The organism is Algorimicrobium algoritergicola, assembly GCF_008086165.1.
GTDB lineage: Bacteria > Bacteroidota > Bacteroidia > Flavobacteriales > Flavobacteriaceae > Algorimicrobium > Algorimicrobium algoritergicola.
Genome location: NZ_VSKL01000002.1, coordinates 576,716 through 634,386, shown reverse-complemented (window position 1 = coordinate 634,386; position 57,671 = coordinate 576,716). Strand labels below are relative to the sequence as shown.

Genomic DNA, 57,671 nt, shown 5'->3' with positions numbered 1-57,671 from the left:
CGAACACCTGAACAACCTAATGGATGTCCTAAAGAAACAGCACCACCATTCACGTTTACATTGGAATCGTTTAAACCTAATAATTTCATATTGGCTAAACCAACAATGGCGAATGCTTCGTTAAACTCGAAGAAATCAACATCTTTAATATCAATTCCAGCTTTATCTAACGCTTTTGGTAAGGCTTTAGCTGGAGCTGTTGTAAACCATTCTGGCTCATGAGCAGCATCGGCAAAACCTTTTATAGTTGCAAGAACTTTTAGTCCTAATTCGTCAGCTTTCTCGCGACTCATTAAAACCATAGCACCTGCACCATCATTTATAGTTGAGGCATTGGCAGCTGTAACGGTTCCGTCTTTGGTAAAGGCAGGACGTAAAGCTGGTATTTTATCTAATTTAACGTTGGTAAATTCTTCATCTGTATCTACAACTAATGCATCACCACGTCTCTGTGGAACTTCAACAGGAACCACTTCATTATCAAATTTCCCTGCTTCCCAAGCTGCAGCTGATCGTTTGTACGATTGAATAGCATACGCATCCTGATCTTCACGAGAAAATTTATATTCTGTAGCACAGGCATCGGCACAAACACCCATAGCATTTTGGTCGTAAGCATCCACTAATCCATCACGTTGCATCCCGTCTTCCATTTTAGCAGGACCAAATTTAGTACCTGTTCTAGCATGTAGATAATGCGGAATTAAACTCATGTTTTCCATTCCACCTGCAACTACAACATCGGCATCGCCTAAAGCAATAGCTTGTGCTGCTTGCATAACAGCTTTCATTCCAGATGCACACACTTTATTTACTGTAGTACATGGAACCGTGTTTGGAATTCCTGCGTAAATTGCCGCTTGTCTTGCAGGAGCTTGTCCAGCGCCAGCTTGAACAACATGCCCCATAATAACCTCTTGAACTAATTCTGGCTTTAAATTTATTTTATCTAAAGCACCTTTAATAGCTACAGCACCTAAACGTGGTGCAGGAACAGTTGAAAGGGATCCTAAAAAACTACCAATTGGTGTTCTGGCTGCTGATACAATGACGACTTCTTTACTCATGTTTTTTTAGTTTAATTTTTTAATCCCACAAAATTAATCATTTTTTAATAGAATGTAGAATGATTAGCATTTTATACAACCATAATTTTCGACTATATTTTACTACATTTGAAAATATTTCACCAATCTATGAAAGACTTTATAAATACACTATATAGAAATCATTCGCTAGGCTATAAGCTTTTGCTTTTTATATCGACTACATTTTTAATTGTGTATTTATTTCCTAAAAGTGGTAAATTTAAATACAATTTTGAAAAAGGAAAGCCTTGGCAATCAGAAAACTTATATGCACCTTTTAATTTCGCTATTAAGAAAACAGATGCCGAAATTACCACTGAAAAACAAGAGATTAAAGATGCTTCACCACTATACTTTAATTTAGACGCATCGGTTCCAAACACGATAACCAATAATTTTCAACGTGAGTTTAAATCGGTTTTTTCAGATTCGATTCCAATCTATAAAAGAAACGCTTTAAAGGATGCTGGAATTAATATTATTAATAAACTCTACCATTTTGGTGTTTTAAACGAAGAGCATAATTATTCCGACACCAAGAAAGTCATCATTTTAGAAGGTCGCGTAGAAAAGGAGCAAACCCAATTTGTTAATCTTGTTAAAGAAAATCAATTAACGGCAATTATTGTCAAGGTTTTAGAAAGTAAGGATTTGTTGTCTTATAAGAATGAATTCACATCGTTGTTTTTCGATTTAGTAGAACCAAATTTAGAATATAACAAAGAGTTTTCATCCCGCGTACTTCAAGAAGAGCTTGATAAAGTATCCTATATTCGTGGTAGTGTAGAACGGGAAACGCTGATTATCTCGAAAGGTGAAGTCGTAGAAGGTGTTAAATTTCAAATATTAAAATCATTAGAATCCGAGTATGAATCGCAGGTTTGGAACAAATCTAATTATTTATGGATTGTTTTTGCCTACACACTTTTAGTTGCATTAGCCTTACTCATGCTATTGCTATTTTTAAGAAAATACCGCATGTCTGTTTTTGAAAATAATGTAAAAGTTACCTTCATTTTCTTTAACGTAGCCTTCATGGTTTTAATCACAACCTTGGTGGTTAACTACAATTCGCAATACATTTATGTCGTACCTATCTGTATTTTGCCTTTGGTGCTAAAAGCCTTTTTTGATGCGCGTTTAGGACTGTTTACACACGTTTTAACGGTTTTATTATTAGGACTGGTAGTGCCAAATAGTTACGAATATATGTTCCTACAAATTATTGCAGGAATCGTTACTATTTTAACCGTTTCGGAATTATACAAACGCGCGAATTTATTTATTTCCGTCGGACAAATCACCTTAATATATATTGTAGCTTACTTTGCATTCTTCGTTATTCATGAAGGAAGTGTTGAAACGATGCAGTGGGAAACATTTGGTTTATTTGTGCTTTGTGGGTTGGCAACCTTATTTGTACAACCGCTAATTTATGCCTACGAAAAACTCTTCGGGTTAGTTTCTGATGTTTCCTTATTAGAATTATCAGATACCAATACCAAATTATTGAAGGAATTATCAAACAAAGCACCAGGAACATTTCACCATTCTTTAAATGTGGCCAATTTAGCTGAAGCTGCTGCCAACGAAATTGGAGCCAATGCCATGTTGGTTCGTGTTGGCGCTTTGTATCACGATATTGGGAAAATGAAAAACCCAACGTATTTCACAGAAAATCAATCTACAGGAATTAATCCGCATGATGAATTATCACCAACTGAAAGTGCTCAAATTATTATCAATCATGTTATTGATGGAATTGAAATAGCCCGGAAAAATAATCTTCCAGATCGTGTTATCGATTTTATTAGAACCCATCATGGAACCAGTTTGGTGTATTATTTTTATATGAAAGAAAAGGAAGTAAATGAGCTGATAGAAATAGAAGACTTTATGTATCCTGGCCCAAAACCTTTTAGTAAAGAAACCGCTATTTTAATGATGTGTGATAGTGTAGAAGCGGCTTCCAAGAGTTTAAAAGAACCAACATCGACAAAAATTGACGATTTTGTAGAAAGCATTTTAAACAAACAAATGAATGATGATCAGTTTTTAAATGCCAATATTACCTTTAAAGAAATTCAATCCATTAAAAAGATATTGAAGCAGAAACTGACCAATATTTATCACCTTCGTATTGAATATCCTGAATAGTTGATTAATTTTTCACCTTGTATTTTCTTTAACATTACTTAACAAGTATTTCCTTATTTTTGTTCATTACACTAAAACCAATTATAATATGAGGAAATCACTAGTATGCGTTTTGGCACTTTCAACTATTGTTGCTTGTAAAGACGACCAAAACAAAACTGAAAAAGAAGATATGTCTATGCGTATTACATACCCAGAAACTAAAAAAGTTGACACGGTTGACACGTATTTTGAAACTCAAGTTCAAGATCCATACCGTTGGTTAGAAGATGATTATGCCGAAGATACCAAAGCATGGGTTAAAGCTCAAAATGAGGTAACGTTTAATTATTTAGATCAAATTCCGTTTCGAAGCAAGTTGAAAAAACGCATGGAAACCCTTTGGAACTACGAGAAAATTTCAGCACCTTTTATCGAAGGGGATTATACCTATTTCTATAAAAATGATGGACTTCAAAACCAATCCGTTTTATATAGAAACGATAAAGATGGAAACCAGGAGGTGTTTTTAGATCCGAATGCATTTTCTAAAGATGGTACGACGTCATTAGGTGGTTTAAGTTTTACGGAAGATGGTTCTATGGCTGCCTATGCTATTTCTGAAGGTGGAAGTGACTGGCGAAAAATTATCGTTTTAAAAACAGAAAACAAAGAAATTATTGGCGATACCATTATGGATGTTAAATTCAGTGGTATGTCTTGGTACAAAAATGAGGGGTTTTATTATTCCAGCTATGAGAAACCAAAAGGCAGTGAGTTATCGGCTAAAACTGATCAACACCGTTTATTTTATCACAAATTAGGAACACCACAAAGTGAAGACAAAATTGTTTTTGGCGATACTGAAAAGCGTCGTTATGTAGGAGGTTCTGTAACGCAGGATGAAAACTATTTGGTGATTACCGCAGCAAATTCTACGTATGGAAATGAGCTATATATTAAAGACCTACGCAAAAATGGACCGATTGTAAAAGTGGTTGATAATTTTGAAAGTAGTAGTAATGTCATTAATAACGAAGGTCAAACATTTTTTGTGGTAACTGATTTTGAAGCACCCAATAAACGCATTGTAAAATTCAATTTAAATAAATTTGAACAAGCTGGTTGGGAAGATGTGATTCCTGAAACTGAAAATGTACTATCTGCATCTAAAGGTGCTAATTATATTTTTGCGGAATACATGAAAGATGCCGTATCTGTTGTAAAACAATACAAATTTGATGGCACTTTGGTACGTGATGTTACGTTACCAGGAATTGGTTCTGTTGGTGGTTTCGGTGGTAAAAAAGAAGCGACTACCTTATACTACTCATTTACAAATTATACGGCGCCAGGAACTATTTATGCTTATAATCCTGAATCTGGCGAATCAACGGTTTACCAAAAGCCAAATATCGATTTCAAATCGGAAGACTTTGAGTCGAAGCAAGTATTTTATACATCTAAAGATGGTACCAAAGTACCGATGATTATCACCTATAAAAAAGGCACAGAATTAAACGGCAAGAATCCAACTATGCTATATGCTTACGGTGGTTTTAATATTAGTTTAACGCCGTCGTTTAGTATTGCCAATGCTGTGTGGTTAGAAAATGGTGGTGTGTATGCTGTTGCTAATTTACGTGGTGGTGGTGAATACGGTAAAAAATGGCATAATGCAGGAACACAAATGCAGAAGCAAAATGTGTTTGACGATTTTATTGCAGCAGCCGAATACCTAATCAATGAAAAGTATACATCATCTGATTATTTAGCTATTAAAGGCGGAAGTAACGGTGGGTTATTAGTTGGTGCAACTATGACACAACGACCAGATTTAATGAAAGTGGCTATTCCACAAGTAGGTGTTTTAGATATGCTGCGTTACCATACGTTTACAGCAGGAGCGGGTTGGTCCTTTGATTATGGAACATCAGAACAAAGTAAAGAGATGTTTGACTATATTAAAGGGTATTCGCCAGTGCATAATGTAAAAGCAGGTGTTGAATATCCAGCAACGTTAGTAACAACAGGAGATCATGACGATCGTGTAGTGCCAGCGCATAGTTTTAAATTTGCTGCTGAATTGCAAGACAAGCAAACAGGTACGAATCCGACCTTAATTAGAATTGAGGTGAATGCCGGACATGGTGCCGGAAAATCTACTGAAGCCACGATTAAGGAGCAAGTAGATATTCAAGCGTTTGCTTTGTATAATATGGGGATTAAAAGTTTAAATTAATTTTAGGTCATACCCGAAGGAAACCCGAAGGAAACCCGAATGAAACCCGAAGGAAACCCGAAGGAAACCCGAATGAACCCTAAAATAGTGGTTCATGATATGTAATTGAGAAGCCCAAACGGTATGTTTGGGCTTTTTGTTTTTGGTATTCAGAACGTAGCTTGCGAGGTAAAAAACTTTGGTTAACGAGAGATTCCTCCTTCGTGGAAATGACAGCACTCAACGAGAGGAACCAGCAATTAACGGAATGACAATGCTCAACGTAATGCCATTTTGCTAAAGAATGCCAAAGCCTGATGTTTTACATATTCTTAACAAACTCTAAAAACACCTCTTTATGACGGGCCAAATCCATGTTTCCAGATAAGGAGGCGCGTACAATATAATCTTTGTCGCCTTCCTTGGTGGTGCCCTGGGTGGATGTTGCTGGAATAGTCCAGTAGCAACCCTTTAACTGACCATAACTCACACAAAACTTGCTTTCTTCAGGGATTTCAGTAATCATCAAGTTGATTAACTTCAAGTTTAAAGCGCGTTTATGGGCTTCTTTTTCTTCAGCTGTATTTCCTTTTGTTGGCAGATCTAATGAAAATACGGATGGTGTAAAGCCTTGCTCTGCCAAGTCATCAGACACAAAATTAATTTTCGATTCTGGTAAAACCTCGTGGATAAAGTTTACAAAGTCGCGTGTGTATACATAGGCATCTGCAATACGCTGATTCATAGATGGTAATTGTTGGGCTAGCAACTTATATTGCAATGCGGTTGCTTCATTGTCACAAAGCATCAAATGCTTCGCTACCTTATCCATTAAGGCGTCTGTTTTGGTGTTTCCTACAGCATATCCAGCAGTACATTTTCCGCCACTAGGAAATTTGGAGCCACTGGCATAAGAAATGGTTCTCACCGTAGATAGAATTTCCCCGTCACCTAAAAAGTGCACATTCGGGCAAAAGGTTTGATCTAAAATAAAAACAGGATCGATTGCTGTTTCACCCGTTGTTGTTTTTCGCACTTTACTTAAAGCAGCCTTTAAATCTTGAAGATTTGGAACTTCCACTCGTGGGTTTGTTGGAATTTCTGCAATAATGTATGGAACCGCATCTTGTTTGGCAATGCGCTCCAAAACGGTATTAATACTTTGTACCATATCATTATCTCCATCCACAAGTAAATCTACAACTTCAACTTGATCTAAGCAATCTGCCACACGTCTGGCTTGGTCATTGGTTCCACCATAACAATTTGGCGGAACAATAAATTTGATGGCCTTTCCTTTATGATTTTCTTGGGCATCGTGAATGAGACCCATCATAATAGCGTATTGCATAGATAAACCACTAGAAGCCACCAAAGGTTTGGACGTGGTACCTGTAATGTCTTTGATGTTATTTAAAACCTGTTTTTTATGGGTTTCAGTTTCATTGGAATGCCCCTGGAAAACCGTTTTATTGACTAGCGCTTTTAAAGCCATAAGCGAATTTTCAGGTGTCATGGCAATGGTTTCACGACGGCGTACATGTTGAATATCCGAAATATATGATGCGTTTTGTGCGCCATTTACGAGTAATATACTGCCCAAATGGTCGTGGAGATTCACGTAAAAATCAATATTCGCATTTAAATCTGTTTGCTCAATGGTGTCTTGATGTGCTATGAAAATGGTACTTCCCTTAAAATCGAGAATCGCCTTTGAATTATCAACATGGATTAATTCGAAATTATAACCATACACCTCTTTAATGGTTTCCGCATCAAAACAGTCTGGTAAGTCTCCCGTATAAAGGATTTGTGTTTTTTTATTTTCCAACAAATTGGTTCTTAAAATGGCTAAAACCGGAATTGTCAGAGACGAAAAACTGATGACATGTTTAGCATCAAGCTGGTTTACGTTTGCAATTCCCCATTCTAACACGCAGGATAGGGGATGACCCAAGCGGATATAATCATAAGCCGTTGGTAATTTACTTAATGCTGATGTCGTAGCATTATTGGCTTTAAATAAGTGTTCAAACGCGTTTAGAAATTCCGTTTTTGCTAACGACTCATCATAAATATCTAGTCGATGGGTTGTTAGATTCAGCCAATCTGTTGGCATATTTTCAATAACAGCTTTAATATAATTTAGCATTTTTGGATCTTGCATATTTTTACTTTTAAATAGAACTGCAAGGTACGGAAAATAGCTTTTTTTAATAAGTAGTTAGGGGACTAATTTGGACGCATTCCACTTTTATTTATGATTGGGTTGCATGAAATGAAAAGGGTGTATTAGAATTTTAAAAACCCAAATTAGTAGCCCCTACACTAGTGATTTATGGTGTGCATGTTTCTAAATAGCTTCAGTAGGTTATGTTTGGTAACATACCAGACACCGTATTTTTTAATTTAAGCGTGTTTATTAGTCTATAAACACCACTTCACCCGTTGTCATATTGTACATGGCACCTAGAATATCAATCTCACCATTATCTTCCATAGCTTTTAAGATGGGACTTGAGGTTCTAATTTCATTCATATTATTTATTACATTACTTGTGCTAACCAATTCAACATATTCTTGGTTAGATGCTGTTTTTTCACCTTCATATTCAGCGGCCATATCTATTGCCGGTTTAATTTTAGAAAGTAGTGCTGTAATATTCCCTAACTCAACGCCATCTATTGCTGATTTTATAGCACCACAATGTTCATGACCTAAAACGAGTATTAATTTGGCTCCAGCTACTTTACAGGCATACTCCATGCTGCCAAGAATATCTTCGTTTATAATATTTCCTGCAACTCTACCAACGAAAAGATCGCCAATTCCTCGGTCGAAAACATCCTCTACAGGCACTCTGCTATCAATACACGAGTGGATTATGGCTTTTGGATATTGGCTAAGGGTACTATTTTTAATTTGAGAAGACCGATTACGAGGCGTTAAATCATTATTTCTAAACCTTTGGTTACCATCTTTAAGGGATTGAATAATTATTTCAGGTGTTAAGGCGGCTTGATCTTCGGCCGATAAGACGGTTTCGACTAATGGTGTTTCAACCACCGTTGGCGGATTTGTTATGGCTTTGTCTTGATTTTTATCTTTACAAGAAATTACCGCTATAAAACAGGAAAGTGTAACTAAAATTTTGAAATTGGTTTTCATTGGTTAGTGTTTGATGGTTGAATTAGTTTTTATAAAAATAGCACTATTTAAAACAGGGTTTGGACGGTTTTGTCTTTTTTTTACGATTTGGGGTTGGTTTGGTGTTTGGAGGTGGAAATTTTTATCAACACTTTTAATAGGCTATTGCGTATTTAAGTGCATACGTTAGCACCTACAAACCTAATAGAAAATCAGTAAGAATTTTTGTAAGTAGTCGAGAACCAAGTAATTAATTATACACAGCTTAAGTTAGCATTGAGTGATTTTTAGATTCTAATCAAATTCTTTTTTTTGACTTTCGTAAACTTGCTCAAAATTTAAATGGAGTAATTTCCCTTTAATTAAGGGTTTGAGTGAACAGTTCCGCAATCTATAGACAAACTCAACTTAAGGAATTGAGTGCCTTCTTTTTAGTTTTCCTTTTTCTATTTGTCCTTTGTTATTCGCTTTTAAAAATTCGCCTGTTTCAACATTCAAACAAGTTAACCACATACCTCCGTGTGCAAAGGTATCAATGCAAATGGTATGTTTAAAATCAGCTATTTTTCCATTTTTCCGAGCGGTATGTCCGCAAATCACCATTTTTATTGGATCATACATTAAAGGTTCTTCAAATTTCTTAAAAAATAAATGATGTTCATCCTGTTCCTCTAAACTCTTGTTTTTTTCAAGTCCTGCATGAACGAAAATGAATTCTCCAATTTCCAAATAGGGTAAGCAAGAATCAATAAAGTTCCAATGCGTTTTATCTATCTGATTCATCCAATTTTGGTTATCACCAATTTTATAGGAGTTTAATGTTAGTGATCCTCCATAATCTTCTAGCCAATACTCAAATATTTCAGGTGAAGATTTGGCACGTGTCATCATTATCTCATGATTGCCAAGAATAAATTCAAAGTCGCATACTTTACTTTTTTCAATTAACCAATCAATAACGTCTTTACTATCAGCTCCCTTATCAACGTAATCTCCAAGAAAAACGACTTTATCATCTTCCTTTATCCAATCCTGTTGAAAAATAGTTTTTAAGGCATTTATACTACCATGTATATCTCCAATTGCGTAAATGGCCATAATTACTTTTATTTTTACACCGAATAGTACAAAGCTTATATTGAGTTAGTTTAACTGTTGATAAGCATTAAAATTCTAGTAATCTACCTTTGACTTATTCTTTAATTTATTTTCTATGATTGGATATAGGTTGTAAGTTGGATAAATTTCTGTTGTAAAAGCTTTCCATGCAGTTCTCTCAATCGCTAAATTTACAGCTGCTAATTTTGAAGCAGGGAGTTCTAACACAACCACTTGACCAAGTCCCATAACTACAAACCAATTAACTACAGAAGTACCTTCTGGAGGGAGATTTTCATAAAACCCTTGATTGGTTCTTATTTTTTCAATCTCGTTTAAATTCATACTTTGATCATGTTTAAGAAAGACGGTTAATAATAATTTGTCATCATCTTTTTCTTTTTCAGAAATGAGTTTTGAATCAAGCGCTATTTTTGACTTATTTTTCAACTTATGTTCTATGATAGGATACAAATTGTACGTTGGATAAATTTCTGTTGTAAAAGCCTTCCATGCAGTTCTCTCAATTGCTAAATTTACAGCTGCTAATTTTGAGGCAGGAAGTTCTAATACAACCACTTGGCCGAGTCCCATAACCACAAACCAATTAACTACAGAAACACCTTCTGGAGGGAGATTTTCATAAAAGCCTTGATCCGTTCTTATCTTTTCAATCTCATTCAAAGTCATACTTTGATCATGTTTCAGAAAGATGGTTAATAACAACTTGTCATTCGCTTTTTCAACATTGGGTTTTGAATCAAGCGATTGTGAAAAACCAGTAAATTGTAATACCAATAGTCCCAGTAATAATACGTATTTCATATTTTATAACTTTTAGATGTTTTGTGTTTTGTATTTTGTATTTTATTGTCAGATTTTAGATTTGATTCTACTTAAAGTTTCATGAGATATATTGATATAAGAAGCTACAATCTTGTTTGGTAAGCGCTTGACAATGTTTGGGTTTATTTTAAATAATTGTTTATAGCGTTCTGAAGCATCTAGTGTGGTAAAAGAAATTAATCTTTTAGAATTATTGACATACGCTTTTTCTAAATAGATGGTGTAAAAATCTTTCCATTTGGGAATGGTTTTCAGGAGATGTCTAAAGTCATCGTGCGTGATGTATAGAAGTTCACTATTTTCAATGACTTGAATGGTTTCTTGTGCAGGTTCATTAGATATAAAACTAACAAGTTCTGTAGCAAATTGATTTTCAAAGGCAATATAACGCGTCACATCTTTCCCTTCCTCATCCATGTAAAACAGTCTTAAACAACCTTTTTTCACGAAATAACTGACCTGACTATTTTTTCCATTTGAAAGTAAAATGTCATTTTTACTTTTTTTTATTGTTTTAAAATAAGACAAAACGATTTTTAAATCTTCATCTCCAATATTAATATTCTTTTTAATGTATTTAGTGAGTTCTATGTAGTTTGCCATTTATTTGTAGTCTCTTACAAATTTACGATAATGGATAATATCCTGTATTGATAAGACCATTAAATTATGTGTCTTTGCAAATTCTATGATGGTATCCGTTTTTGCCATTGTTCCGTCATCATTCATCAATTCACACAGTACGGCTTCTGGTTTTAAGCCTGCTAATTTCATTAAATCTACGCTACCTTCTGTATGACCTTTTCTTTCAAGAACGCCATTATTATTAGCTCTTAATGGAAAAATATGACCAGGTTTTGCTAAATCGTTGCTGTTAGCATTTTCACTGCATGCTACTTGAATGGTTTTCAATCTGTCTTTAGCAGAAACCCCTGTAGTCACGCCTTCTTTGGCTTCTATAGAAATGGTAAAAGGAGTTTGGAAGCTACTTGTATTTTCCTTTACCATATAGGGTAAATTAAGTGCATCCGCTTTTTCATTAGTCAAACAAAGACAAACAATACCACTACATTTCCTAATCATGAGTGCCATTTGGATATTCGTCATGTTGTGAGCAGAGAAAATTAAATCACCTTCATTTTCTCTGTCTTCATCATCCATTAAGATGATTCCCTTTCCATTTTGAAGATGTATTAAGGCTTTTTCTAACCTTTCTTGACTGTCGTTCCCAACCGTCTGTAATGTATTTAATTCTGCAAGTGCCATTTTAAATTTTTATTATTTCAATTGCAAAACTAATGTTGTCTTAAGTCAGATTATTTGACCTAAGTCAATAAATCAATTTTTTTAAAAAATAGAGTAAGATTTATGCTTTGGTCTAATTTGTGACTCTGGTGACTGTCAGGCTGGCTTGATAGGGTTTTACGATAAAACCCCAATAATCTTTATTTAAGCAAAAAATCACACTTGTTTTATATTGTGGTTTTTAGAGTTATTATTTTAACTTATTATAAGTTTAAAATTGAATGGAAAACCAGCTTTTTTCAATACCGAAAAATCACAATGGCATTATAGCTAACGGTTTGTGTATGATTAGTGGTGTGTTTAAGCACCTAATTTAGCAAATAAATCACAGATAGAATATTCCGCAGGAATGTTCGTAAGTAGGTGATAACCAGCCATTAATTATACATGGTGTTGGCAACTGGCTTTATTGTTTAAGTCTTTCAATTATTATTGATGAAAAAAACTTTACTCCAGTTTTTATGCAACTTTCATCAACTGTAAAATTCGGCGAATGTGGCATAGAAATAATTCCTTTTTCAAAATTAGAACCTCCCAACAAAAAATAAACACTTGGTTTTATTTGTTGAAAATAGGCAAAATCGTCACTACGTCCATCAGGAATTACACCATATAAGGAATTTACACTTTGGTTTCCATAAATATTAGAAAGACTGTTTATTGTTTTGTTTGTTAATTCCTTATTGTTAGAAATAATTGGATATTCGCTAGAATAAGCCACACTAACTAATTTTTTAGCGTATTTAGATGCCTTGATTTTTTCCTTTAATAAAGATAAAATTGAATCCATTTTATTTTCGCTACTTGAGCTTATGTAAGTGCTAATTGAGATTTGATTATCTATTTGCTCAATTTTAAATTTTTGGGCAACTGTTAGGTAATCCTTATATATGGTATTTGGATTTCCAAGACCAATATTTGGGTCTAATAAATTTCTATTATCCCAAAACTTACTGTCTGGATTCACATTTTGAAAGCTTGATATTAATTCTTTTGTATAAGCAATGATGTCCTCATTTTCACTCGAATTTTTATACGATACTTTAAGGGATTTATAACCTGCAAAAAGCCAATTAGATTTTGTGCCAATCACACCCACTGGCATTGGTGAAATATGTAATGCATAAATTTCATCAGGATTGATGATGTCAAATAATCCATCGTTTATCATTGCTTTTGCGCCTTTTAGATTTTCTTCTGAAGGCTGAAAAACAAAATATACCGTTCCTGATAATTTTTCCTTTAAGCTTGATAATACATCTGCAATTCCAAGCGCAATTGTAGCGTTTACATCGTGTCCGCAAATATGACTTACACCTTTGTTTTTTGATTGAAATGCTTCAACATCAAGAACTTTGGACTCTAATGCATCAATATCTGCTCGCCAAGCTATATGTTTTCCTTCTTTATTGGTTTTTAATATGCCAACAACACCGTAACCACCAATGTTGGTATGAACTTCAAGCCCAAGTGACGTTAAGTATTCCGCTATTTTATTGGACGTTCGTTTTTCTTGTTCCGATAATTCGGGATAGGTATGAAAATCTCTTCGGATTTTTATCAGGCTATCAAAAATATGGTCAGTGCGTTGTTGAACCATTTTATGGACGGTAGCATCTATTGTTTTGTTTTGTCCGAATATAGAGTATGGTAAGAATGCTAATTGTAACACCAATGCTATTTTAAAAAGTTTTTTATTTGAAATGATTTTTACAAAATTTTGTTTTACATGGTAAAGATGCGATACACTATTGAGCTGTATCTGACACGCCACAAAGTACTTGGTTGGTTTTTGCCTTATAATAGAAGGATAATCTGTTGTGTATTCATTTTCTTTCATAATGCCTATTGTTAGTTTGTTTTCTTTGTTACGTATTTCAATTTACATATTCTTCTATTTCTACGTTTCTATTTTTGTTGTTCGCATCCTCAATAGCTTTTAAAATAGCTGTAATTTGAGCATTATCAATTATATATTTATTAAAGAACACATGGTCTATGGACTTTGTATTTTTAATATCCTTCAAAGGATTTTTTGTTAGTAATACTAAATCTGAATTGAATCCAACTTTTATCTTTCCAGAATTGCTTTTCATCCATTCATTCGGTGCAACAGTAGCAGAATAAAGCGTTTGTTGGTTTGTCAATCCAGATTTGGACAAAGATTCTAATTCGTTATGAAGAGAAAATCCAGCTACCATTGGTGAAACATTTGTATCTGTTCCAGCCATAATCGTAACATTATTGGCTACCAATGCTTTTGTCATAATATGAATAGCACTAACATAGGTTTCCCAAAAAGTTAATGAGAGTTCTTTAGCTTCTGGGGTGTTTTTCCCATCATATTCATAACTATTTTCATTAGGAAGCCAGCCTAATTTATGAAGAGAAGTTCCTTCAATTATTTTTGGATTAGCATATTTTAATTCCACTTCTTTAAGTTTAGATTTTAATTCAAATCTTTGTTCGGGAAGGCTTTCCATTAACCAAATCGTAGACGTAACACTAATGTTGTTCTCGTTAATTTTTTTTGCAATCTGGTTAGCATTTGAGCTTAAAAATTGAAGGTATTCTTCTGGGTTTTTAGAAATGGACTTTTCAAACTTCTCCATATTTTTTTTTATTAATTCTTCTATATGCGCAACCTCAATTTGACCTGATGTGTAGAAGGTCTCTAAATCAACTTCAGGGATATGACCAAGAACAGGAATTTTATATTCTTTTGCAATATTGATAGTTGCTTTAAATATTTCTGGATTTACTTGGGTATACATTTTTATGGCGTCATAACCTTGTTCACTAATTTTACTAATTGCTTTACGTGCATCGTTTTCATTAGTATAATTTATGCTCTTTCTTGTCCATTCGTGAAAATAACCTCCAATTCCGCTTATACTAGTAATTGAAGACGATGTGACAAACATTCTAGGTCCGATTCCATTATCGTTTAAAGATTTTTTCCATTCTAAATGAATGGGTATGCCTTTCATTTCCCTGATGTACGTTACACCATTGACCAAATATAAAAGTAAATCATTTTTACTTTCTTTTAAATGTGCATGCGAATCTACCAACCCTGGAATTAAATATTTATCTGTACCGTCAATCGTTTTTTCATTGCTCTGGATACTATCTTGGTGTTGGCTTATTTTCAATATCTTTCCATCCTTAATAACAACATCTTGATTCGGAATGAATCGACTGCAATCTTCATAAAGAATATTTACATTTTTAATTTGTACCGTTCCGAGTTCTGTTACCATCGAAGTCGCATCAACAACTTCTGTTGATTTTCCCAGAACTTTTTGTAACTCGTTATCAGCCCATATGAAATAAATGATACTTCCTACAACCCATACCGTGAGGATTGTTATTATCCATTTTTTTAGTTTAGTTTTTTTCATAATTTATGTTGTAAATTTACTTATTTACAAAACTAGACCCTATAATTTTCTATTAAGCTACACTCAAGTGTAGTTTTGAAAACTTATATTTTATTAAACATTTGTTTCTGTTTCATCCAATGAAGGACACCAATTCTTTTTTCTCTCATAGAAATACTGTTAGACATTTAACAGAAACAGATATTCAACAAACCTCAAATTATATTGAAATAGTTAAAGCTTTCTCTAGAACAACAAATCAAAGCATCTATATCATCAACTATGAAAGTAAAGGTTTTGAATATGTATCTAATAATCCATTGTTTTTAAATGGACATACAGCAAGCGAGGTTTTAGAAATGGGTTATGAGTTTTATTTTAAAAATGTACCATCAGAAGATTTAGAATTACTACTAAAGATAAACACAGTCGGGTTCGATTTTTATGAAAAATTACCAGAAGAAGACAAAAAGAAATACACCATATCATACGACTTCCATTTAAAAACAAACGAAAATAAATTAATTCTAATCCATCAAAAATTGACACCAATTTTCTTGACCGAAAAAGGAAAAATATGGAAAGCAATCTGTGTTGTTTCATTGTCCTCACAACAACAATCCGGCAATTTAAGGCTTCATAAAAATGGATATAATGAAACCCATCAGTATGATTGGGTTTCTAATTGCTGGAAGACTGTAGAAATGATTGTCCTATCTGAAAGAGAAAAGGAAATATTACAGTACTCTATTAGAGCTTACTCCATCAATGAAATTGCTGAAAGACTATTTATTTCTCCAGATACAGTTAAATTTCATAGGACGAAAATATTTGAAAAATTGGATGTTGCAAACATTAGTGAAGCCATTTCATTTGCTACAAATAATAAGTTAATCTAATAGTAATAAGTTCTTTTTAGCTTGTTGCCAACAAGTGTATATAGTTAATAGCATCTATATTTCCATTATAGAAATACAAAACCTTTTACACCTGCCATTTTTTTCCAAAAGTGAAAATACCATAAATAGTTACAAGTAGTTTACGGATACCCATAAATTGTAAGTGCTTTTAGATGAATGTCTTAAAACTTTCGTTGAACCACCCGTTTTGGTTGTAAATTGGGGTTTGTAATAATTTTAAAATAATAATGGCTAGTGCCTTGTTATTGATAGCTTTCCCGTTTTTAGTGGTGTTATTATGCCATTTCCAACTATGGGTTATGGATTTTTTAATTTCCGTTGGTGTAAATATGGACGTGAAAACATAGATGTTTTCAACGTGTTGCTGCACGAATAGTTTAGAGGAAAGAGCAAAAAATTAGCATTAATTGCAGTATGTAATAAGCTGTTAAAACCGGCTTTTGCTAGTGCAAAATAAGGATTAATATATGACGATACTTATAGAAGTACTTTGGTGAAAAGTTAATGAGTTTTTACTTGTTTTTTACCACAGTACTTTGTTGTGCGTAGTTTTTATTTTATAATTAATCTTTTATTAATACTTCCTTCAATTTTCTCTATCGCTATATACGCGTTGTTTCTTAAAACAGCATTCTCGCTATCCAACAAAGGTTTTAATTTTTTTTCAGCAAATTCTTCATCTCCTATACTTCCAATTATTGTTGTAGCGAAATTATTATAATCATCTTTTTCTTTTGTCATTTTATCAAACAACCAGTTTATAGTTTGTTCTGTGAAATCTTGTTTCTTTAGCTCAAAGTGATTAATAATTGATAGTAACTGATATTTATTCGAATAATCCTTATTGTTAAGCTTATTTAGAAGTAAGGTCTTCATGTGTTTAGAACAAAGACTTAAAAATCTTGGAATTGAGTAATGCCAATAAAAAACGTCCTCCTCATTTAAATTATTTTCTTGAATTTTATTTTCCCAAGATTTAAATAAAAACAAACATGTTTCGTAGTTGATAAAATCTGAAATCTCATCAGATTCATTTGAAAAGCTTTCAATAATAAACCTATTACGTATTTGATTGGTCTTGTTTACTAAAGGAATTATTTCAATACTGTAGTCTGAAATGTTTAAAAATAGACATTGATGAAGTGCTGAGTGATACTCTTCCTTGAAATTAGTCAAATGCTCTAAAATTATTTTTATTGAAAGCTCATGGTATTTATCAATTATGATATTTGCTAAGTTAATTTTTAATAAACTATTTTGAGTAGTGCTTACTAACTGATAAGCTCGTTCGATTACAGAATCAGATTTTAAATCTTTAAGATAACTTGAGAAATAAGAACCAATATTATTATTGCCAAGATTTTTGAATGATTTATCTATTATTTCTTGTGTTGAAATTATTTCTTTTTCAATAGGCCAAAATCTTCCTTGTAAGCTATAAATAACTTCCTTTTTCACATCATCATTTGATTCGTCTAATAAATTAGAAAAAACATGAATAACTTCTGATGACCTATTTCCTTCTAATAATTTTACAGCAATTATTTTATCTTTAACTTTGTCCGATTCTAATGCTTTTAGAATTTGTGGTACATAAAGGTCAGACTCAAAATGATTTAAAATAGTTGAAATATTGTCAATTAATAACTCATTAGAGTCAATTTCATCTATTTTATTAATCGAAGTTAATAAACTATCAATAACGGAATCGTCATTGAATTCTATAATTGCTTTTGCATAACCACTTGGGAAAGAATTACCATTTTTGAATAGACATTCTATGATTTTTGGAAGACTTTCTTTATGATTTGCTTTGGCTATAAATATAGCTACTTCAGGTCCAATTACATCATCCTCTAAGAATTTAATTATACTTTTTAAATATTTCTTATCAGAAATAATATTCCTAATTAACCAACCTAATCTATACTTTTTTCTATGCGTTATTTTTGAATTATTAAGTCGCATTAATAATTGCTCAATAAGAATATGTTTAAGTGAAATGTTTTTATAAGATGCAAAATCATAAATTGAATAAGCATAAAAAATATCTTTTTCTACAATTTTTTCTATGACACCTTTGGCATTTGACTCATTTAATAGTGAAACAAATAACATTATTGTTTCATCCCATCTGGAATCAATAATTTTTTCATCTAAAACAGTTTCATCTTTTGAGTACAATTTTTTCAAATGAAATGCTGATAAGAACTCTAAAATAGTTTGATGAACAAACCCGATTTTACCTTCACCATCTGGTAATAAAAATTTCTTTGATATTAAAATATTAAATATTTCATTATTTTTAAAACCAGAAGACTCTATTTTTTTCTTTAAATGAACAGGGTCAATATTTATTTCTCCAGAATTTGTTAGTTTATAACCAATACTTGAAAATAAATCCAATACGTCTATTTTAATACCGTAATCATTCTGGATACTTTCATTTACAGATAAAAAGTATTTAGTTATTAATAGTTTTGGTGTGATTTTATTGAGGTCAATATTTGAACTGTAATCCAGAAATAGTTTGAAAAAGAAGGGACTTGATAAGTAATTTAAAAAACGATTTGAAACTGTATCTAAATTATATTGTTGTTCTTCTAGTGTTTTTTTAACAAAATCATGATTTAGTCTTTTTATTTCAAATACAGGAAAATCTAGGAATGAAACATAGTTTAGACTTCTTGTTGATACATGTAGTTTGTTTTTAGGATATTTTTCAATAAAATCTTTTAAATCTTGTTCAAAATATTTTGTTTCGTGATACTCTTTCGGAATTTCATTTACTGCATCAATTATAATTGTGTATAGACCATTTTTTAATGTAATTTCTTTATCAACAGTTATTGGTAGTGAACTACTTATTAAATCAAACAAACTACCTTTGTATTCTTTACACTGTATAAATATTGGAATAGAGTGTTCGGAAAAATCATCATCAATTACATCCTTAGATTTTAAAGCAATTTGAGAGGAAAAATATTCTAGAGAAGTAGATTTTCCAGAACCAGGTTCACCAAGAATAATTAATTTATTATAAGTATGGAACACTTGTTTTATTGATGAAATTTTTTGCCTATGTTGTTCTTTAGATTTTGTGTTTGGATTACTTATTATTCCATCTAAGTTAAACAGATTTATATTTTTTGATTGAAAACTATATAATAATGTGTCACAATATCGTAGTAAAGCTAATTTGCTGGAATTAGATAGTTTAAAATCAGTTGTTTCTTTTTTATCAATTAGTTTTTTATTTAGCTCTTCAAGTAATACGAGTAGATTACCATGTTTCTGTTCCGAGTCCTGAATTGTTGCATATGAAATTAATGAAATGCCATAATTTTTATGCCAAAACTTTTTCTCAAGATCAGTAACGTCAGGCATGATAGCAAAGTGTTGCCTATTTCCTCCCTTATATGTTTCAGCAATAAAATCTTTAATCAATATGAATGTTGGGTCTGTTAAACCAAAACCTAAATACAGAATGGGTCTTTGAATCAGTAAATGTTTTAAAGTGTCAATGGTGGACTCCATATTATATCTAACTCTTCTATAATCCTCTTGAGTTAGAATTATAGAATCAACATTATGCATATCACCATGAGGTTTAAAAATAAATTTAGATGAAGAATGTTTTTGAATTGAAGCTTGTTCTATAGGTTGGTCATTATTTACTCTTCTTAGCATTAATCCGTTACGAAATTCTTGGTATGAATTTTCAATCAATGAATCATAGTTTGTTGTGATATAACAATCAGAGCCTAATGATATTATTAATTCATGAATTTTATGAGATTTAAGATTTCTATCAAAAAACTCTTCTTTAATAAACTCAGAAAAGTCTGCATCAGTTGATAATGATTTACAATAACTAGCCGCAATTAGCAAGTCACCTTTGTTAATTACGTTTAGGATTTCGTCTTTTTCTTTATCATTACAAATTCCTTTTTGTTCGAGAAATTTGGAATAACTTAAAAGTAATTTATACCATGATGGTGCTCCAGACCAAGTTGATATTCCAGATCCAATAAAAAGTGTACATTCTTTTGATTTAATCGATTCAATTAGTGATTCAGGAAACTGGTGTGTCATATTAATATTTTAGTCTGGTCGAAGTCTGTGAGTCAAATTACGCACAACAAGTGTATATAGTTAATAGCATCTATATTTCCATTATAGAAATACAAAACCTATTACACCTGCCATGTTTTCCCAAAAGGGAAAATACCATAAATAATTAAAAATAGTTTACGGATACCCGTAAATTGTAAGTGCTTTTAGATGTATGTCTTAAAACTTTCGTTGAACCACCCGTTTCGGTCGTAAATCTGGATTTATAATTATTTCAAAATCAATAACGCCCAGTACCAGTTCTTCTTCGGTAATGACATCTACTTGCCAGGTACCTGGCTTGACATTGTTTTTAAAAGTATAACCGCGAAAGCCGGCATTTCGGCCACCTGTGATATCAAACCCAATTTTATCGGTTTCTTCCCATGCTTCAGTGGTGTTATTATACCATTTCCAGCGATGAAAGATGGCTTTTTTTATGGCAGTAGGCGCGAATATAGACGTGAAAACAAATACCTTTTCATCGGGTTGCTGAATGAACTCTAATCGGTGATCGCGCCAAAAAATATACCAGTCATCACGTTCGTAAGTAACCAGATAGTTGCCGTTTTCTTTTTGAACACTATGAGCAACAATACCTTCATCTAAAGCTAATGGTACTGGTGGAATTAAATTAAAATAATAAAATAAATTGATACTTATATATAGGGTTAAAACAAGCCCGATAACTTTGGTTATACTAATTTCAGCTTTGGTACTCGGACTTTTTACATATACCAAAATGATTAAGCCTAAAGTAATAGAGAGGCTTAATAATCCGGAAATTATAAAAATGGTTGTGCTCATTTCCTTGAATACTACAGGAATCATGAACGCAAAAAAGGTAAAGCTTATAAAAAAGTAAATTCCGAATTGTAAGTATTTATTGGAGATTCGCCGTTTTAATACTTCGTTGGCTAGGAGTAGTGAAACCAAAATAACAAAAAATGAAATGGTTTTTGACATGGACACACTTCGGGAAAAATATATGACGTACGCGCTGGAAAGGCCACCAAACGAAAATTGTACGGCTAATGGAAAATACTCTTGAAAACGTTCTAAAAAGGTGCCTATCCATTTGCCATCTTCAGCTAAATTAAACAAGTATAACACCGTAGTTAAAAATGTCATGTGTAAGGATAGGACCGTTAAATCGTACACGCGATCTATACGGCCAAGTGTTAAGGTATCGAAAATAAAACCACCAATAAAGAACAGTAACGGCGCATATTTTTCATGTCTCCGAATAAAATTTCGAAAGGCACTATTTTTAAATTTAACGTAAGTTCTTTTAAAACGCATAGCGAGAGATTGTGGGTTAAATTAAAAAACAGTTCGCACTTAACGGTAGTCAGGATGCGTTTTTTATTTGAATGGGTTAAACTTTTATACCGCAAGCTTGCCTTGATCTGAATTTATAATCCGCTTATTTTTTACGCCCTACAAAATGTTCCATGGTTTTATAAATACCCAATACATCGCCCGTAAACCAGTCGAATACATTTACAGACATAACGGCTTGACCAAACCTTGTTACTCGGTAAATGTAGCCAGGAATGGTTACCATTCTTTTATTTGTTTCTATGGCTTTGATAATGGTTAGGGATGCCGCTTCTGGTTCTAATATGGGAATTTTAGATTTCACACCGTCAAACATTCCTGTATTTATATAATAAGGCATGATGGTGGTAATGTGTATGTTTTTTTTGAGTTGTTTCATTTCCAAACGCAAACTATCAGACCAACCAATAAGGGCCCATTTGCTAGATGCGTACACAGACATTTTAGGATTGGAGATTAAACCACCAGAGGAGGCAATATTACAAATATGACCAGAATTCTGTTGAAGCATATCGTCTAGAAATATTTTAGAAATATGCATAGGCGCTAGGCTGTTAATTTTCATGGTATTTTCTATATCGGCTTCTGTATGTTCATGGAAAAACTTACCGACAATAATTCCCGCATTATTGATAAGCACATCTACGATTCCAATATCTTGCTTGACGTTTTTAGCAGTTTCTAGAACCTGTTGCATATTAGAAATATCTAATTTATAACTAAAAAGTGCCGGATTGTTTTGAAACTCGGTGGCTGTTAAATCGATATTTTCCTGACTAATGTCCCAAATAACCACACGAGCTTGGCGTTCTAACATGAGGCGTGTCATGATTTTCCCAATTCCAGATGCCCCACCAGTTATTAATACTGTTTTTCCTTTTAAATTTTTCATGTGTTTTTAAGCCTTGTTTGGTTAGTTTTTTTGATTAAGAACAACCTATTTCCAAATATAGAAAACTATTGGTTTAAAAATAGCGCGAATGGGATATTTGAAATTAAGTTTATCTGAATGATTAGATGCTGTTATTTTACATAGTTTTTAGTCCAATTGGCGCCTTCATCAAAAAGGTTATAACCATTTTCGGAATCGGAGCACAAATAGCTTCCTGTCCATTGGCCATTTAAGGTAAATAGGTTGAAATTGGATTCAGCACGCACAAAAAATCCCATCCAAGTACCATCATTGTTATAATACAAATACACATCGGCATTCGCATAAATTAGAAACCCAATAATTTCAGCCGATTGATTGAACATATAATAACCCTCCCAATTCCCGTAATTTGGATTGAGTCGGAAATTATATTTAGGATTAATTTTTGAGTTGAATGCTGGGTTTAAATCGGAATTGTATTTCGGGTTAATGCTAGACGTGTATTTGGGATTTATATTGGCTGTATATTTTGGATTGATATTGGAATTATACTTCGGGTTAATTTGTGAGGTGAATACCGGATTTATGCTTGAATTAAACTTGGGATTTAAACTGGAATTAAATTTCGGATTTTGATTGGAAGGTATAATTTGAGCAAAAAGTGGAAGTATAGCGAGGTATAAAAAGACGGTTACTAAATGCGTTTTCATGATTTGTGAGCTTAAAAGCAAATCAAAGATACTTAAATTATTACGCTTAACATTTGGCCTAAATAAGCTTAAATGGGAGGGACGCTATTGCAAATATATAGAAATGCTTAAAAACAAAAAAGCCTCACTAAAACAGTAAGTCTTTAAGTGAGCCCGACAGGATTCGAACCTGTGACCGTTCCGCTTTGCGCGGAATGCGCTATTTACAGCTATATTTTAAAATAAAAAACATCTGAAAAACAAAAAAGACCTACTGAAAACAGTAAGTCTTTAAGTGAGCCCGACAGGATTCGAACCTGTGACCGCCTCCTTAGAAGGGAGGTGCTCTATCCAGCTGAGCTACGAGCCCGTAACTCTAAAAATATTGTCGGGGTGGCAGGATTCGAACCTGCGACCTCCGCGTCCCAAACGCGGCGCGATAACCGGGCTACGCTACACCCCGATAATTTTTTTTCAAATATGCAGTTTAACTCGAAAATTTCGAGCGTCTGCACCATGAAAAAACGGTTATCTAAAATAATGCGGAGAGACAGGGACTCGAACCCTGGCGACACTTACGCGTCGACAGATTAGCAATCTGCTCCATTACCACTCTGGCACCTCTCCATTAAATATAAAAGAACGTTCTTTTAATGCGGATGCAAATGTAACCATCCATTATAAAGAACGCAACTATTTTTGAAACTTTTTATGCGAAAAAATGTAATTTTTATTTACCGGTTAAAAATTCGGCAATTAACAAGCTATTAGTGAACTGATAAGAGGTTTTTTGCATGTTGAAAGGAAATGCTTTTAAAATCGTCTATCACCAGATTTGCTGTCTCATAATTCTGGTTTTTGGAGTGTAAGCTTTTATATCCAACACAAAAAATACCTGCTGCATTAGCAGCTTTTATGCCATTTGTAGAGTCTTCAATTACTAAACACTGCTCTTTTTTAAACCCGGAGCTTTCAGCTGCTTTTAAAAAGATTTCGGGGTGAGGCTTGGACGCTTTTAAATCGGCACCACTTAATTTTGCTTTAAAGTAGGGTTCCAATTCAAATCGGTTGAATACACTTTCAATTGTTTGCATAGATGCGGATGAAGCCAGCACCAAAGTCACGTTGTTTTGATGATAATCCTGTATTAAATCGAATACACCTTCAATGAGCTGTAAACTGCTATCAGACACAAATAAATCTTTAAAAATATGGCGTTTAATTTGTACTAATTCCTCGGGTGCATTTCCTAACTCAAAATGATTACAAAGCTGTCTGCAAACATTAATGGTAGATTGCCCTGTGAATGATTGATATTGCTGCTCCGTTACGTCTAACTTCAGTGAGTTAAACATACCATAATAGGCTTTGTGGTGCAGCGGTTCAGTATCTACAATTACACCATCCATATCAAATAATACTGCTTTTAACATGTTTCTCTTATTTATGTTTAAGCGATTAAGCTTTTAAATATTCTACTTTTTTACAAATTATTCCAATACGTTCCTCTTGCATGTTTGTCGCAAAAAATAGGTAAGTATCACCACCATCGGCTATTTTTAATTTCTTTCGGATGGTTGCCACAGCATCTGGAAAATTACGTGTTGTAATATTGGCTTGTGTTATCCCTAATTTTTTAACCGCTTTTTTATTGTAAGGCACAATACCTACAATTTCAAAAGAACGTCCAGGAAAATCAACCAAATCATTACTAGTGTACAAATGGGTGTGCTGATGTAACTTATCAAGTTGTAATTGATTGGAAACACTATTAAAAGCACCCGATTTTAAAATAGCTGGATTCGGCTCATACAAATACTGTTTTGGTAAACTGTAAGTTGCCTGTGCTAATGTTTCTTGATTTAATTGAAAATTGAAGGTTTGATTCTGGTTTTTATTGAGATTGATGGTTTTAATAGCAATAGAACCTTCATAACCGTTTTCAAGAATCCAAAGTAATTCTTTAACCTCATTATTCAAGCCAACCACATGAATTTCTTTAACCGCTTTTAACTCTTGGATTCCAGATGAAATATCTAATAAAGGAGCCGTTTTAATTAATAGATTGTTGGTGTGCTTGAATAAATCATCCAAATGATCTGGAACACTGGGTAAACAATCTTTTAAGAAAAACACTTTACCCTTACTATCATGACGTCTGGAAGGATCTATATAAATCCAATCGAAACCCGTTTTTTGACTTTTTAAAAACCCAATACCATCTTCTGAAATTGTTTGAATATTGGTGACTTGTAACTGTTTAAAATTATAAGTAACGATTTCAGATAAGCTATTATTTATTTCGCAATGAATTACCCGTTGAACCGTTTTTGCGAAATAATAACAATCTACACCAAACCCACCTGTAATATCCAATAGGCTTTCTCCTGAAACTAGGGAAGCTTTGTATTGCGCCGTATCTTCTGAAGACGTTTGCTCAATATTCAGTTTGTTTGGATAATAAATTAATGGTGTTTTAAACCAGGATGGGAGTTTGGTTTTACTGCGTTTTTTGGCTTCAATTTGCGCTACTAATTCTTTAATAGAGGCTGACGTATGAGGTGCTTTTCCAAAAAGTAGTTTGGTACTATCAGACTCTAAATGGGCATCTATAAATTCCTGATTTTCGGTATTTAAAATGGCGACATTCAAAATAGCTTATAGATTCTTTGTTAAACTCTGAACAATTTTATTGTCTGCTAAAAACTCCTTTAAAATAACCTTTAAAGCTGTGTAAGCCGGAATGGCGATTATCATACCAACAATTCCAAAGAGGAGTCCAGCAATAACAATAACCAGGAATATTTCAAGTGGATGCGATTTAACACTTCTTGAGAAAATAACAGGCTGACTAATAAAATTATCAATTAATTGGCCAATGGCAATCACAATTAAAACATAGAGTGTTTCTGGTAAAATAACTTCGCTAAAACTACTTCCTAAATTACTGGTCATAGTCAGTAATATCATAATACAACCACCAATTACGGGTCCTAAATAAGGAATTAAATTAATTAGGGCACATAAGAATGCTATTACAACAGCGTTTTCAACACCAACAATTAATAAACCAATGGTGTAAATAACAAAAATGACTGAAATTTGAAATACAAGTCCAACGAAATAACGCGAGAGTAAATCTTTAATTTTTTCGATTGAATTTTTAACGCGACTTACTTTGCTATCAGGAACAAGTGTAAGTAGGCTGTTTTCAAAAAGTTTACTATCCTTTAAAAAGAAAAATGATATAAATAACACGGAGAATAATCCAATACTGAAACTCCCCAAACCACTCACAATGGAGTTTAAAAATTCGGGAATAACGCTAAAATTAAAGTTTGAAAATAATTCAGAATTTTCAAGTGAGTCTCCCGTATTTATTTTATCCAAATTAAAATGGGAAGCCGTTTCATTATATATATTATTAATATTTACCTGTAATTTTTCAATATCTAAAAGTGATAAATTATGACCTTGTTCAACAATTAAAGGAATGAAAAGACCTACTAAACCCAGTATCAATCCTAAAAGCATAATCATAGTTGTTACAACTGCTAACAGGTTATTGAATTTTAAACGACGTCTTAAAAATGCAACAATAGGTCGTCCTGTTAAGGATATAACGGCTGATATGGCAATGTAAACGATTACAGATTGTATTTTATAAAGAAAAAACAAAAGAATAGCCACGCCCAATAGATAGCCAATTGCTCTTAAAATACCGTTTGAAACTTGTTTAGAATTCATGCGTCAAATATACTGATTGAAACTGAAATGGTTACCAATTAATTTTCCTTAAGTTGTTTGGTTATTTCGTATAGGCAGATGCTTGTAGCTTGAACCACATTCATACTGCTATTTTGCCCGAACATATTTATGTGAACAACGGAATCTGCTAATGCTAAAACAACTTCTGAAACACCAAAATTTTCTGCACCAACAAGTAAAGCAATAGGTTGTTTGGGCTCAAATTTCATCTGATTAATGGCTTGGCTTTCTTCGGTGATTTCTAAAGCGATTATACGATAACCAGCTGATTTTAAACGCAAAATGGTTTCTAAAGTATCCATATTCATTTCAAACGGCACATATTTTTCTGTAGCGCGCGACGTTTTAGCTGATTTTCTTCCCAGCTCGATATCTTTTCCGCAGAAAATTAATTTTTCAACACCAAAGGCGTCGGCAGTTCTAAATAAACTTCCAATGTTTGGTGCATTGGTAATTCCATCGCAAATAACGGTAATGGGGAAGGTGTGTGGTGAAAATTTAGAGGTGTAATGTGTGAGTTGCATAATCCTATTTACTAATGCTCAAACGCATATTTAATAATATTAGCACCCATTTTTAAAGCTTTTTCTCGGACTTCTGGTGGATCATTATGAACAACTTCGTCTTCCCAGCCATTACCCAAATCGCTTTCATAGGTAAACAGAATTACCAATCGGTTTTCATGAAAAATACCAAAAGCTTGTGGTCGGTTCCCATCATGTTCATGGATTTTTGGTAAACCTTCAGGGAAACTATAAGCGTTATTAAAAATAGGGTGATTTGCTGGTATTTCTATCATTTCTGCATTGGGAAATACCGTTTTTAAAGCTTCTGTAACATAGGGTTTCATACCGTAGTTATCATCTATATGTAGAAATCCTCCCGAAAGCAGGTAGTTTCGTAAGTTTTCAGCATCTTCATCACTAAAATAAACGTTTCCATGACCCGTCATGTGGATAAAGGCATATTGAAAAATATCAATGCTTCCAGCCTCTACCGTTTCCGGTTTTTCATTGATTTTGGTGTTGATATTCGCATTACAAAACGCGATAAGATTTGGAAGTGCTGTTGGATTACTATACCAATCACCACCACCTTTGTATTTTAAAACTGCAATTTCTTGGGCAGATATACTACACGTAATAATTAATAAAAGAATCGTGATGCGTTGCTTCATAGTTACTCATTTACAAATGCCACACTGTGACATGCAACAATTGCTGCGGTTTCGGTACGTAATCTGGTTTCACCCAAAGTTACAGGAATAAACTTATTTTTAATGGCTGTTTCAATTTCTTTAACACTAAAATCGCCTTCTGGGCCAATTAAAATGGTAATTGCCATTTCGGGTTTAATTGCTTGTTTTAAAGATTTCCTATCCAGTTCCTCACAATGCGCAATAAAAGTTTGTCCTTCAAAAGATTGATTCATAAAATCTGAAAACGGAATGGCCTTATTTAAAGTCGGTAAATAGCAATTTAAGGATTGCTTCATAGCTGATTGAACTATTTTTTCAAAGCGATCTAATTTTATCACTTGACGTTCACTATGATCGCAAATAATAGGCGTAATGGTGGTAATGCCTATTTCAGTTGCTTTTTCTAAAAACCATTCATACCGATCGTTCATTTTGGTAGGAGCTACCGCTAAATGCAATTGATAATTTAAGGGTTTCTGTACTGTTTTAGCTATAATTTTGGCTTCACATTTTTTTATGGCATCCCTGGTTATTTCAGCTGAAAATAACCAACCATTGCCATTGGTAATTTGAAGGATGTCTCCCACATTTTTCCGAAGTACTTTTATAATATGACGACTTTCATCTTTGTCAAACGTAAAGTTTTCGGTAGTTTCAGAAATATGTGGATTGTAAAACAGCTGCATGATTATTTTTTTTCGACTATTTTTAGCACTTTAATTTCCTTGATTTCTTTTGGCTGGTAGGAATTTAACACCAAATAATACCAAGATTTATCTTTGAGTTCAAATGAAAACAAATCGCGTTTGCTAATAGGAACATTAATAATGACTCTTTCAAGTTCTGGATGCATTTTACCAGGAGCAAACCAGCCTGTATCACCATTTCTATTCGCATTTCTATCCATAGAATATTGTTGCGCCAATTTACTAAATGGCACACCATCTTTATATTTTTTTGAGATGGTTTTAATTAAGCTTTCCGCAGCTTCGGCATCTATTTTGTTTCCATCAATAAAAATATAATTCGCTCGATAATGTGTGGTTGTAAAACGGTCTACAACTTTATACCGGGTTCTTTCCAAATGACCATCAACAGTGGTTTGGCCAGAGCTAAATAAATTTCGTGCTAATTCGGTTTTATGGTTCTCCTCATTAAAAACAATAAAGGTATTACTTCTACTGGGGTTGGAATCTAAAAACAATTGGGCTTCGTCAGCATTGGTAATTGTTTCAAAAGTAGGTGTTACGGCTTCTTGTGCATGTAGGGTTGCGGAGAAACCAAATAAAAAAATAAGTAGTTTTTTCATAATTTGGGATTATTTAGTAAACAAAAAAACAAAAAATAAGGCTTCAATGAACGAATTGCCAAAACATTATTAACAGATGTTTTAACAAAACCAGTTTTTATGTGGTTATGGGATGCTTATTATTCAGCAAAAACCAGATCAATCTGTGGTAAAAAGTTTAATACATCAACTTCTTCATCATTAAAATTATAAAACCTAGTAGATAAAATAGTGAATCCATAATCCGTATATGGAAGGAAGTTTACAGTACCAGTATTGGTACTGCCATCAATGACGTTTCCAATAACATTATTAAGTCTTGTGCCATAATCATTCTGTATTCTAGACAGTACATAATCTGTATCTGGCTGTAAAACGACATGAGGAGTCAGACTAACATAACTCATGTTGTTTTGAGTAAATAAAAGACTTTCAGAATATATTATAGTTCCCGTGGCATCTTCTCTAATAATAATATCAAAAGGGACGCTGGCATCTTCATGAAAACTTTGATAGCCTATGCTGCATAATTGCTTTTCTGAAGAAACGCTGAAAACATAAGCATGTAATGGCGAATCCACATGATCATAACTATTTAAGTTTTCATTAATTAATATATCATTATAAATGGTAGAAAAAGTCGTGTTTGCCGTTTCACACGTTAATGGTGCAGGTTCTAATTGAGCGACATCATCTTCATCTTGACAAGAATTCAGATTAATAGCCAAGGCTAGAATGAGAAGTATGTTGATTCGTGGTTTCATAAAAGTTAATATTTTATTTATAATTATTAAATTTTCAATCTAGATGATGCTGTAATATCTTGCTCACTAAAATGGCCTTCCAAATACTTTAAATACCCAACAATAGCAATCATGGCTGCATTATCTGTGGTGTATTCAAATTTTGGCACATAGGTGGTCCATCCAAATTTTTGCTCGCCATCTTTTAATGCTTGACGAATTCCTGAATTTGCTGAAACACCGCCACCTATAGCAATATGATTAATACCTGTTTGCTTGGTGGCTAATTTAAGTTTGTCTATTAAAATACCAATAATAGTATATTGGATAGAAGCGCAAATATCATTCAGATTTTCTTCAACAAAATTGGGGTTTGCTTTGGTTTCCCGTTGGACGAAATATAGGATTCCCGTTTTTAATCCCGAGAAACTAAAGTTTAGGCCGTCCACTTTTGGTTTGGTAAATTTAAAAGCTTTCGGGTTTCCTAATTTAGCACGTTTATCAATTTCTGGACCTGCTGGATACCCAAGGCCGAGAATTTTTCCGCTCTTATCAAAGGCTTCACCAACAGCATCATCAATTGTTTCGCCTATTACTTTTAAATCAAAATAGCTGGAAACTTCAACTATTTGTGTGTGACCACCTGAAATTGTCATCGCTAAAAAAGGGAAGGGTGGCTTTGTAAAATCAGCTTCTTCAATAAAATGCGCCAAAATATGTGCTTGCATGTGGTTAACATCAATCAATGGAATATCCAAACCAAAAGCCAACGATTTGGCAAAGGAGGTGCCTACTAATAGCGATCCCATTAGTCCAGGACCTCTAGTAAATGCAACGGCTTGTAACTCATTTTTAGTAATGCCTGCTTTTTTAAGTGCTTGAGCAACAACAGGAACAATGTTTTTTTGATGCGCTCTGGAAGCCAATTCTGGAACCACACCACCATATTCTTCATGTATTTTTTGGCTTGCCACAACATTACTTAAAACACGACCGTTTAACAGTACGGAAGCCGCCGTATCATCGCAAGATGACTCAATTCCTAATATGTAAATATTTTCTGTAGTCATTTCTAATAATTGGGCATAATAATTGTTAATTTTGATGTCAAAGTTATAACTTTATAAACGTATCAAAAAATTTTTCAAAATACTCGGACGATTAGTAGCAACCATTTTGCTGCTACTTATTATTTTGATGCTACTATTGTCCATTCCGGCCGTTCAAACAGGCATTGCCAAACATGTTACGAACAGGATTAATTCAGATTTCAAAACCAATATAAATATTGAACGCATCGGTTTACAAATTACTGGTGATGTGGAACTAAAGGGCGTACTTATTCGCGATTTTAAAAAAGATACCCTAATTAGTGCCACCAATTTAAATACCTCCATTTTAAGTTTTAAAAATTTATACAATGGTAAATTGGTTTTTGGTGATATTGATTTAGAAGGTGTTATTTTTAATCTGGTGACTTATAAAGGTGAAACCGACACCAATCTAGATGTGTTTGTGGCACGTTTTGATGCGGATAACCAGGAAGTTCGTGAAAGTACATTTTTAATGTCTTCTAGTGATGTAACGATTAGAGATGGCATTTTCAGGATGACTAATGAAAATAATGAAACGCCTAAAATTCTTGAATTTACCAACGTTTTCACCAATGCGACTAATTTATTAATTAATGGTCCAAATGTTAGCATGCGAATAAATACGTTAGCATTTGATGATAGTCGTGGTCTTAAAATGAAAAATTTAGTCACCAATTTTTCATATACCAAAGAACAAATATTTTTAGATAATTTAGATATTAAAACGGAGAATTCTATTTTAAAAGGCGATGTGAAATTTACGTACAATAGAGAAGATTTACAGTTTTTTACAGATAAGGTTCAAGTCAATGCCAATTTTACAGAAGCGGATATAGCTTTAAATGAGTTGAATACTTTTTATGATGAGTTTGGTATTAACCAACATGCCACCTTTACGACAAACATTACCGGAACACTAAATGATTTACGCCTGAATAACTTAAAATTGAATACGAGTAGTAATAGTCGTGTTTACGGTGATTTGTATTTTAAGAATCTGTTTAATAAAGAAACGGATAACTTTTATATGAATGGAAAATTCACTAATCTATCATCCAATTATAAAGATTTAAAGGCGCTTTTGCCTAATGTTTTAGGGAATTCTATTCCTACAGCTTTTGATAGATTAGGCCGTTTTACCATTGTTGGGCAATCTGAAATTACCACATCTGAAATAAAGGCAAATCTGCAAATTCAAACGGATTTAGGCTTTATAGATTCTAATTTAGAAATGAAAACCTTTAATGATGTGGATAATGCGACATATAAAGGTAAAATAGTATTTAAGGATTTCGAAATTGGGGAATTCATGGAAAACCCGAATTGGGGAAAAACATCATTAAACCTAAATGTAAATGGGAAAGGTTTTACTTTAGAAGGATTAGATACCAAACTTTTGGGTGATGTGTATTCCGTTGTATATAACGGTTATGAATATAACAACTTGGAAGTATCAGGTGTTCTAGGAAATAATATTTATGATGGAAAACTCATCTCCAATGATGAAAATTTAAAACTAACATTTAATGGGTTAGCCGACTTTTCAAAGGAAATAAGTGAATTTGATTTTGAAGCAGATGTTAGCTATGCGAACCTAAAAGCCATGAATTTTGTGAAAAATGATAGCCTATCAACTTTTAAAGGTGTGGTGGTTATGAAGGCAACAGGAACATCTGTAAATAATGCCGTTGGTAACATTCAATTTAGTAATACATCGTATATCAATGAGCATGATTCATATTTCTTTGAAGATTTTGAAATAACATCAACTTTTCAAGATGAGGTACATTATATTAATGTGAATTCTCCAGATATCATTACAGGACAGTTAAGTGGTGTTTTCCTGTTTGAAGATATAGGAAAGCTTTTTGAAAATGCCGTTGGAAGTATTTATGCAAATTATAAACCGCATAAAGTAGTAGAAAATCAATACATTGATTTTAACTTTAATATCTATAATAAAATTGTTGAAGTATTTGTTCCTGATATCGAGCTAGGATCCAACACCTACATTCGTGGCCATGTGGAAAGTCAAGAAGATGAATTTAAACTAACCTTTAAATCACCTAAAATTAAGCTGTTCGATTATTTTGCAGATCAAATTTCTTTACAAGTAGATAATAAAAACCCACTTTTTAATACCTATGTAGAAGTAGATAGTATCAATACCAATTTTTATAATATTTCTAAATTCAACTTAATTAACGTAACCCTTAAGGATACGTTGTTTATTCGTTCGGAATTTAATGGCGGTAAAAACAATAACGATATCTATAATTTAAGTTTTTACCACACTATAAATAAAGAGAATAAATCGGTTGTTGGTTTTAGTAAATCAGATATCACTTTTAAAGGGAATACGTGGATATTAAATGAAAATAGAAACCGGAATAACAGGCTCGTTTTTGATAATAATTTTAAAAATGTAAAAATAGATTCATTTTTAATGAGTCACAATAGCGAGCAGATAAAGCTTTTCGGTGAATTACGGGATTCTACCTACAAGGATATCAAACTAAATTTTAAGGATGTTGATTTGGCTAAAATTACACCATCCATAGATAGTTTGGATTTACGCGGAAACGTAAACGGTAAGTTGGATGTTTTTCAGCAAAACGGACTTTACTTGCCAGATGCCAATATTACGATCGATGATTTGGAAATTAATAAGCTGGTCCTTGGTTCTTTTGATGCTCAAATACGTGGTAATGAATCGCTTACAAACTATTCGGTGTACGCCAAAATTAAAGATGATGCGAATGAATCCTTTTCCGCTATTGGTATTATTGATGTGGCATCAAATGTTTCAACTATAGACGTCGATTTAAATTTAAACAACTTTAACCTGTCACCATTAAACCCATTCTTGTCTGGTATTCTAACAAATATTAGAGGAGACGTTACTGGTGTCGCTAGACTAGAAGGAAGTTTAAAAAAGCCTCAATTAAATGGCGATTTGGTATTAAACAATTCCGGATTAACGGTTCCGTATTTAAATGTCGATTTTGAATTTGCTAATAAATCATCGGTAACGCTTGATAATCAGAGTTTTGTTTTTAATAACATCCGAATAACAGACACCAAATATAATTCCAAAGGTATTTTAGATGGCTCCATTAACCATGTTAATTTTGGCGATTGGAGTTTAGATTTAGATATTAATACACAACGATTATTGGTTTTAGATACCCAAGAAGAAACAGAAGAAGCACCCTATTACGGAACTGGATTTATTGGTGGTATTGCCAGTATAAAAGGAGCTACAAGTAATTTGGTGATAAGCGTTGTTGGTGAAACCAAGCCAGGTACAACCTTTGTTATTCCTTTAACAGATTCTGCAAGCTTTGGTGATAATTCCTTTATTCATTTTTTAACGCCCGAAGAAAAACTTGCCAAATCATTGGGTCAGGAGGTTCGTACGCAGAATATTTCGGGATTAGAATTAGATTTTGAATTAGATATTACGCAAGATGCCGAAATAGAAATTGTGATTGATAAAGTGTCTGGAAGTACCATAAAAGGAAGTGGAGTTGGTGGGTTACTAATTGATATTAATACCAATGGTAAATTTAATATTTATGGTGATTTCTCGGTATTTGATGGTGTTTATAACTTTATGTATGGTGGCATTGTTCAAAAGAAATTTATTGTAGAACCCGGTGGAACTTTGGCTTGGGAAGGCGATCCATTTTCAGCTCAAATTGAAATAAGCGCTATTTATAAAACGCAAGCAAATCCATCACCATTACTGGACAATCCTATTAATAGGAGTATTCCTGTTCACGTGTTAACCATGTTAAGTGGGCCTTTAGAAAAGCCCGATATCGAATTTGAATTCGAATTTCCAAACGTGAGTTCTACGGTGAAATCAGAATTAAATTACCGATTAGATTCCAAAGAAGACAGAGATAATCAAGCGCTATATTTATTAGCAACAGGTGCCTTCTCAAACCGATTAAATGATATAAATATAACCGGAACTATCACCGAACGTTTAAATGGTATTATTAACGGTTTCTTTTCAACCAGTGATAATAAAGTAAACATTGGTTTAAATTATGAAGCTGGCGAAAACACACCAGACTATCAAACAGATGATCGCTTAGGTGTGACGCTTCAAACCAATATTAGCGACCGCATTTTAATTAATGGTAAAGTAGGTGTGCCCGTTGGTGGTGTTAGTGAAACGGTTATTGCTGGAGATGTTCAAATAGACTTTCTATTAAATGATGAAGGTACACTGACAGCTAAAGTTTTCAATCGGGAAAATAGTATCCGAAATTTTGGTGAAGAAATTGGCTATACCCAAGGTGTTGGTATTGCATGGAATGTGGATTTTGACACGTTTAGTGAACTGATTCAAATTATTTTTAAAGGCAAACACGAATACGAAGAAGAAAAAGCCAAAGAAGCAGAGCAAGCTGAAGAAAATAATAAAAACCTACCTGGCTACATCGGCTTTAAGGATGAGGAAGAAAAGAATTAAAAACAGTGACAAATAGCATGTTATTTATAGTTTTTCTTTAGTAGATTTACATAATCAAGTGAAAAAATCATGTCAAAAAATATTAAAAGAATAGGTGTTTTAACATCTGGTGGAGATTCGCCAGGAATGAATGCCGCCATTCGTTCCGTTGTTAGAACCTGTGCATATCATGAAATAGAATGTATAGGTATTTATCGCGGTTTTGAAGGATTGATTGAAGGCGATTTCAAACCACTTTCCGCACGTAGTGTAAACCATATCATCAATAAAGGAGGCACCATGTTAAAGTCTGCTAGATCTAAAGAATTTAGAACAGATGCAGGTCAGCAAAAAGCCCATGAAAATCTTGTTAAAGCAGGTATAGAAGCCTTGGTTATTATAGGAGGTGATGGTAGTTTTACTGGTGGTTTAGTTTTTAATAAAGCCTTTGATTTTCCAATTATCGGTATTCCAGGAACTATAGATAATGATATTTTTGGCACCAACTTTACGTTGGGTTTTGATACCGCTTTAAATACGGTTGTTGAGGTGATTGATAAAATACGAGACACAGCAAGTTCACACAAACGCTTATTTTTTGTGGAAGTTATGGGGCGCGATGTTGGTCACATTGCATTAAATGCAGGTGTTGGAGCAGGAGCTGAAGAAATATTAATCCCTGAAGAAGATTTAGGGTTGGATAGACTTTTAGAATCATTGAGACGCAGTAAAAAATCTGGTAAATCATCTAGTATTGTTGTGGTAGCGGAAGGCGATAAGATTGGAAAAAATGTTTTCGAATTGAAAGATTACGTTGAAGAAAATATGGAAGAATACGAAGTACGTGTTTCGGTATTAGGACATATGCAACGTGGTGGGTCACCATCCTGTTTTGATCGTGTTTTAGCCAGTAGAATGGGCGTGAAGGCAGTGGAAACTTTATTAGAAGGGAAAACAAATTTTATGGTTGGTATTTTAGATAATAAAATGGCATTAACACCATTAGAAAAAGCCGTAAAAGGCAAAACAGAAATAAATAAAGAATTATTACGCGTGTCGGATATTATGACCACGTAACAAATAGTAATAATAAAAAATAGTAAAAATTATGGCTAAATTAAAATTAGGAATAAACGGATTTGGACGCGTTGGTCGTATTGTATTTAGAGCAACTATGGAAAGGCCAGATGTTGAGGTTGTAGCAATTAATGATTTGCTTGATGTTAACCATTTAGCCTATTTATTAAAGTATGATTCAGTTCATGGCCGTTTTAATGGAACGGTTGAGGTGGAAAATGGCCATTTAGTTGTTAATGGAAAAACCGTTCGTGTAACAGCAGAGCGTGACCCAAAAAATTTAAAATGGGATGCCGTTGAAGCAGCTGTTATTGCGGACTGTACTGGGATTTTTAAAACAATAGAATCGGCTCAAGCACATATTGATGCTGGCGCCAAGAAAGTGGTAATCTCTGCACCAAGTAAAGATGCACCTATGTTTGTAATGGGTGTTAATCATTTAGATGCTAAAGCAACGGATACCATAGTTTCAAATGCCTCTTGTACAACAAATTGTTTAGCACCAATGGCTAAAATTATGAATGATAATTTTGGTATTGAAGAAGGTTTAATGACAACGGTTCATGCTACAACATCGTCGCAACATACCGTAGATAGTCCAAGTGCCAAGAATTACCGTTTAGGGCGTTCTGCTTTAAATAATATTATTCCAACAACCACTGGAGCCGCTAAAGCCGTTGGTAAAGTCATCCCAGAATTAGAAGGGAAATTAACAGGCATGGCATTTCGTGTGCCTACAGCTAATGTGTCTGTTGTTGATTTAACAGTCAGAACCAAAAAAGAAACCTCTTTAGAAGCCATTAAAAAAGTATTTAAGGAAGCTGCAGAAGGTTCTTTAAGAGGAATTGTAGGTTATACCGAAGATGCTGTGGTTTCACAAGATTTTGTAAGTGAAGATCGCACCTGTGTTTTTGATGCCGATTCAGCTATCGAATTGAATTCTCGATTCTTCAAGTTAGTAGCTTGGTATGATAATGAGTATGCTTATTCTTGTAAATTAGTAGAATTAGCCGAGCATATTAACAGTTTATAAATATAATGCTACATTTGAATTCGCAGTTTTATAATTTTAATTGTAGACTGCGAATTTTTTATTTTTAGAAATATGATAGTAATTGTTGATAGTGGTTCTACAAAATGTGATTGGCTTACCGTTGATATAAACGGCAATCATTTGTTAGAAAAAATAAAAACAAAAGGTTTAAATCCAGCCATTTTACAAGAGGCTGAACTTTATAATATAATCAATGAGCAACCCGACTTAAATAAACATAAATTGGCTGTTACTCACGTCTATTTTTATGGAGCCGGTTGTGGAACTGAAAAGCCACGATTACTTTTAAAACAGGTTTTGGCATCTATCTTTTCAAACGCTTTAATTGAAGTGAAGGAAGATACCTATGCAGCCATTCGTGCAACCGTTAATGAACCAAATGAGGCAGCTGTGGTTTGTATTTTAGGAACAGGTTCTAATTGTAGTTATTTTGATGGCAGCCATGTGCATCAACGTGTTAACTCGTTGGGATATTCACTTATGGATGATGCGTCTGGGAATTACTATGGCAAACAGTTAATTCGGGATTATTATTTTTATCACATGCCAGAAACCCTCCGGACTGCTTTTGCCGAGACCTATAATATGGATACAGATTTTATTAAGCACAACCTATATAAACAACCCAATCCGAATGCCTATTTAGCCAGTTTTGCTGAATTTATGTTTTTGCATAAGGAAAACGTTTATATCAAAAATTTGATTAAAAAAGGTTTGCGACTTTTCTCTGAAAATATGATTCTACAGTTTAAAGAAGAAATTAAATCGGTTCCTGTTCATTTTGCAGGTTCTATCTCGTATTTTTCAAAAGATGAAATTTTAGAAGTCGCCGAAGAATATCATTATAAAGTGGGCAATATAGTAAAACGACCAATTGATGGTTTGGTTAATTATCACACCAATAAAAACGAATAATGGAAATAGCAATTATAGCACACGATGGAAAAAAGGCTGAAATGGTTCAGTTTTTAAATGAACATAAAGCGTTTTTTCATCAAGATTATATCACATTAGTATCTACAGGAACCACTGGTAATAAGGTGGAAAGTGCTGGATTTAATGTGAAAAAATTATTGTCCGGACCTTTAGGCGGTGATGCGCAAATAGCGGGTCGTGTAGCCGAAGGATTGTGCAAGATGGTGCTTTTTTTCAGAGATCCATTAGCAAAACACCCACATGAACCTGATGTTTTGATGCTGATGCGTTTGTGTGATGTGCATGATGTACCATTGGCAACCAATCCGGCAACTGCCTTGCTTTTAATTAAAGGTTTGTAAATTATTTATTTGTTAAACATAGATTATTTTTTAACAAACTATTTTGTATAAACTTGATTTTCTTGTTCAGCCACACGAATAAAGGTTGTTCGTTTGGTAAGTTCTTTTAAACGTTGTGCGCCAACATAGGTGCACGTACTTCGTAAACCGCCTAAAATATCAAACACCGTTGTTTCAACAGAACCTCTGTACGGAACTTCAACCGTTTTCCCTTCACTAGCACGATATTCAGCAACACCACCAACGTGTTTATCCATAGCGGTTTCAGAACTCATACCATAAAATTGTTTATAGTTTTCGCCATCACGTTCTATCAACTCACCACCACTTTCATCATGTCCAGCTAACATGCCTCCAAGCATTACGAAATCAGCACCAGCACCAAAGGCTTTGGCAACATCACCAGGTGTCGTACAACCACCATCACTTATTATTTGTCCCCCAAGTCCGTGGGCAGCATCCGCGCATTCTATGATAGCGGATAATTGCGGATAGCCAACGCCCGTTTTAACGCGTGTGGTACAAACAGATCCTGGACCAATTCCGACTTTAATAATATCAGCTCCAGACAATAATAATTCTTCTACCATTTCACCAGTAACCACATTTCCGGCTATAATAACTTTGTCAGGGTGCGCTTTTCGCGTTTTTCTAACAAAATTGGAAAAATGTTCAGAATAACCATTTGCAACATCAATACATATAAAATTGAGTTGCGGACACGCATTTAGAATGTCTTTTAATTTATTAGAATCTTCACTTCCCGTTCCTGTACTAACCGCAATATAATTTGCAATTTCTTTTGGAGCAGCATCTATAAAGCTTTTCCATTCTTCCACCGAATAATGTTTATGAATGGTAGTAAATAATGAATGCTTAAATAATGCTTGAGCCATTTCAAACGTGCCAACGGTGTCCATATTGGCAGCCATAATTGGAATGCCCGTCCATGTTTTCTTACTGTGTAAAAAAGTGAATTCACGTTCTAAACTCACGTCTTTTCTGCTTTTTAAGGTCGATCGTTTTGGACGAATCATGACATCTTTAAAACCTAACTTTATATCGTGTTCTATGCGCATATTATATTGTAATAAGGGTTATTCAAATATACACGTTCCAGATTAGTAAAACTTCATGCGACTTTATTTCTATTCATTATTTTAACGTATTTGATAGAATTCTAATTTAAATATTTTAATTTGTGTTGGCTTAAAACAAAGTAATACGTACAGAATGGTATTTTGATAAATCGAATAATTTTATGAATCGGAAATTTTTGAAAAATCTGGGTATTATAGTGTGCTTGTTAGCCATGAATTCTTTTGTTTTTTCGCAGGATATAGAACCACGTCGTTGGACACCTTTACCATTGGGAACGCATGTAATTGGCGCAGGTTATGCATTTTCTGAAAGTGATATTTATTTTGATCCTGTTTTGCAAACCGAGGATGTAAAGCAAAATATGGATGTTATTGCCATATCTTATGTTCAGCCTTTTAAAATTGGGGATAAATTAGCACGAGTAGATGTTACAATTCCGTATGTTTTTGGACAATGGGAAGGTAAAATTTCTGGAGAACCTAAATTGCTTAATAGACAAGGTTTTGCAGACCCTAGAGTTCGGGTTTCCTTAAATTTAATTGGTCCAAATGCCATGGGCAGGGTTGAAATGATGGAGTATATGAAAGCCAATCCTGTGAACACGATGTTAGGTGTTTCATTGGCCGTTAATTTCCCTTTAGGGCAGTATGCGGAGGATCGTTTAATTAATTTAGGAAATAATCGGTTTATTTTTAGACCGCAAATAGGAATGGTTCATAATTGGGGACAATGGTCTTACGAATTAACGACTTCCGTCTTTATTTTCACGACGAACAACCAGTTTTTTAATAATCAAGAAAAGAAACAAAATCCCCTATATGCCGTGCAATCTCATTTAATCCATCGATTTAAAAATAGGATGTGGGTTTCTGCAAGTGCTGGATTAGGAAGTGGTGGTTCCGCAACAATTGATGGTGTATCACAAAATGATGCACGTGGCGATTTTTTAGGAGCCATATCGTTTGGAGCACCGATTACAAAAACACAAGCTGTAAAGTTATCCTATTTACGCTCGGTTACTTTTCAAGATATTGGTTCGGACAGTAATACGTTGGGTTTTGGCTGGTCTATGGCCTTTTAAGATTGCTATTTGACAGCCATCATACTAATTTCCACATTTACATATTTTGGTAAATTGGCAACTTCTACGGTTTCACGGGCTGGTGCTGTATCTGAATTAAAATATGTTGCATAAACCGCATTGATTTTTGAGAAATTACCCATATCACTTATAAATATGGTTGATTTAATAACGTTTTCAAAAGTCATATCTGCAGCTTCTAAAACAGCCTTCATGTTTTGCATAACCTGTTCTGTTTCCAGTTCTATAGTATCTAAAATTAATTCGTTTGTTACAGGATTAATGGCAATTTGTCCAGAGGTATAAAGCATATTTCCTACTAAAACGGCTTGGTTATAAGGCCCAATTGGAGCAGGAGCGTGTTTCGTGTTAATTATTGTTTTCATTGAAAAAAGCTTTTTAATTAGTCGTATTAGAATAAATTATAGTCGTTGGTCAGGCTGGCGTCGTTTATCATATTTAATATCTTTCAGGATATTGGATTTTATACCAATAAAGAAATACCACGAACTTCTAGTACTAAAAGGAACCCAGCTAAAATTCATGCGCCAACTTAATAAATCACGCTCAAAACGTAATTGGGTGTATGTAAAACCATTATTTTTAAAATCATAACCCGATGAAGCTCCAAAAGTCCATTGCGGCGCAATTTCTACATCGCCAGAAAACATGAGTGAATGCGATGATATTTCATTCTCTCTTCGCGTATTCGTGTAATTTGCAGCATAAGCAAATTTAATATTCCACGGAATTTTACTCGTATATAACTTGCTAGGTTTTCGCTCCTTGTCGTCATCTTCGTTGTCGTAATAACTTTGGTCTGAAAAATCTTGGGCACGGCCAAATAAATCATCATCACGACCACCACTACGTAAATTTTCTGCTGTGCTTCGGTCGTTTTCTGTACCATCAAAATCACTGCTTGAAATGGAGTAACTCATGGTAACATTGGCACTGGTTAATCGGAACAAACTTCCACCATTATCAATATTAAACTTATCAATTTTGGCGTTATTATTATCTAAAGCATATGGGTCTAATGTAGCACCAAAGTTGATGGACATTTTATTATTTAATATCTGAGTTCCTCCAGACATTCTCAACGGACTCCAGTTTAATGAATCTCCAGCCAAATTATATGCTGTTGAAAAATTAAGATTGTCAAGTAGTTTTATTTTCTTTGCTTCTGTTGCTGTAGAATCTCTATCACGTACTTTAGCTTCTATATTGTTAGACAAACTCATACCTATAGAACTGGAGTAGCGGTTATTTGGAACGCCAAAAATACCACCTTCAAAACGGGTATATTCTTCTTCTGTAACGGTTAAACCATCTGCACTCACTACCTCATAGGTTTGGTAATAATTACTAAATGACGGGTTTATGTTATAGCTCATAGACGGTCTCATAACATGCCTGATTTGTTGAATTTTAGGATCTTTGCCTGCTTTTCTAAAATCGAACATTCCATATACGGTGGTTCCTAAACTGGTGCTAAAATTATAGGTACGGAATGCATCAAAACCTTTTTCAGTTTCTGTAACTACTTTCTTTTCATCGGGATCGTAATATTTATTAACCGTTTCAAAAACCCAAGTCTCATCATAAGAAGTACTAGCACTTAAACTTAAATATTTAAACACTTTAAAGTTTGTTGTTAATGGAATACTGTGTTGCATACCATTTTCTGCACTATCCCACATTTCTTTTTTAAAGAATAGGGAATCAGTTGTTTCTATCCTGTTCTCTGCACGGACATTGTATTGAAAATTAACATTCTGAATAATCCCTTTTTTAATGCCTTCTTTAGGCGCAAAAGGGAAAATACGGCTTACACTAGCTTGAACAGTAGGTAATGTCATATTAATAACTTCAGTATTCGTGTTTTGCGAATGGGTGGCAGTAGCACTTAAATTTACTTGTGGTTCACCTTGAAAGGTTTTTGCATAAGATACAGATGATGCCAACGTGTTATTTAAGAAACTAGGTGCATTAACTTGATTTATAGATGTCTGATAGTATTTACTACTTCCTAAATTGACAGATGCTGAAAATCGTGAATTCGGATTGGCCTTCGGATCCTGTGCATGAGACCAACGAATATTATAAATGTTAGATTTCCCGTAATCAGGGAAACCACGTTCGCTATTAATTAGGTTTTCATAGCGAAATCCAAGATTACCACGAAATTTATACTTATTAGCGTATGCACTTTCCATTCGTAAGCCATAACTACCATTGGTGTAATAGTCGCCTAACACAGCTAAATCAAAATAATCACTTAAAGCAAAATAATAACCACCATTCTGAATAAAGTATCCACGATTACTTTCTTCTCCAAAAGTTGGAATAATAACACCTGATGTTTGCTTATTTGTCAAAGGAAAAAAACCAAATGGCAAACCTAAAGGAGTGGGCACATCGGCTATAACCATGTTGGTAACACCGACTACAATTTTTTCGCCAGGCACAATTTTTATCTTACTAGCTTGAAAATAGTACTCCGGGTTTTCAATATCTTTTGCTGTTGTAAAACGCCCTTTATAGAGAAATATAACAGAGTCGTTTACCTTTTTGGTAATAGGTGCAAATATTTTAATATCGCCTTGTTGGGTATTGGAATTATAAATTAAAGCCTTTTCTGTTACCGTATTAAATTTTATAGAATCGGGTTTCACCTCATTATCGGCTTGTTTAAATATAGGTGCTTGGGTATATAGCCCTGTAGAATCTACAATACCTTTTGCAAAAACCGTGTTGGTGTTGTAATCAATAACAATAATTCCAGCCTTAAGCTCCATGTCTTCATAATACACTTCGGCTTCATTATACATATACAGTTTTTGCTCCTTATTATTAAAGGATGTATAATCTGTAGCTATGTATTTTATAGGGCCGGTAAGCATTTCTGGCTTGGGTTTTACCGTATCATTAAGTGTGGAATCTTGCCCTTTTTCAGAAGTTATTGGCTTTAAAGCATCGCCAATACTCACATTTAAGCTATCGTTATCAGTGCTTGATTCTACCTGTATTCCCGATTTTGGCAAATCTTGGGCAAAGCCAAACGTGTTGATAAACACTGTAAAACTTAAGGCAAAAAGTATGTGAAAGTTGTTTGTACGCAACGCTTTTAAATGTATTTTTGTAAAAGTATGGCTCGGTTTTTGAATTGCCAAAATTACATATATTTTTTGTGATTAAATTAATATATCCAAAAATTCCAAAATTAAAATAAACTAATAAAAAAGTTGTTATATCATTTATGAAAACGAACACCTATATAAGTTTCTTATTATTTACATTGCTTTTAACAGTTTCTTCTGTTAATTCAGTGTTTTCGCAAAGCAAGTCCGATAAATTTGTGGTTGTCTTGGATGCTGGTCATGGTGGTCATGATCCAGGTAATTTAGGAAATGGTTACAAAGAAAAAAATATTGCGCTTAATATTGTTCTGGAAGTAGGTAAGGAGTTAGAAAAAAATAAAGATATTGAAGTTATCTACACGCGAAAAACAGATGTCTTCCTGAAATTACGTGAACGTGCTGCCATAGCAAATAAAGCCGATGCCGATTTATTTGTATCTGTTCATTGCAATGCGCATTCAAAAAGTAGCGCTTATGGAACGGAAACTTTTGTACTTGGATTACATGCCAATGAACAAAACTTTAATATTGCTAAAAAAGAAAATGAAGTTATTTTCTTAGAGGACGATTATGAGAAGCATTATGAAGGTTTTGATCCTAATTCACCAGAGTCTCTTATTGGCCTAACACTTATGCAAGAGGAGTTCTTGGATCAAAGCATACAATTGGCAAGTTATATAGAAACTAATTTCACAGGAAAACTCAATCGAAAAAGTCGTGGTGTAAAACAAGCCGGATTTTGGGTATTGCACAATACTTATATGCCAAGTGTTTTAATTGAAACAGGTTTTTTAACGTATAAACCAGAAGGTGCTTATCTCAATTCAGGTAAAGGACAACATGAAATGTCCATGGCTATAAAAGAAGCTATTCTACATTATAAAAATAATTTAGATAGCAATGTTGGCGATTCTTTTCAACCTGAAAAATTGAATGAATCTATTGCTAACGCTATCAAAACAACAGAAATACCTGATATTTACGAAGGCATAACATTTAAAATTCAAATTGCTGCCAGTTCGCGTAACATTGTGACCAAACCGTATAATTTTAAAGGGTTAGACCCAATTTCAAAAACACAAATTGGTAATCTTTATAAATATTATTTTGGTAATACATCAGATTATAATATGGCCAAGCAGTATAAAGATGAAGCAGATGCCAAAGGTTACGATGGTTGTTTTATTGTTGCTTTTAAAAATGGAGAACTCATACCTTTAGCAAATGTGCTAAAAACATCTGCTAATTAAGCACATTCTTTATTAATTTATTTCTAATTTTGTTTAATAACCAAATATCATCAATTTGAAACTATCTAAAGAAGTTAAAACTGCCATATTAGTCATTTCAGGAATCGTTTTTCTTATTTTTGGAATTAACTTTCTACAAGGTAAAAACCTGTTGGATGGCGCCAATACCTATTATACAGAATTTGATTATAATGCATTAGCAACATCTTCCCCTGTTACCATAAAAGGAAATCCAATTGGTCAAATTAAAGAAATTAAATACATCCCAGAAACTGCCAAAACACGGGTTACTTTTACGGTTGATAATGATCTAGAATTTTCTAAAAATAGTAAAATTCGTTTGTATTCATCAGGTTTATTAGGTGATAATGCCATTGCAATTGTTGATCTAAATGATGGCCAAATTGCAGAAGATGGGACTATGTTCGAATCCGAAGTGGAAATGGGATTGGTGCAACAATTAACTGGTAATTTTTCAGATATTAGTACCGATTTGGGTACAACTTTGAAATCAGCAGATACCTTACTAATAGGTGTTAACGACATTTTAAGAGATGATTCAGAAAAAGGTTTAAGAAATGCCATCGCCGAATTAAATGAAACTATTAAATCATTTAACATGTTATCCAATTCCGTTACGGCATTGGTGGTTAAAAACGATGCGAATCTATCGGCAGTTATAAAAAACTTCGATTCAATAAGTGGTAATCTCGCTACGTTTACGGATGGCTTGAAAGAAGTGGACCTATCAACAACACTTGCAAATTTAGATAATACGTTATCAAATGTGAATGCACTTTTGTCTGATGTTGAAAAAGGAGAAGGAACAATGGGAAAATTACTGAAGGATGATAAACTGTATAATAATTTAGAAATTGCTTCCTTACAATTACGTGAATTGTTACAAGATGTTAAACTTAATCCAAAACGTTACATAAATGTATCTGTTTTTGGTGGAAAAAATAAAGACGATTACGAAAAACCGGAAAGTCCAAGAGAATAAACCATACCAACCATGAATTACATTCCAAACATAATTTTTGCCATTGCCTTAATTATTGGTATTGGCTATTTTGCTAATAATGTCAAAAAACTACTTCGTAACATTAAACTAGGCCAAGATGTGGACGTGAGTGATAATACATCACAACGTTGGAAAAACATGATTAATATTGCTTTAGGCCAAAGTAAAATGGTAAAACGTCCAGTTTCTGGATTTCTACACGTTATTGTTTATGTTGGTTTTATTATAATTAATATTGAAGTCCTAGAGATTATTATTGATGGACTTTTTGGTTCACACAGAATATTTTCTGAACTCTTACCAGCATCGGTTTATGGTTTCCTTATTGGTTCTTTTGAAATACTAGCAGCTTTAGTCTTTGTTTCAGTTGTTATTTTCTGGTTACGTAGAAATGTGATTAAAATACAACGTTTTTGGAAAGCGGAAATGACAGGTTGGCCAAAAAATGATGGAAATATCATTCTGTATATTGAAATGGTATTAATGGCTTTATTCCTAGTAATGAACGCAACAGATCTTAAATTCCAAAGCATGGAATCAGGGAATGTGATCAGTCAATTTATAGCGCCACTATTTTATGGCTTACCAGATGCAACGGTTCATATTATTGAACGTGCAGCTTGGTGGCTACATATTTTAGGGATTTTAGGGTTCCTTAATTATTTATATTTCTCCAAGCATTTACACATTTTATTAGCATTTCCTAACACCTATTATGGTAAGGTGAAGCCAAAAGGGCAGCTTGATAATTTAGAAGCTGTTACTAAAGAGGTTCAAATGATGATGGATCCAGATGCCGATCCGTATGCTGCACCAGCTGAAGAAGATGAAAATGACGTGCCTGCAAAATTTGGTGCTAGTGATGTGCAAGATTTAAATTGGGTACAATTATTAAACGCATATACTTGTACAGAATGTGGACGTTGTACCAGTGAATGTCCAGCAAATTTAACAGGCAAGAAACTATCGCCTCGTAAAATTATGATGGATACGCGAGATAGACTGGAAGAAGTTGGGAAAAATATAGACGCGAATAAAGGCGTTTTTCAAGATGATGGAAAACAATTATTAGACGATTATATTACGCGTGAAGAATTATGGGCTTGTACATCCTGTAATGCCTGTGTAGAAGCCTGTCCGGTAAGTATTGATCCGCTTTCTATTATTATGGATATGCGTCGTTATTTAGTGATGGAAGAAAGTGCAGCGCCAATGGAATTGAATAATATGATGACAAATATTGAAAATAACGCGGCACCTTGGCCTTATAACCAAATGGATCGCTTAAACTGGAAGAACGAATAGCGCTTCTATATAAATCTAATTATCATTAAAAATTGTCTTGTAACATATAGCCTTTTAGTTTGTGTATTTTTTTTAGGAATAAATAACATGCACGCTCAAGGCTATGCAAAGGATTCTTTACAAATTAAGGTTTATACGGAAATCACGTATCAAAACAGGGAAGCAGAGGGCATTAAATTAATAACTGTTTTTTGCGATTATTGTTCAGAAAGTCAAACAACTAAAATTGGTTATGAAGCTTTGAATCGTGCCTATGATGAACGCTACAATCCAGATAACATTTTAGAAAATGGCACCAAGAAGCTCGCCATAATTATCCGAATTTCTAAAGATGATTTTTTAGAAATGAATACGGAAACAGCAAACGATAGCCTTCAAAAAAATAGTGAATAAAGTAGGAATAGAATGAAAAGAGAAGACGCAGATAAATTATTGCATGAAAAGGTTGAAGCAGGCGAAAAAGTAAGTCCTATTTTACCAGAAGGCGTAAAAAATTATTTAATAGATATTGATGGTACCATCACAGAAGATGTGCCAAATGAAGAACCTGAGCGTATGGGAACCTGTGAGCCGTATCCAGATGCTTTAATAACCTGTAACAAATGGTATGAAGAAGGTCATTTAATTTGCTTCTTCACTTCCAGAACTGAAGATCATCGGGATGTTACGGAAAAATGGCTTAACAAACATGGATTTAAATTCCATAGTCTATTAATGGGCAAACCAAGAGGTGGAAATTACCATTGGATTGATAACCACTTGGTGAAAGCCACACAATACAGAGGGAAATTTACAGATTTAGTCGATAAAAAAGTCACCATCCAAGTTTTTGATGATGGTCAACACGAATAAGAATTTATTATGAGCGAACAACTAAAAGTGCCAACTATGGCAGAATATATGGCAGCAGGCAAACAACCAGAAGTATTATTTTGGGTTGGTTGCGCAGGAAGTTTTGATGATAGAGCCAAGAAAATAACCAAAGCTTTCGTACGGATATTAAATAAAGCAAATGTAGATTTTGCTGTTCTAGGAACCGAAGAAGGTTGTACTGGTGATCCAGCAAAGCGAAGTGGAAACGAATTTTTATTTCAAATGCAAGCCGTTACGAATATAGAAGTAATGAATGCTTACGAGATCAAGAAAATTGTAACTACCTGTCCGCATTGTTTCAATACCATGAAAAATGAGTATCCAGAACTTGGTGGTCAATATGAAGTTATGCACCACACACAATTTTTAAAATCCTTGTTGGACGATGGCCGTTTAACTATTGAAGGTGGCCAATTTAAAGGCAAACGAATCACATTTCATGACCCTTGTTATTTAGGTCGTGCTAATGGTGTTTATGAAGCACCACGTGAGTTGATCCGTAAATTGGATGCAGAATTAATAGAAATGAAAAGCTGCAAAAGTCGTGGGTTATGCTGTGGAGCAGGAGGTGCTCAAATGTTTAAAGACGCCGAAAAAGGTGATAAAGAAATAAATGTAGAACGTACAGAACAAGCCATGGAAACCAAACCAGAAATTATAGCTGCTGGTTGTCCATTTTGTAATACCATGATGACGGATGGCGTAAAAGCCAAAGATCAAGAAGCTAATATTGAAGTAATGGATATTGCGGAACTAATTGCTAACGCTGAAGATTTATAGAATTTATGAGCTTTTTTGAAAAAAATAAAACATATATAAAATTAGGTGTTATTTCTGGAATCATGTTTGCCCTTGTCATGGTGGCATTCGATTATTTTATGGAACGCGAGTTTTCAATTTTAAAATTTGCATTGCACTTTGTGCTATTCGGCTGTTTTAACGCATATATGGCGTACCGAAAGGTGCAAAAGGAGGAACAGAAACGCAATAAGGATCAATAGTGAAAAAAGCAAACTACATTTCTGCCGTAATTGCAGCATTGGCAGTTGCTGGTTCTATTTATGCTTATGATTATTATTTTGACGATGTAGCCCACTTTGGAAAATACATCTATCAATTTGTGTTTTTTGGTATTGGCGTTTTGGTTCTTGATTATGTGCGACTTCGTAACCGTAAAAAATAAATCTCATGGAATTGAAAATACAGAGATTACCTTTAAAAACAAGAATTGTTTTTGGTGTTGTCGCTGGATTATTTAATGGGTTAGGCCTTTTTCTGTGGGATTATTTTAAAGAAGAGCCAATAATTTGGGAAAGATATATTTTTCAAGCTGTTTTTACAGGACTTTTTATGGCCATTGCTTTTAGGAACAAAATAACCAAAGCATAAATGCTATGAAGGTTAATTCAAAAAACATTAAAAAAGGGTTAATTTCAGGTGGAATCCAAGGTTTTGTATTTGCGCTTGCCATGGCAGCTTTCGATTACCTTGGGAATGAACCATTCGATTTAAATAAATTTTTGTTCTATTTCTTCTTTTTCGGATTAATAATGGGACTTACAACAGTTTTTAGTAACAGTAAAAAAAACAAAAAATGCTAGTAGATTTTAATACATTACCAGAGGAATCACGTGTTTGGATATTCCAAGCAAACCGCACATTCACAGATGTTGAATTGGAAGAAATTGAGACTAAACTCAAAACCTTTGTAGAAAACTGGACGGCTCACGGAAGTGATTTGCAAGCTGGTTATACTATTAAATATAAGCGATTTATTGTGTTAGCGCTAAATCAGAACTTAAATAAAGCAACGGGCTGTTCTATTGATGCGTCTGTTCATTTTATTCAAGGATTGGAAAAGGAATATAATGTGGATTTAATGGATAAAATGAATGTGTCTTATAAACAAGGCGATTTTGTAGCTTATAAAACCTTAACCGATTTCCGACAAATGGCAAAAGATCGAGCCGTTTCTAAAAATACAATCGTATTTAATAATTTGGTAAATAATATTGCTGAATTTAAAGAGTATTGGGAAGTTCCTGCAAGTGAAAGCTGGCATTCGCGTTTTGTTAAATAGATCATTTAGTTTTTAATTCCTTTTTAATTTAAGCGATAGTTTTGCTCTTTACATTTTTAAGTCTATAAAAATTTGAGATAAATGATTTATATGAAATATTTCAAATAATTTTAAATTGAAAAGGAAAATGACATCAATAATTCCGCAATAATTACGTTATAAATCTATCTTAAAGTCTGTGTTTCTTTTTGCTAAAATTGGTAATTTGGCACTGTTTTTAATGTACATCTAAATACTAACTCCTTTTTATATATGCGATTACTAATTCTTTTAGTTCTTTTTAGTGTTTCAAATTCGTTTGTTTATGCTCAAACTGCAGATCCACTATTAACCGCTGATGCTCAAGCCCAGATGAAATGGGTGGATAGTATTTATGGAGGTATGTCTTTAGATGAGAAAATTGGCCAACTTTTTATGGTTCAAGCATTCTCCAATATGGATTTAAGGCATGAAAATACAATCAGTCAAATGGTGATGAATAATCATATTGGCGGTATTATTTTTTCAAAAGGAGATCCAATCAATCAAGCTAGGTTTAACAATGAATTACAAGCTGTTGCAAAAGTACCATTATTAGTTGGTATGGATGCAGAATGGGGTTTAAGCATGCGTTTAGATTCTACGTATGCATTTCCTTGGAACATGACGCTTGGCGCTATTAAAGATAACCAGTTAGTTACAAAAGCCGGATATCATATTGGTGAACATTGTAAACGACTAGGCGTACATTTTAATTTTGCTCCAGATATAGACATTAATATCAATCCTAAAAACCCCATTATTGGAAACCGTTCATTTGGAGAAGATCGTGAAAATGTCACTGAAAAAGCAGCCGCTTTTATGCAAGGCATGCACGATGCTGGTGTTTTATCAAGTGCCAAACACTTTCCTGGTCATGGTGATACGGATACCGATTCGCATAAAGCCTTACCAACTCTAGATTTCGATTTAAAACGATTAGATTCCATAGAGATTTACCCATACAAACGACTTATAAAAGATGGCGTTTCTAGTGTTATGGTAGCGCATTTAAATGTTCCTGCTTTGGAGTCTGAAAATGGTTTACCAACCTCGTTATCTAAACATGTGATTACAGATATTTTAAAAGGGCAACTTGGCTTTAAAGGACTTATTTTTACAGATGCCTTAAATATGAAAGGTGTTGCCAACTTTGATAGTCCTGGTGATATTGATTTAGCTGCATTTCAAGCAGGAAATGATATTTTATTAATTTCTGAAGATGTGCCAAAAGCAATTGATAAAATAAGAGATGCCTATAATTCAGGTGAAATTACTGAAGAACGTTTAGCACATTCGGTTAAAAAAATATTAAAATCGAAGTATAAAGTTGGACTAAATAAATTTATTCCTGTAGCGTTAGAAAACCTATTGGCGGATTTAAACAGACCAAAAGATGATGTGCTTTATGAAAAGCTCATGGAAAATGCCATTACGGTTGTAAAAAACAAAGGTGATATTTTACCTATTAGGAATTTAGAAACTAAAAAAATCGCTTATGTAAAATTAGGAGATGATGATGGTTCACATTTTCTTGAAGGCCTTCAGAAATATGGGAAAGTTCATGAAATTTCTGGCGATAATTTAGATGAAATTATAGAGAAACTGAAAGCGTATAATACCGTAGTCATTGGTTTTCATCGCTCTAATGATAATCCGTGGAAAAGTTTTGAATTTTCGGATAAAGAATTAGTTTGGCTTTATGAAATAGCCCGTACAAATACCGTTATACTTGATGTTTTTGTAAGACCTTATGCATTACTAAATGTAAAAACATTAGAAAACATTGAAGGTCTTGTAGTGAGTTATCAAAATAGCCCAATTGCGCAAGATGCGTCTGCCCAAATTATTTTTGGCGCTGTACAAGCACAAGGAACTTTACCCGTTTCTATTGGCAATGGTTATGCTGTAGGTGATGGATTAACATTGTCAAGTTTATCACGACTAGGCTATGCTATTCCAGAACGAGTTGGTATGAGCACTGAAAAACTTCATAAAATTGATGCGATAGCGCAACGCGCCGTTGATGAAAAAATGACACCTGGTATTCAATTACTAGTTGCCAGAAAAGGTAAAGTTATTTACAATAAAAATTTCGGAAAACATACCTATGATGCCAACGCAGAACCTGTGAAGTTTAATGATATGTATGATGTGGCTTCATTAACAAAAATATTGGCAACCTTACCATTATTAATGGAATTGGAGGAAAAAGGTATTGTTTCATTGGATACCAAACTATCCAAAATACTTCCGGAATATGTAAATTCTAATAAAAAGAACATCACGTTAAAGGAAATGCTGTCTCATTATGCACGCTTAAGTCCATGGATTCCGTTTTATTTTGCCACGTTAGACGCTAATAAACAACCAGACACTAAATATTATAGAAAAGAATTTGGCGGGAAATACACAGTGAAAGTGGCCAATGAATTATACATGCGAGCCGATTATCAGGATAGTATGCAGAAAATAATTAGAGAAAGTGATTTATTAAAAAGCCTCCGATATCGTTACAGTGATTTGCCGTATTACATTCTTAAAAAATATTTAGAAAAACACTACGAAAAGGGGTTAGATGAATTGGTTCAAGATCATTTTTATCAATCAATGGGAGCAAATCATACCACATACAATCCGAATAGTAAATTTAGTGATATTAATATTGTGCCTTCAGAAATAGATGATTATTACCGCTATCAAAAAGTACAAGGTTATGTGCATGATATGGGAGCAGCCATGCAAGGAGGCGTAGGTGGTCACGCAGGAATTTTTAGTAATGCTAATGATGTTGCTAAAATTATGCAAACCTATTTGCAGAAAGGCTTTTATGGCGGAAAGCGCTATTTTAAACCAGAAACATTAGATAAATTCAACACGTGTTTTTATTGCGATAAAGATAACCGTCGAGGCGTCGGGTTTGATAAACCGCAATTAGGAGAATCTGGTCCAACATGTGGTTGCATTTCTATGTCTAGTTTTGGACATTCCGGTTTTACAGGTACCTATGCGTGGGCGGATCCAGAAGAAGAAATTGTTTATGTGTTTCTAGCTAATAGAACGTATCCTAATGCTGGAACAAACACCCTATTAAAGGAAAATATTAGAACAGACATTCAGGAATTAATTTATGAAGCGATTATCGATTAATTTTGAATCAGTTTGTATAGAAAATCGTTTTATTACGACCAAGTTTGATAGTTGTCAATAATTAAAATTTTAATAGAATAGTATAGGAATGAAAATAGGAATCGTGTGTTATCCAACGTTTGGAGGTAGTGGTGTTGTAGCTACAGAGTTAGGAATTGAGCTATCAAAACGTGGTCATGAAGTCCATTTTATAACCTACAAACAACCAGTTCGGTTAGAGCTTTTAGGTAGTAATGTCCATTTCCATGAGGTAACAGTCCCAGAATATCCGTTATTTCATTATCAGCCTTATGAGTTAGCGCTCTCAAGTAAATTAGTTGATATGGTAAAGCTTCATAAAATTGAAGTGTTACACGTTCATTATGCTATTCCCCATGCCTATGCAGCTTATATGGCGAAAAAAATGCTTCAAGAAGAAGGTATTTACGTACCCATTGTTACAACATTGCACGGTACAGATATTACGTTGGTAGGGAGTCATCCTTTTTATAAAACAGCTGTCACATTCAGTATAAATCAATCGGATGCTGTGACTTCCGTTTCAGAGAGTTTAAAACGTGATACGCTTCGCTTATTTGATATAAAAAATGACATTGAAGTTATTACCAATTTCATTGATGTTGGGAAATATAATAGTCCTTTTTCCGATTGCCAGCGTGCTATGATGGCTCACGAAGATGAGCGTATTATAACACATGTAAGTAATTTTAGACCTGTAAAGCGCATTGCCGATGTTATAAAAATATTTTACAATATTCAGAAAGAAATACCTGCCAAACTCATGATGGTTGGTGAAGGACCAGAAAAAGAAGGTGCAGAACAATTAGCAATTGATTTAGGCATAGAAAATAAAGTCGTATTTCTAGGAAATAGTAACGAAGTAGACCGTATTTTGTGCTTTTCAGATTTATTCGTTTTACCTTCTGAAACCGAGAGTTTCGGTTTAGCAGCTTTGGAAGCTATGGCTTCTGGAGTGCCTGTTATTTCTAGTAACTCAGGAGGAATACCAGAAGTAAACATACAAGGCGTTTCTGGATATTTAAGTGATGTTGGTGATATTGAGGACATGAGTAAAAATGCATTGGCTATTTTAAAGGATACAGACACACTAAATGCCTTTAAACTTCAGGCTACAAAACAAGCTAGCAAATTTGAAATATCTAAAATAGTACATCAATATGAGGCTATTTATCAAAAAACGCTAGCTAAAAGCAAAGGCCTAAACTAACTTACTTTTTACTAAAGAATATTTTTTATTTACTTTTATTTTATAACTTGGGTTGAACTTCAAAACCGCTATAAAATGAATAGAAAATCATTTTTAAACCTAACAGCAAGAGTTGGACTTTTTTTAGGTCTAACACCAACTTTACTTGCTGGAAATAGCCGAGAAAACCTACAAGAAGTCGAAGCTGTAAATACCTTATTAGGTTCCAATAAAGCGCTAGGAAACATGGTGAATTTTGCCGACAAACCTATTGAGAAAGTTCGCGTAGGTATGATTGGTATGGGAAACAGAGGTTCTGTTTTGATTCAGATGTTTGAGTATTTAATTAAACATAAACATGCTGAAATTGTAGCACTTTCTGATTTAAAAGAAGATAAAGTCACAAAAAACAACGACTATTTAAAAACAATGCAACCTGAAGGTGCTGATCTGTATTTTGGTGATGAAGATGCTTGGAAAAAAATGGCCAAGCGGGACGATATTGACATTCTAATCATTGCAACACCATGGAATTTCCATACGGAAATGTGCGTATATGGTATGGAACATAATAAGCATGTGGCTTGCGAGCAGCCTATAGCATTGACACTGCAAGATTGCTGGAAACTAATTGAAGTGGCAGAACGCACCAAGAAGCATTGCATGTATATGGAGAATTGCTGTTTTAATAGCGAAGAACTCTGGATATTAAATATGATTAACGAAGGCGTCTTTGGCGATATTAATCATGCCGAAGGTGCTTATATTCACGATTTACGGAAGCACATGCTCGATGCAAATTATTATGAAGATCAGTGGCGCATAAAACATCATGAAACCAATAATGGGAATTTTTATACAGGTCATGGTTTAGGTCCTGTTAGCTCCTATATGGATATTGGTCGGGGTGATAACTATGATCATTTAGTGAGTATGAGTTCTAGAGAACAGAGCTTGAGTGAAGCAGCAAAAAAGGAAAACTATAAAACTCGAAAATTTGCTTGTGGTGATATGAATACCTCGTTAATTAAAACGAAAAAAGGTAAAACTATCATGCTCCAATTTGATACACATACGGGCAGACCTTATTCCAGACTCAACACAGTTACGGGAACAAAAGCGGTTCATGAAGGGTATCCATCCAGATTATATGTTGGCCATGCGGAATTGCAATGGGGACATTCGTGGTTGAAAGATGAAGAATACAAAGATTATCGCGAACGCTATGATCATCCACTTTGGAAAAAATTACGAACGCAAATTGATGCCAATGCCGTTGGTCATGGAGGAATGGATTTCGTAATGATTTATAGAATGATGCGTTGCTTAAATCAAGGATTACCTTTAGATATTAATTTATATGACAGTGTCATGTGGAGTGCAATTACACCATTATCCGAAATGTCTGTAGCCAATAATAGTGCGAGTACAAAAATTCCTGATTTTACAGGAGGAACTTGGGAAACACCTAGGGAAAACGAAGTGTTACGCGATATTATGTAAAATGTTGCTTCGTAATTCGCTCTATGGACTCCAAATTGTCAATAACAGATTGCAATACCGTAAACTGATTTAAAGCACGATCAAAGTTGTGATTCGCATAGGCCGTTTTATAATACGTATCGTTGTTTAAGAAATCGGTTAAAAAGCGCAACCCCATTATATAAATGATGGTTTGAACACCTAAAGGTAGATTTTCAATTTCTTCAGATTTTAAAATGGATTTTGTTTTTAAAGCAAAGCCTTTGCAATAAGCTTCATACAGTTCTAAATCAATATAAATTTTAGATAAATCTGTTTCATCTTCAGTTGATTTGGTGCAAATAGAACGTACAGAATCTCCAAAATCATAATGTACTAATCCTGGCATGACCGTGTCTAAATCAATAACCGCTAAACCTTTGTTTTTGGTGTCAAATAGAATGTTAGATAATTTAGCATCATTATGTGTAATTCGAATAGGGAAGTGGTTTTTAGCCTGCAAGCTGGCAAGGGTACTCATGCTTGTTGCATGCTTTTTTACGAATGCTATTAAATCAGCAGCCGCTTCTAACCGATTAGATTTTGCAAGTTTTAGAGCAGTTTCAAATTGCGTTAACCTAAAAGGCACATTATGAAAATCTTTTAATGTTTCAGTAATGGATTCTGGTAAAATAGATTCGGTATTTAAAATGAAATCGCCATAAAGTTTTCCTGCTTCAAATGCTATTTGAGGTGTTTCTGCTTTATCAATAGTTAAAGCATTGGTAATAAAACGCATAACATTCCAATAGGACTTTTCTTCTTTAAATATATATTCGTTCTGCGTTGTTT

At 33.7% G+C, this 57,671-nt stretch carries 50 protein-coding genes and 3 tRNA genes (2 of these 53 running past the window's edge); 23 read left to right on the top strand and 30 right to left on the bottom strand.

Annotated elements, in window-relative coordinates; genetic code table 11:
• A protein-coding gene (locus tag ES675_RS08850; RefSeq protein WP_066256482.1) for an acetyl-CoA C-acyltransferase crosses the window boundary here: on the bottom strand, positions 1-1,067 show its 5' portion. Its footprint begins 112 nt before the window's first position; only the first 1,067 of its 1,179 coding nucleotides appear in the window; it begins with the start codon at positions 1,065-1,067; the stop codon falls past the left edge of the window.
• A gap of 129 nt (positions 1,068-1,196) precedes the next feature.
• On the opposite strand from ES675_RS08850, the gene ES675_RS08845 reads away from it, so the two are divergent.
• Positions 1,197-3,245 carry an HD family phosphohydrolase gene (locus tag ES675_RS08845; protein WP_066256485.1) on the top strand — a complete coding sequence of 683 codons (2,049 nt, stop codon included), beginning with the start codon at positions 1,197-1,199 and terminating at the stop codon, positions 3,243-3,245.
• 88 nt (positions 3,246-3,333) lie between these two features.
• Positions 3,334-5,466: a prolyl oligopeptidase family serine peptidase gene (locus ES675_RS08840; RefSeq protein ID WP_066256488.1), complete on the top strand. Its 2,133-nt coding sequence runs from the start codon at positions 3,334-3,336 to the stop codon at positions 5,464-5,466.
• 301 nt (positions 5,467-5,767) lie between these two features.
• On the opposite strand, the gene ES675_RS08835 is transcribed toward ES675_RS08840, so the two are convergent.
• The 8 genes from ES675_RS08835 to ES675_RS08795 form a co-directional block, all read right to left on the bottom strand.
• A complete protein-coding gene (locus ES675_RS08835; RefSeq protein WP_066256493.1) occupies positions 5,768-7,612 on the bottom strand; it encodes a PLP-dependent aminotransferase family protein in 1,845 nt (614 codons plus the stop codon).
• Positions 7,613-7,867: 255 nt separating this feature from the next.
• The gene (locus ES675_RS08830; protein ID WP_066256495.1) at positions 7,868-8,614 is read right to left on the bottom strand and encodes a carbonic anhydrase family protein; all 747 of its coding nucleotides are present in this window, start codon (positions 8,612-8,614) and stop codon (positions 7,868-7,870) included.
• A 387-nt stretch (positions 8,615-9,001) separates the two neighbouring features.
• Positions 9,002-9,691, bottom strand: coding sequence for a metallophosphoesterase family protein (locus tag ES675_RS08825; RefSeq protein WP_066256501.1), 690 nt, complete (start codon positions 9,689-9,691; stop codon positions 9,002-9,004).
• Between the two features lie 75 nt (positions 9,692-9,766).
• On the bottom strand, positions 9,767-10,516 hold the full coding sequence (locus ES675_RS16555; protein ID WP_066256507.1) for a hypothetical protein: 750 nt from the start codon (positions 10,514-10,516) through the stop codon (positions 9,767-9,769).
• 48 nt (positions 10,517-10,564) lie between these two features.
• Positions 10,565-11,140, bottom strand: a complete 576-nt coding sequence (locus ES675_RS08810) for a Crp/Fnr family transcriptional regulator (RefSeq protein WP_066256509.1) — start codon at positions 11,138-11,140, stop codon at positions 10,565-10,567.
• Positions 11,141-11,803 carry a 3,4-dihydroxy-2-butanone-4-phosphate synthase gene (gene ribB / locus ES675_RS08805; RefSeq protein WP_066256512.1) on the bottom strand — a complete coding sequence of 221 codons (663 nt, stop codon included), beginning with the start codon at positions 11,801-11,803 and terminating at the stop codon, positions 11,141-11,143. It abuts the gene before it with no gap.
• A gap of 445 nt (positions 11,804-12,248) precedes the next feature.
• Positions 12,249-13,682, bottom strand: coding sequence for a M20 metallopeptidase family protein (locus tag ES675_RS08800; protein WP_082986008.1), 1,434 nt, complete (start codon positions 13,680-13,682; stop codon positions 12,249-12,251).
• Between the two features lie 37 nt (positions 13,683-13,719).
• Positions 13,720-15,246 carry an amidohydrolase family protein gene (locus tag ES675_RS08795; RefSeq protein ID WP_066256514.1) on the bottom strand — a complete coding sequence of 509 codons (1,527 nt, stop codon included), beginning with the start codon at positions 15,244-15,246 and terminating at the stop codon, positions 13,720-13,722.
• Positions 15,247-15,365: 119 nt separating this feature from the next.
• Between ES675_RS08795 and ES675_RS08790 the strand changes: the two genes are divergently transcribed.
• Positions 15,366-16,124, top strand: coding sequence for a response regulator transcription factor (locus ES675_RS08790; protein WP_066256518.1), 759 nt, complete (start codon positions 15,366-15,368; stop codon positions 16,122-16,124).
• Between the two features lie 169 nt (positions 16,125-16,293).
• Here the strand turns inward: ES675_RS08790 and ES675_RS08785 are convergent, their stop codons facing one another.
• The 17 genes from ES675_RS08785 to tsaD form a co-directional block, all read right to left on the bottom strand.
• Positions 16,294-16,515 carry a hypothetical protein gene (locus ES675_RS08785; RefSeq protein WP_066256521.1) on the bottom strand — a complete coding sequence of 74 codons (222 nt, stop codon included), beginning with the start codon at positions 16,513-16,515 and terminating at the stop codon, positions 16,294-16,296.
• A 182-nt stretch (positions 16,516-16,697) separates the two neighbouring features.
• Positions 16,698-20,240: an SIR2 family protein gene (locus ES675_RS08780; protein ID WP_148367374.1), complete on the bottom strand. Its 3,543-nt coding sequence runs from the start codon at positions 20,238-20,240 to the stop codon at positions 16,698-16,700.
• A gap of 198 nt (positions 20,241-20,438) precedes the next feature.
• Entirely contained in the window at positions 20,439-21,560 is a 1,122-nt protein-coding gene (locus ES675_RS08775; RefSeq protein ID WP_066254780.1) for a DUF2914 domain-containing protein, read from the bottom strand.
• Positions 21,561-21,684: 124 nt separating this feature from the next.
• The gene (locus tag ES675_RS08770) at positions 21,685-22,491 is read right to left on the bottom strand and encodes an SDR family oxidoreductase (RefSeq protein ID WP_066254775.1); all 807 of its coding nucleotides are present in this window, start codon (positions 22,489-22,491) and stop codon (positions 21,685-21,687) included.
• 131 nt (positions 22,492-22,622) lie between these two features.
• Positions 22,623-23,183 carry a hypothetical protein gene (locus ES675_RS08765; RefSeq protein ID WP_066254772.1) on the bottom strand — a complete coding sequence of 187 codons (561 nt, stop codon included), beginning with the start codon at positions 23,181-23,183 and terminating at the stop codon, positions 22,623-22,625.
• A gap of 275 nt (positions 23,184-23,458) precedes the next feature.
• A tRNA-Arg gene (locus ES675_RS08760) sits at positions 23,459-23,532 on the bottom strand.
• Between the two features lie 18 nt (positions 23,533-23,550).
• Positions 23,551-23,625, bottom strand: a tRNA-Pro gene (locus tag ES675_RS08755).
• A gap of 80 nt (positions 23,626-23,705) precedes the next feature.
• Positions 23,706-23,789 (bottom strand) — tRNA-Ser (locus ES675_RS08750).
• Between the two features lie 140 nt (positions 23,790-23,929).
• Positions 23,930-24,595: an HAD family hydrolase gene (locus ES675_RS08745; protein ID WP_066254768.1), complete on the bottom strand. Its 666-nt coding sequence runs from the start codon at positions 24,593-24,595 to the stop codon at positions 23,930-23,932.
• Between the two features lie 25 nt (positions 24,596-24,620).
• Positions 24,621-25,814: a THUMP-like domain-containing protein gene (locus ES675_RS08740; protein WP_066254765.1), complete on the bottom strand. Its 1,194-nt coding sequence runs from the start codon at positions 25,812-25,814 to the stop codon at positions 24,621-24,623.
• Between the two features lie 6 nt (positions 25,815-25,820).
• On the bottom strand, positions 25,821-26,909 hold the full coding sequence (locus ES675_RS08735; protein WP_066254761.1) for an AI-2E family transporter: 1,089 nt from the start codon (positions 26,907-26,909) through the stop codon (positions 25,821-25,823).
• A 38-nt stretch (positions 26,910-26,947) separates the two neighbouring features.
• On the bottom strand, positions 26,948-27,454 hold the full coding sequence (locus tag ES675_RS08730; RefSeq protein WP_066254756.1) for a TrmH family RNA methyltransferase: 507 nt from the start codon (positions 27,452-27,454) through the stop codon (positions 26,948-26,950).
• 11 nt (positions 27,455-27,465) lie between these two features.
• Positions 27,466-28,107, bottom strand: coding sequence for a DUF4159 domain-containing protein (locus tag ES675_RS08725; RefSeq protein ID WP_066254753.1), 642 nt, complete (start codon positions 28,105-28,107; stop codon positions 27,466-27,468).
• A gap of 2 nt (positions 28,108-28,109) precedes the next feature.
• Positions 28,110-28,814: a 16S rRNA (uracil(1498)-N(3))-methyltransferase gene (locus ES675_RS08720; protein WP_066254750.1), complete on the bottom strand. Its 705-nt coding sequence runs from the start codon at positions 28,812-28,814 to the stop codon at positions 28,110-28,112.
• Between the two features lie 2 nt (positions 28,815-28,816).
• Positions 28,817-29,437: a peptidylprolyl isomerase gene (locus ES675_RS08715; RefSeq protein ID WP_066254747.1), complete on the bottom strand. Its 621-nt coding sequence runs from the start codon at positions 29,435-29,437 to the stop codon at positions 28,817-28,819.
• Positions 29,438-29,556: 119 nt separating this feature from the next.
• Positions 29,557-30,180: a hypothetical protein gene (locus ES675_RS08710; protein ID WP_066254744.1), complete on the bottom strand. Its 624-nt coding sequence runs from the start codon at positions 30,178-30,180 to the stop codon at positions 29,557-29,559.
• 26 nt (positions 30,181-30,206) lie between these two features.
• The gene (gene tsaD, locus ES675_RS08705; RefSeq protein ID WP_066254741.1) at positions 30,207-31,229 is read right to left on the bottom strand and encodes a tRNA (adenosine(37)-N6)-threonylcarbamoyltransferase complex transferase subunit TsaD; all 1,023 of its coding nucleotides are present in this window, start codon (positions 31,227-31,229) and stop codon (positions 30,207-30,209) included.
• 127 nt (positions 31,230-31,356) lie between these two features.
• Between tsaD and ES675_RS08700 the strand changes: the two genes are divergently transcribed.
• The 5 genes from ES675_RS08700 to ES675_RS08680 all read left to right on the top strand — a co-directional run bounded on the left by ES675_RS08700 (position 31,357) and on the right by ES675_RS08680 (position 39,126).
• A complete protein-coding gene (locus tag ES675_RS08700; protein ID WP_066254736.1) occupies positions 31,357-35,739 on the top strand; it encodes a translocation/assembly module TamB domain-containing protein in 4,383 nt (1,460 codons plus the stop codon).
• A 69-nt stretch (positions 35,740-35,808) separates the two neighbouring features.
• Positions 35,809-36,795 (top strand): 6-phosphofructokinase, encoded by a 987-nt coding sequence (gene pfkA, locus ES675_RS08695; protein WP_066254731.1) that lies wholly within the window; start codon positions 35,809-35,811, stop codon positions 36,793-36,795.
• 31 nt (positions 36,796-36,826) lie between these two features.
• On the top strand, positions 36,827-37,828 hold the full coding sequence (gene gap, locus ES675_RS08690) for a type I glyceraldehyde-3-phosphate dehydrogenase (protein ID WP_066254728.1): 1,002 nt from the start codon (positions 36,827-36,829) through the stop codon (positions 37,826-37,828).
• A 72-nt stretch (positions 37,829-37,900) separates the two neighbouring features.
• The gene (locus ES675_RS08685) at positions 37,901-38,764 is read left to right on the top strand and encodes an N-acetylglucosamine kinase (RefSeq protein ID WP_066254725.1); all 864 of its coding nucleotides are present in this window, start codon (positions 37,901-37,903) and stop codon (positions 38,762-38,764) included.
• On the top strand, positions 38,764-39,126 hold the full coding sequence (locus ES675_RS08680) for a methylglyoxal synthase (protein ID WP_066254722.1): 363 nt from the start codon (positions 38,764-38,766) through the stop codon (positions 39,124-39,126). The genes ES675_RS08685 and ES675_RS08680 overlap by 1 nt, the downstream gene beginning before the upstream one ends.
• 38 nt (positions 39,127-39,164) lie before the next feature.
• Here ES675_RS08680 and ES675_RS08675 read toward each other — a convergent pair whose 3' ends face one another.
• Positions 39,165-40,205, bottom strand: a complete 1,041-nt coding sequence (locus ES675_RS08675; RefSeq protein WP_066254719.1) for a GMP reductase — start codon at positions 40,203-40,205, stop codon at positions 39,165-39,167.
• Between the two features lie 182 nt (positions 40,206-40,387).
• Here ES675_RS08675 and ES675_RS08670 point away from each other — a divergent pair, with 182 nt between their 5' ends.
• Entirely contained in the window at positions 40,388-41,308 is a 921-nt protein-coding gene (locus ES675_RS08670) for a transporter (protein ID WP_231931318.1), read from the top strand.
• Between the two features lie 5 nt (positions 41,309-41,313).
• Here ES675_RS08670 and ES675_RS08665 read toward each other — a convergent pair whose 3' ends face one another.
• Both ES675_RS08665 and ES675_RS08660 read right to left on the bottom strand, forming a co-directional pair.
• On the bottom strand, positions 41,314-41,694 hold the full coding sequence (locus tag ES675_RS08665) for a Rid family detoxifying hydrolase (RefSeq protein ID WP_066254709.1): 381 nt from the start codon (positions 41,692-41,694) through the stop codon (positions 41,314-41,316).
• Between the two features lie 36 nt (positions 41,695-41,730).
• Positions 41,731-44,484, bottom strand: a complete 2,754-nt coding sequence (locus ES675_RS08660) for a putative LPS assembly protein LptD (protein ID WP_066254705.1) — start codon at positions 44,482-44,484, stop codon at positions 41,731-41,733.
• Positions 44,485-44,570: 86 nt separating this feature from the next.
• Here ES675_RS08660 and ES675_RS08655 point away from each other — a divergent pair, with 86 nt between their 5' ends.
• The 14 genes from ES675_RS08655 to ES675_RS08590 all read left to right on the top strand — a co-directional run bounded on the left by ES675_RS08655 (position 44,571) and on the right by ES675_RS08590 (position 56,861).
• The gene (locus ES675_RS08655) at positions 44,571-45,701 is read left to right on the top strand and encodes an N-acetylmuramoyl-L-alanine amidase family protein (protein WP_066254703.1); all 1,131 of its coding nucleotides are present in this window, start codon (positions 44,571-44,573) and stop codon (positions 45,699-45,701) included.
• Between the two features lie 55 nt (positions 45,702-45,756).
• Positions 45,757-46,704, top strand: coding sequence for an MlaD family protein (locus ES675_RS08650; protein WP_066254700.1), 948 nt, complete (start codon positions 45,757-45,759; stop codon positions 46,702-46,704).
• Positions 46,705-46,716: 12 nt separating this feature from the next.
• The gene (locus ES675_RS08645; RefSeq protein WP_066254697.1) at positions 46,717-48,030 is read left to right on the top strand and encodes a (Fe-S)-binding protein; all 1,314 of its coding nucleotides are present in this window, start codon (positions 46,717-46,719) and stop codon (positions 48,028-48,030) included.
• Between the two features lie 87 nt (positions 48,031-48,117).
• Positions 48,118-48,423, top strand: coding sequence for a hypothetical protein (locus ES675_RS08640; protein WP_066254694.1), 306 nt, complete (start codon positions 48,118-48,120; stop codon positions 48,421-48,423).
• A gap of 12 nt (positions 48,424-48,435) precedes the next feature.
• On the top strand, positions 48,436-48,882 hold the full coding sequence (locus tag ES675_RS08635; RefSeq protein WP_066254692.1) for an LNS2 domain-containing protein: 447 nt from the start codon (positions 48,436-48,438) through the stop codon (positions 48,880-48,882).
• Positions 48,883-48,891: 9 nt separating this feature from the next.
• Positions 48,892-49,683 (top strand): (Fe-S)-binding protein, encoded by a 792-nt coding sequence (locus ES675_RS08630; protein ID WP_066254689.1) that lies wholly within the window; start codon positions 48,892-48,894, stop codon positions 49,681-49,683.
• Between the two features lie 5 nt (positions 49,684-49,688).
• Complete coding sequence (locus ES675_RS08625; RefSeq protein WP_066254686.1) at positions 49,689-49,904, top strand: hypothetical protein; 216 nt, start codon at positions 49,689-49,691, stop codon at positions 49,902-49,904.
• Positions 49,904-50,086: a hypothetical protein gene (locus tag ES675_RS08620; protein ID WP_066254682.1), complete on the top strand. Its 183-nt coding sequence runs from the start codon at positions 49,904-49,906 to the stop codon at positions 50,084-50,086. Before ES675_RS08625 ends, ES675_RS08620 begins: the two co-directional genes overlap by 1 nt.
• A gap of 5 nt (positions 50,087-50,091) precedes the next feature.
• A complete protein-coding gene (locus tag ES675_RS08615) occupies positions 50,092-50,292 on the top strand; it encodes a hypothetical protein (protein ID WP_066254680.1) in 201 nt (66 codons plus the stop codon).
• Between the two features lie 5 nt (positions 50,293-50,297).
• Positions 50,298-50,504, top strand: a complete 207-nt coding sequence (locus ES675_RS08610; RefSeq protein ID WP_066254676.1) for a hypothetical protein — start codon at positions 50,298-50,300, stop codon at positions 50,502-50,504.
• Positions 50,498-50,983, top strand: coding sequence for an ABC transporter ATPase (locus ES675_RS08605; RefSeq protein ID WP_066254672.1), 486 nt, complete (start codon positions 50,498-50,500; stop codon positions 50,981-50,983). The genes ES675_RS08610 and ES675_RS08605 overlap by 7 nt, the downstream gene beginning before the upstream one ends.
• Positions 50,984-51,235: 252 nt before the next feature.
• Positions 51,236-54,151, top strand: coding sequence for a glycoside hydrolase family 3 N-terminal domain-containing protein (locus tag ES675_RS08600; protein ID WP_066254667.1), 2,916 nt, complete (start codon positions 51,236-51,238; stop codon positions 54,149-54,151).
• Positions 54,152-54,239: 88 nt separating this feature from the next.
• A complete protein-coding gene (gene bshA / locus ES675_RS08595) occupies positions 54,240-55,379 on the top strand; it encodes an N-acetyl-alpha-D-glucosaminyl L-malate synthase BshA (protein ID WP_066254660.1) in 1,140 nt (379 codons plus the stop codon).
• A 75-nt stretch (positions 55,380-55,454) separates the two neighbouring features.
• Positions 55,455-56,861, top strand: coding sequence for a Gfo/Idh/MocA family protein (locus tag ES675_RS08590; RefSeq protein WP_066254656.1), 1,407 nt, complete (start codon positions 55,455-55,457; stop codon positions 56,859-56,861).
• Here the strand turns inward: ES675_RS08590 and ES675_RS08585 are convergent.
• A protein-coding gene (locus ES675_RS08585) for a phosphotransferase enzyme family protein (protein WP_066254654.1) crosses the window boundary here: on the bottom strand, positions 56,854-57,671 show its 3' portion. 259 nt of this gene lie beyond the right edge of the window; 818 of the gene's 1,077 nt are visible here — the last part of the coding sequence; the start codon falls outside the window, past its right edge; the stop codon is at positions 56,854-56,856. The genes ES675_RS08590 and ES675_RS08585 overlap by 8 nt on opposite strands.

Coding starts and splice junctions, on each gene's coding strand:
- ES675_RS08845 (WP_066256485.1), top strand. CDS start 1,197: ATGAAAGACTTTATAAATACACTATATAGAAATCATTCGCTAGGCTAT.
- ES675_RS08840 (WP_066256488.1), top strand. CDS start 3,334: ATGAGGAAATCACTAGTATGCGTTTTGGCACTTTCAACTATTGTTGCT.
- ES675_RS08835 (WP_066256493.1), bottom strand. CDS start 7,612: ATGCAAGATCCAAAAATGCTAAATTATATTAAAGCTGTTATTGAAAAT.
- ES675_RS08830 (WP_066256495.1), bottom strand. CDS start 8,614: ATGAAAACCAATTTCAAAATTTTAGTTACACTTTCCTGTTTTATAGCG.
- ES675_RS08825 (WP_066256501.1), bottom strand. CDS start 9,691: ATGGCCATTTACGCAATTGGAGATATACATGGTAGTATAAATGCCTTA.
- ES675_RS16555 (WP_066256507.1), bottom strand. CDS start 10,516: ATGAAATACGTATTATTACTGGGACTATTGGTATTACAATTTACTGGT.
- ES675_RS08810 (WP_066256509.1), bottom strand. CDS start 11,140: ATGGCAAACTACATAGAACTCACTAAATACATTAAAAAGAATATTAAT.
- ribB (WP_066256512.1), bottom strand. CDS start 11,803: ATGGCACTTGCAGAATTAAATACATTACAGACGGTTGGGAACGACAGT.
- ES675_RS08800 (WP_082986008.1), bottom strand. CDS start 13,682: ATGAAAGAAAATGAATACACAACAGATTATCCTTCTATTATAAGGCAA.
- ES675_RS08795 (WP_066256514.1), bottom strand. CDS start 15,246: ATGAAAAAAACTAAACTAAAAAAATGGATAATAACAATCCTCACGGTA.
- ES675_RS08790 (WP_066256518.1), top strand. CDS start 15,366: ATGAAGGACACCAATTCTTTTTTCTCTCATAGAAATACTGTTAGACAT.
- ES675_RS08780 (WP_148367374.1), bottom strand. CDS start 20,240: ATGACACACCAGTTTCCTGAATCACTAATTGAATCGATTAAATCAAAA.
- ES675_RS08775 (WP_066254780.1), bottom strand. CDS start 21,560: ATGCGTTTTAAAAGAACTTACGTTAAATTTAAAAATAGTGCCTTTCGA.
- ES675_RS08770 (WP_066254775.1), bottom strand. CDS start 22,491: ATGAAAAATTTAAAAGGAAAAACAGTATTAATAACTGGTGGGGCATCT.
- ES675_RS08765 (WP_066254772.1), bottom strand. CDS start 23,183: ATGAAAACGCATTTAGTAACCGTCTTTTTATACCTCGCTATACTTCCA.
- ES675_RS08745 (WP_066254768.1), bottom strand. CDS start 24,595: ATGTTAAAAGCAGTATTATTTGATATGGATGGTGTAATTGTAGATACT.
- ES675_RS08735 (WP_066254761.1), bottom strand. CDS start 26,909: ATGAATTCTAAACAAGTTTCAAACGGTATTTTAAGAGCAATTGGCTAT.
- ES675_RS08730 (WP_066254756.1), bottom strand. CDS start 27,454: ATGCAACTCACACATTACACCTCTAAATTTTCACCACACACCTTCCCC.
- ES675_RS08725 (WP_066254753.1), bottom strand. CDS start 28,107: ATGAAGCAACGCATCACGATTCTTTTATTAATTATTACGTGTAGTATA.
- ES675_RS08720 (WP_066254750.1), bottom strand. CDS start 28,814: ATGCAGCTGTTTTACAATCCACATATTTCTGAAACTACCGAAAACTTT.
- ES675_RS08715 (WP_066254747.1), bottom strand. CDS start 29,437: ATGAAAAAACTACTTATTTTTTTATTTGGTTTCTCCGCAACCCTACAT.
- ES675_RS08710 (WP_066254744.1), bottom strand. CDS start 30,180: ATGAAACCACGAATCAACATACTTCTCATTCTAGCCTTGGCTATTAAT.
- tsaD (WP_066254741.1), bottom strand. CDS start 31,229: ATGACTACAGAAAATATTTACATATTAGGAATTGAGTCATCTTGCGAT.
- ES675_RS08700 (WP_066254736.1), top strand. CDS start 31,357: ATGCTACTATTGTCCATTCCGGCCGTTCAAACAGGCATTGCCAAACAT.
- pfkA (WP_066254731.1), top strand. CDS start 35,809: ATGTCAAAAAATATTAAAAGAATAGGTGTTTTAACATCTGGTGGAGAT.
- gap (WP_066254728.1), top strand. CDS start 36,827: ATGGCTAAATTAAAATTAGGAATAAACGGATTTGGACGCGTTGGTCGT.
- ES675_RS08685 (WP_066254725.1), top strand. CDS start 37,901: ATGATAGTAATTGTTGATAGTGGTTCTACAAAATGTGATTGGCTTACC.
- ES675_RS08680 (WP_066254722.1), top strand. CDS start 38,764: ATGGAAATAGCAATTATAGCACACGATGGAAAAAAGGCTGAAATGGTT.
- ES675_RS08675 (WP_066254719.1), bottom strand. CDS start 40,205: ATGCGCATAGAACACGATATAAAGTTAGGTTTTAAAGATGTCATGATT.
- ES675_RS08670 (WP_231931318.1), top strand. CDS start 40,388: ATGAATCGGAAATTTTTGAAAAATCTGGGTATTATAGTGTGCTTGTTA.
- ES675_RS08665 (WP_066254709.1), bottom strand. CDS start 41,694: ATGAAAACAATAATTAACACGAAACACGCTCCTGCTCCAATTGGGCCT.
- ES675_RS08655 (WP_066254703.1), top strand. CDS start 44,571: ATGAAAACGAACACCTATATAAGTTTCTTATTATTTACATTGCTTTTA.
- ES675_RS08645 (WP_066254697.1), top strand. CDS start 46,717: ATGAATTACATTCCAAACATAATTTTTGCCATTGCCTTAATTATTGGT.
- ES675_RS08640 (WP_066254694.1), top strand. CDS start 48,118: ATGCACGCTCAAGGCTATGCAAAGGATTCTTTACAAATTAAGGTTTAT.
- ES675_RS08635 (WP_066254692.1), top strand. CDS start 48,436: ATGAAAAGAGAAGACGCAGATAAATTATTGCATGAAAAGGTTGAAGCA.
- ES675_RS08630 (WP_066254689.1), top strand. CDS start 48,892: ATGAGCGAACAACTAAAAGTGCCAACTATGGCAGAATATATGGCAGCA.
- ES675_RS08625 (WP_066254686.1), top strand. CDS start 49,689: ATGAGCTTTTTTGAAAAAAATAAAACATATATAAAATTAGGTGTTATT.
- ES675_RS08615 (WP_066254680.1), top strand. CDS start 50,092: ATGGAATTGAAAATACAGAGATTACCTTTAAAAACAAGAATTGTTTTT.
- ES675_RS08610 (WP_066254676.1), top strand. CDS start 50,298: ATGAAGGTTAATTCAAAAAACATTAAAAAAGGGTTAATTTCAGGTGGA.
- ES675_RS08605 (WP_066254672.1), top strand. CDS start 50,498: ATGCTAGTAGATTTTAATACATTACCAGAGGAATCACGTGTTTGGATA.
- ES675_RS08600 (WP_066254667.1), top strand. CDS start 51,236: ATGCGATTACTAATTCTTTTAGTTCTTTTTAGTGTTTCAAATTCGTTT.
- bshA (WP_066254660.1), top strand. CDS start 54,240: ATGAAAATAGGAATCGTGTGTTATCCAACGTTTGGAGGTAGTGGTGTT.
- ES675_RS08590 (WP_066254656.1), top strand. CDS start 55,455: ATGAATAGAAAATCATTTTTAAACCTAACAGCAAGAGTTGGACTTTTT.